This window comes from Paenibacillus sp. sgz302190 (assembly GCF_059820445.1).
Genome location: NZ_JBZYAO010000011.1, coordinates 115,343 through 173,013, shown reverse-complemented (window position 1 = coordinate 173,013; position 57,671 = coordinate 115,343). Strand labels below are relative to the sequence as shown.

The following is a 57,671-nucleotide window of genomic DNA, read 5'->3' as shown; positions in this document are numbered from 1 at the left end:
ACCGACACCCCCTCGCCCTCTCGAAAAGCTCGTCCCACCGTTTACTTTTGAAGCCACCAATAAACGGGAATGAACAAAAGCGAAGTCAAAATTCCGCACAGCGCCATCGATAGGCCGCTGAAACTCCCTTGGATCTCCGAATCTTTCAGCACTTTCGCCGTTCCGATGCCGTGAGACGCAGTGCCGATCGCGATTCCGACGGAAATATCGTCGCGGATGCGCAGCCAGTGCAGCAGACGCGTTCCAAACATGCTGCCAAACAGGCCTGTCAGCGTCGTCAGCACCGCGGTCAGCTCCGGAATCGCGCCCAAATGCCTGGCGATTTCGATTGCGATCGGCGAGCTGACGGATTTGGGCATCATGCTCAGCACGATGGCGCGGCTGCCGCCCAGCATGCCAACGAATGGCCGCGCTGCAAGCAATGCCCGCGACCGCCCCGGCGAGTACGCTCACCGTAATTCGCGCGAGGTTTTGCCTGATCAGCTTCGCATGTTTATACAGCGGAACTCCCAGTGCCACGGTAGCCGGTCCGAGCAGCAGCGTCAAAAAGTCCGCGCCCCGTTTGTAATCCTCATATGGGATGCGGCATGCGGCCAGCAGCGCAATAATACAAGCGGAACACACGAAAAGCGGATGCATAAACCGCCATTTCCGATGCAGCAGAACGCCAACCGTATAGGCGACGACGCTTACCGTCAGACCGAAAAGCGGGTTTTGGAGCAGGCTTGTTTCCATTACAAGTCCTCCTCTTTCTGCCTGAACCTGGAGGAGACCCAGCCTGTTGCATACAGAACGGCCAGCGTTCCCAGCACGATTCCTCCCGCAATCGGGAGCACATTCGTACCGATCAACGGCAAAAACACGACAACCCCGACAACGAACGGCGTAAAAAAGAGCATCATATGCCTGGTGAGCAGCGCCGCGGCTTCCTCCACCCACTCCAGCTTGATCAGCCCGGCAAAAAGAGCCGCAGTAAAAAGAACGAGCCCGATCACATTGCCGGGAAGCGGAATGTGCAGACTCATTTGCAAAGCATAACCGATAAAATTAAACGCAAGCAGTATTCCAAATCCGATCATGCGGTCTCCAATCCGCTTCGACTTTTTCCCTATCGAGAGTCCTTGCGAGCATTGTTTATTTCAATCACCATAACATAAATCAGTGTGGACATAAAGATAGAAATGAGCCATTCTGCCGGGGAAAGATCCATAATGCCACCTCTTACAGCTTTTTTCCATAGTTTATGTAAAGTATAAGGAAAAATTGCACAACTGCCCGTATATTCTGAACAAAGCCGTGGAATCGTAAAAGAGGATTGGCAAACTTAAGCATAAGGAGTGGAAGATGATGGCTAAACCTGATAACCGCGAGGACAACGAAATTCATTTGCAAAATGCTATCGATCATACGGTTGCCAACCTGCATGAAGCCGAGGACTATCTGGAAGCGCATGCGGATGAAATTTCCGCGGAAGAGAAGCAGGACATCGAGTCCAAAAACGAGCGCCGAAAAGAGAGCATCCAAGGCTTTATCGCGGAAAAACGCGACGAATCGGGCCAATAGCGCAGCACGGCAAAAAGAGCCTCTTCCATGTGTCTCATGGAAGGGGCTCTTTCAAATTCTACGCTTTTTTCGGAATATCAAAGCTCCAAAAGTCTTTTGCAATATGGCTGTTCGGATGAATTTGCCGCGCTTCCTGAAGAAGCAGCCCCGTCTCCTCGCCCTGGTAGCGCGAGCTGATATGCGTCATGATCAGCGCCTTGGCGCCAGCTTCTTCCGCCGTACGGGCTGCGTCCACCGACGTCGCGTGGTCAAACGCATAGGCAAGCTCCTGCTTGTCCATCGCAAATGTCGCTTCATGGACGAGCACGTCGGCTCCCTGCGCCAAATGCAGCGCTCCGCTGCAATAACGCGTATCGCCCAGAATAACGACGATCCGGCCCGGAATAGGCGCTCCCACGAAATCACCGCCATGCAGGACGCGCCCGTCCTCGAGCTGCACGGTTTGGCCTTTCTTGAGCTGGCCGTACAGGGGACCGGCGGGCACGCCAAGCTCCGACAGTTTGTCAAGCATCAGCTTGCCGGGCTGATCCTTTTCAATGACGCGGAAACCGAAGCTTTCCACTCTATGTTCAAGCCGCGCGGTCTCGACAATGAACGAGTCGTCCTCGAAAAGCACGCCCTCTTCCCCGATTTCCACGATCTGCAAAGCATAGCCGAGATGGGCCTCGCTCACGGAAAGCGCGGTTTCGATAAAGTTTTTGAGGCCGTGTGGCCCGTACACCGTCAAGGGCGTATCTCCGCCCAAATATGACCGGCTGGTCAGCATACCGGGAATGCCGTAAATATGGTCGCCGTGAAGGTGCGTAATAAACAGCTTTTCGGTACGCCCCAACTTGACCGGCGAATGCAAAATTTGATGCTGGCTCCCTTCGCCGCAGTCGAACAGCCAGTAAAATCCCCGCTCGTCAAGCAGGTTGAGCGCGATCGAAGTGACATTGCGCTGCTTGGACGGCATCCCTGCCCCAGTGCCTAAAAAATATAACTCCACGAATTAAGCTCCATTCTGCGAAAAAATTAATTTGGATTGGCAAACTTCTTTCCAGAAAATCCTAATGCAATAACGGCCGGAAGTCAAACGCCTGCCAGGAAGCCGCCGCTTTGGAGCCGCGAAAAAAGCGAGACAGCCGCCGAACCGGATTCAGGTTCGAACAAACCGCCTCGCTTAAAATGAGCGAACGTGAGATCAGCTCTTGTCTACGTTAAAGTAGCGCGCCTCCGGATGTGCGAACACGACAGCCGAGACGGAAGCCTCTGGCTCCATCATGAACGATTCGGTCAGCTCGACGCCGATATCTTCCGGACGCAGCAGAGCGAACAGCTTCGCCTGGTCTTCGAGATTCGGACACGCCGGATAGCCGAAGGAGAACCGCTGGCCGATGTACTTCGCGCCAAAACGCTCCTGCATCGTCATTTGCGGCGCGTCGGGAATACCCCACACATCGCGCATGATATGGTGAATCCGCTCGGCAAAACCTTCCGCGACCTCCAAAGCGGTCGCCTGCAGCGCGTGCGATTTCAGGTAGTCCCCTTTGTCCCGCCACTCTTTGGCCAGGTCGTTAATGCCGTGGCCCGCGGTGACGAGGAGGAAGCCGATGTAATCCATCTGTCCGCTCTCCACCGGCTTGAGGTAGTCGGCCAGACAGAGGAACGGCTCGGTATCCTGCCGCGGGAACGTGAACGTTTCGAGCACTTTGCTGTGATCCTGCGGGTCGTATACAATCACATCGTCGCCGCTCGACTGCGCCGGAAAGAACCGGTACATGCCGTGCGTCTTGATGATTCCATCTTTTTGCGCCGCATATAAGATAGAATCGACCGTATCTTTCAACTGCATCGCTTTGGTGTCTTTATTGCCGAGCAGCTGCTCCACCTTGCCTTTAAGCCCGAGGTGATGACCGAGCAGCATCTGCATGTTCACATAAGGCATGACATGGCCGATCGGGTAATCCCGCAGCACATGGCGATCCAGATCAGGCGGCACATGCACCGGAACGTCCCTGGAGACGCCGGACGATTTGACGCGGGTAAGCTTCGGCAGCTGCTCTTCCTTTTTGCCGGACTCCTTGACGTCGGACTCCTTGCTTTCTCTCAGCTCCTGGACGAGACGCTTGCGCTGCTCCGGGTCGCTCAAGCGGTTGGCAATATCGAGCCCATCCATCGCATCCTTCGCATACAACACCAAACCCTCGTATTCCGGGGCAATTCTCGTTTTCGTGAACTTTCGGGTCAGCGCCGCACCCCCGACAAGAATCGGCACATCGACGCCGGCGTTGCGCAAATCCTGCGCGGTAACGACCATCTGCTGCGCCGATTTGACGAGCAGGCCCGACAAGCCGATTGCATCCGGCTTCTCTTTGCGGTACGCCTCAATCAGCTGCTCAGGCGGCACTTTAATGCCCAGATTAACGATCTGGTAGCCGTTGTTCGAGAGAATGATCTCGACCAGATTTTTCCCGATATCATGCACGTCGCCTTTTACCGTAGCCAGAATGATTTTCCCTTTGACGGCGGATTCCGACTTCTCCATGAAAGGCTCCAAAAACGAAACCGACGCTTTCATCACTTCAGCGCTTTGCAGCACCTCGGCAACGATCAGCTCATTGTTGTTGAACAGCCGGCCGACCTGCTCCATGCCTTTCATCAGAGGCCCGTTGATGACTTCAAGCGGCGTGTACGTTTTAAGCGCTTCTTCCAGATCGGGAACGAGCCCTTCCTTCGTGCCTTCGACGACATAAGAGCCAAGACGCTCTTCCAAAGAGAGGTTCGAAATTTTTTCTTTTTTCTCGACTTTCTTCTCGCGGAAATGCGCGACGAACTGTGCAAGCGTCTCATCGTTCGTATTGTAGATCAGTTCTTCTGCGAGCTGGCGCTCGACTTCCGGAATGGACGCGTAGCGTTCCAGCTTCTCCGTATTGACAATCGCGTAATCCAAACCGGCTTTGGTGCAGTGGTACAAATAAACCGAGTTCAGCACCTCGCGCCCCGCATCCGGCAAGCCGAACGAAATGTTGCTGAGGCCGAGAATCGTTTTGCAGGACGGGTATTTTTCCTTGATCATCCGGATACCTTCGATCGTCTCGACGGCTGAACCGATGTATTGCGGATCGCCGGAGCCGATCGGGAACATGTTCGGGTCAAAAATAATGTCTTCCGGATTCATTTCATACTTCCCGGTCAAAAGCTCATAAGACCGCGTAGCCACTTCCATCTTCGCTTCGCGCGAAACCGCCTGTCCGCGCTCGTCGATCAAAATGCAGACAACCGCGGCTCCGTATCTATGGATCAGTGGCAAAATATTTTGGAACTTCGTCTCGCCGTCCTCCAGGTTAATGGAGTTGATAATCGCTTTGCCTTGCGAGTATTTTAAGCCGAGCTCGATAATATGATCGTACGTAGAGTCCAGCATGAGCGGGACTTTTACTTTTTTTACCACTTGCTGCATAAATTGCTCGACGGCGTAAGCTTCGTCGATATCCGTATCCTGCAAGTTGATATCGATGACGTGCGCGCCGTTTTTCACCTGGTTGCGGGCGATTTCCGATCCTTCTTCAAACTTGCCTTCCTTAATAAGTCGTTTGAATTTGCGGGAACCGGAAATGTTCGTGCGTTCGCCGACCATAATCGGACGGTTTTCCGGCTCGATATAGACCGTTTCAATGCCGGATACCGCAGGCGGATGTGTGCCGTAGCTCGTTCTGGGCGCATACTTGCCCAAAGTTTCCGCCAGCGCGCGAATATGATCTGGCGTCGTTCCGCAGCAGCCGCCGGCGATATTGAGCCAGCCTTGTTCGGCAAAGCCGGCCATCTTTTTCGCGAGTGACTCGGGGGATTCGTGATAATGCCCGTTCTCGTCCGGCAGCCCCGCATTCGGATAACAGCTGATCGCCGTTTCCGCAATTTCGGACAGCGTTCGAATATGGTCGCGCATGAACTCCGGCCCGGTCGCACAGTTCAGCCCGATCGAAACCGGCTTCAGATGTTCCAAAGATATATAGAAGGACTCGATGTTTTGTCCGGCCAACGTAGTTCCCATCGGTTCGATCGTTCCTGAAATCATGATCGGCAGCTTGACGCCTAGCGTTTCAAAAGCTCTGCGGATGCCGATGCTTCCGGCTTTCACGTTCAGCGTATCTTGCGATGTTTCGAGGAGCAGCGCATCGACGCCGGCTTCCACCAGCGCAAGCGCCTGCTGGTAGTAACTCTCCTCCAGTGCTTCGAACGTTACGCCGCCGGTGACGGACAATGTTTTGGTCGTCGGTCCCATCGCTCCGATAACGTATCTCGGCCACTCCGGAGTCGAGTATTTATTCGCAGCCTCAATCGCCAGCTTAGCCGCGGCCAAATTGATTTCCCGGTGACGGTCCTGCAAATCGTACTCGGCCAAAACGACGCTGGTCGAACCGAACGTATTCGTTTCTATCATATCGGCGCCCGCCGCAAAGTAAGCTTCATGAATTTTCCGCAAAACGTCGGGGCGCGTGATGGCAAGAATTTCATTACAGCCGTCCAGTTCTTCGCCTCCGAAGTCATCGGGTGTCAAATTCTCCTGTTGAAGCATGGTGCCCATTGCGCCGTCAAGGATCATTATTTTTTTCTTAAGCTGCTCTTGAATCGGTGGTTTGATCATGGCATGACTCCCTCTCAACTTGACCTAAAGCTGAAACAACCCAACTTTATCGATAAATTCGTTAACATTTAGTGTAACAGAATAGCGCTGTTATGAAAAGATTTCTATTTATCAATAATTCCTATGGGGTATGTAGGATTTTTTTATGCAAATTCATCGACATGAGTCAACATTTCATCTATAATACAAGTATATTTTATTGGAAAGAGGGATGTACGTTGGCACAAATTCGAATTCGCAACACTAATGAACGCATCGAAGGTGAAGAACAGGTAAAAGCCTTCTTGGATAGCCACAACGTCGTGTACGAACACTGGGATACTTCCAAGCTTCCTGAAGCGCTTCGCGAAAAATTCGCCCTGAGCGACGAAGAAAAAGCGCAAATTTTGAGCATTTATGACGAAGAAATTCGCGATCTTGCCGCAAGACGCGGTTACGAAATTTGGGATGTCATTTCCTTGTCCGACGCTACGCCAAACATCGAGGAACTGCTCAAAAAATTCGAACAGGTTCACACGCACACTGAAGATGAAATCCGTGCAATCGTAACAGGACGAGGCATCTTCATTATTAAATCGGAAGACGAAGTCGGCTACTTTGACGTCGAGCTTGAAGCCGGAGACGTTATTTCCGTACCGGAAAATACGAACCACTTCTTTACGCTGATGGATAACCGTCAAATCGTAGCGGTACGCCTCTTCATCGAAAAAGACGGCTGGATCGCCTACAACGTTGACGACCCGGAGTTTGCAAAGGCCTGATCCTTTCATAAAGAACCCAAAAGCCCAACGATCCGAGGATTCGATTCCCCAGCCGTTGGGCTTTTGTTTGCAATTTTACCGGCCGTTCGCAATAATCGGCAAAATTTCTTGCAGTCGGGATACTTCAAAAGCAGGAACGATTTCGTCGCCGCGCTGCAGCCCGTGATGATTAATCCAAATATTGCGCATGCCTACGCTTCCCGAGCCGAGAATATCCGTAGTCAGCTTGTCCCCGATCATGATGCCTTCGGAAGCTTCAATACCCAGAAGCTCCATCGCATGCCGGAAAATCGAAACCGCCGGCTTCCCTTCCCCAAACGCTCCGGAAATAACGATATGATCAAAATAAGGTGCAATATCGGGCACTCCGGCCAACTTTTCCATCTGCAAATCGGGAGAACCGTTCGTCAGCAGCAGCAGCTTGTAATTGCCTTTCAGCGCATCCAGTACTTGAAACGTCTCTTCGTAAACGAGAGGACGGCGGCGGCGTTCGGCCGGGAACATTTCGCCTAATTTGTAGCCAAGTTCCTTGTCCTCAATACCGAGTGCCTGAAGCCCTCTTGTCCAAGACTCCGTCCGATAGCCCGGAGCCAACTGTTCCAGCTTGCGAAAATGCTCATGTTCTCCCTGGGTAAAATGAGCCCACAGCCCTTCAAACGGATTAATGCCGATCATTTTCGTGAATGGGAACGTTTCGTAAGATTCGTAAAGCGCTCTGGCCTCCTTGCACACGGCCTCTTCCAATTCATTCGGCTTGATCGAAGCGTAATGTTTGGCCGCTTCCTCGCATGTTGCTTCAAAAGCTTCCTTCACGCTGCGATCGTCCCATAACAGCGTATCATCCAAATCAAACAGCACAGCCTTGAGCGGCATCGTTACATTTCCCCTTTGAATGCATCTATAAATGTTGTTGCTTTACTTCTCTTCTTCATCGGCAAACTTGATAGAATCCAACTGTACCTTAAGAGAGGAGCGGAACGCTTGGATATATTTTTTTCTCAACTCGTTGCGCTCATCAATTTCTTCATCCGTTAAGCCAACTGTTTTCGCTTTGCGGGCAAGTTCGTTGATTCTCTCTATGTTCTGGTCCATATTATCGCTCATGATAGTCCTCCCTGCCATTACTCAGTCTGACTACTACTTTGCCATTCCGCTACCCGAATGTCAAGGCAATTGCACGCAAAAAAAGACTAAGGCAAGTAACTTAGTCGGCAAATGAGCTTGATTCAGAAAATCCGAATCGAACATGAACGAATATGTCTCATTTCACTTAGGAATGAAATTGGAGGTATCGTTGACCGCCGAAACTAAATAATACGGCCAGGGGTCCGATATAAATGCCAGGCATTAAGGCAGCAGCAAGATTTGCCCTTCATAAAGGTACGTGGAAGTAAGTTTGTTCAATTTCTTAACTTTATTCATATACGAACGAATATCCTGACCTTCGCTTATTCGGGATGAAGCTATAGACCAGAGCGTATCGCCGCGTTCAACGATAAGATGGTTTGGGATTTGTACGGATTCATGAATGGGCTCAGGCGACCGGGTGGAAGCGGCGTTCGCGCCATCTCCTGCGTAAGCTTGTACGATTGCGCCAAAAGAAAACACGGCAAGAAGCGCGGCAGCAAGCAAAATGAATTTCAAAGATCGCTTCGTCAAACCGAAAAACCGATGGAAACGATCCGAACGTGTCGTAGTTCTCGCTGTCGCTGGTCTTGCATGAAGTTGCCGTGAGTTGCTTCCTTCTGAATATGCAATGTACATAACATTCATCCCCCAAACATTTGTTCTGAAATCAGAATATCACGAACAAACGTTTGTGTCAATAAATCTTCGAACTTATGTTTGTACGAACTCCGGTTCTGTGTTATAATTTGGTTAATGATTTTTTCATAGATGGAGTGATAACTATTGAGTAAAATATCCCAACGCCAACAAGCAATTTTGGAGTTTATCAAGAACGAAGTGAAAGATAAGGGCTACCCGCCTTCCGTTCGGGAAATCGGCGAAGCCGTCGGACTGGCCTCCAGTTCGACCGTGCACGGGCATCTGGAACGTCTGGAGAAGAAAGGCTTGATCCGCCGCGATCCGACCAAACCGAGAGCTATTGAAATTTTAGGTCTCGACGGAGCGGAGAGCAACTTCGCTTTATCCGTGGCGCGCGTCCCGTTAGTCGGCAAAGTAACGGCCGGCGTACCGATTACGGCAACGGAGAACATCGAAGACTACTTCCCCCTCCCGTCCCACCTCGTCGGCGACAACAACGTGTTTATGCTCAGCGTATCCGGCGACAGTATGATCGAAGCCGGCATACATAATGGCGACTATGTTATTGTCAAGCAGCAGCAAACCGCCGACAACGGCGATATCGTCGTCGCCATGACCGAAGATGACGAAGCAACGGTAAAACGTTTTTACAAAGAACGGGATCACATCCGTCTGCAGCCGGAGAATTCGGCCCTCCAGCCGATTCTTCTGAAAAACGTAACCATCCTTGGCCGCGTTATCGGCCTGTTCCGCGATATGTAAGCACAAAAAAAACCACCTTTAGGGTGGTTTTCGCTTTTAAAATACCGATCGAACTCCGGAACTGCAATTCGATTTCTTATAGCTACTATCCCTTTTACTTGGACCGAAACTGATTCGAGAGGTACAAAGATCTTGAAGAACAAGACAAGAAAAATAATTGTAGGCGAAAATGAATACCTATATGTGATTGACCAGAAGTATAATCAACAGTTGAGTAATATTTCTCTTAAAATATCTTTAAAAGTCCTAAAAAATATAACATGCACATTCTTTTTTTGTACTTGGGATGATCCAATTACAGGAAATCCACTATTAGTCGGTACATCCTTAAAAAATAAAGATACCAACATAATTGAAAAATATAATTTACATAATCCAAGAACGATTAGAGCTTTTATTTTGTATGGTTTGGAAAATGGGTGGACTGGAAAAAACATTATAGAATTCCAGGACGGGCTCGATATTATTGGTAAGATGGGATATGACATTTCACGGTTGAAACCAGTAACCAGGGAAAATTTAAAGAATTAAATCTCGTTTCGTTGGCGTTCCCCAATCCATTTCTTGCCCTTTAGGCGCCATCAATCAAGGCTTTCACAACCCGGGAGATGATCAATTTGTTATAATATCCCTTTATCTTTTGCTTCTCTTATCCACAAAGGGAATTCATTCAATAAATTTTCATACAGCTCTTCATCGCTCGTTTTTTCAATATCCGTAATTTGAAAAAAGTTCGCATTGTCGACGACTCTGCCTTCGATAGTATCCAGCTTTTTCAACACTCCGAAATCGGAATTGCCAACACCGACAAACTGCCAAAATAATGGAAGGTTCGAAGATTCAATGATCGCCTTGTCGATCGTATCTCCCGTCCCCCTCTTCACCCCGCCGTCATTAATAAAAATAATGAAAGAGGGAACATTGCTCTTTTCTTCCACGGTATATTTTTTTATCACATCTCTCATGACCGGCGACTCATCGTTGCGGCCGAACTTGGATATGTTCTGGTTTTCAAGCACATGCTTGTTGACGTAACCTTCGAAATCTTCCTCGCTGACAGAGGGCAGCCTGCTGAATTTGTGGTCGTATATCCAGATGTCCAACACACCGTCATCGTCCAGCCTGCTGGCGACAGCCAATATTTTTTCGACTACTTTCTGAACCGTACCGTTTTTGTAAAGCAGTCTCATCGAACCGGATATGTCCAGCACCAACGCAACTTTGGCCACCACGCTCGACAATTGTTTTTTTCCAAAACGATTCCCAGTTTTTGCTTGCTTAAAGTAATCGTGCTCATCGTATCCACCTCTATAAGTTTGATAGTTTAAGAGTATCATGTTTTTTGAATTATTGGTATTTTTCAACAAAGGGACTTAAATATAGGTTCAACCAGATTGAAGAGGCTTGGAAGAAATCCAAACAGAACTATTTCATCCAATATTAGTAAATTTTAATTTACAAGTTGTACAATATATATTACAATTTATATTGTAATTATTTTGTATTTATAGGAGGAACTTAGGAATGAGTAAAAAAGTTTTTAATGGTCTGTTAGCTGTTGCACTTACTACTGGTATCTTGGCTTCTAGCACTACGCTTCCTGCGGCTACGGCTTCGGCAGCAGAATCAACATCAAAGGAAGTACAATCAGCTCAACTGCAAGCAGTCGTGTATGATTCGATGTGGTTTAATCACAATTACCTGACAGAAAATGACGGATGGGTGAGTACGTTTCGTAATGGGTATTTTACAGTCAACTCCACCCGTACTTACTTGTTTGATGTTCAGCAACGCACATACGACAGCAGTTACGATGTCGAAGAGGTTGAGTACAGGTTAGTCAATGAGAATGATTCATCGGGTACTCGATACTTTTCATGGAGCGGAAGCCAAAGACGCTCGGTATACGTTACTCTAAAACCTGGCACTTATCATGTTGAGTACTACAGTCATGGAGAAGTGCCAGTCAGGATTTTTGGCACAGTTGATCCGGTTTAATACATTTCGTTTTGCTCCCCCACAGCCACTTGGTTAGTGGGGGATCGTTTTTTAACGTCGAAAAACCTGCAAATCCTAAAAGAGGATCTCCCAGTCACATTTGGCGGCAAACCGATAGACAATGAAACGCGCGAGCGTATATAAGATATGCTCACTAGTTACTTTAGGATGAAATGGAAAGCGATGGAACCAATGGAAACTACAACCTTGAAATGATCGGGAATCAATGAGACACTTGATTTCTAGGGAACAATGATGGGGGACTTTTGGGGAAACAAAGACGTTGCGATAGGAAAGAATCATCAAAATCAACACAAGACTTGTCAATGAGATGCAGTCATGCCGACTGTAAGACCAAAATAAATGAGGTCTTGGAGAAGCAGGCCAGGGAATATTTTTTTTTGGGGGCGTGCCGGGGGCATTTCCGAAAAAAACTAATTAATTTCGGTATGCCCGCCGCAACGCCATCCCCCTCAAAACCCTTTAAAAATCATGGTTTCAACTTTTAATATAACGACAAATACTGATCTCTTTCCCAAGGATGTACTTGCGTACGATACATATCCCATTCAATTTCTTTCAGTTCATAGAAATGAGCCAGGGCGTGCTCGCCGAGTACGTCGCAAATGACTTCGTCGCGAATCAGTTCGTCCAGCGCGGTCTTCAGGTTCACTGGCAAGCTTGGAATTCCTTGCTCTTCTCTTTCCTCTTCCGTCATCACGTAAATGTTGCGGTCGGTTGGCGGCGGAAGCTGCATTTTGTTCTTGATGCCGTCAAGACCGGCTGCAAGCATAACGGCAAGGGCAAGATACGGGTTGGCCGCAGGGTCCGGGTTGCGGACTTCAACGCGCGTGCTTAAACCGCGGGAAGCCGGAATACGAATCATCGGACTGCGGTTGCTTGCGGACCATGCTACGTAGCATGGCGCTTCATAGCCTGGCACAAGGCGTTTATACGAGTTAACGGTAGGATTCGTGATAGCCGCAAAAGAGCGGGCATGACGAAGTACACCTGCCATATAGTGTCTGGCTACTTGACTTAAACCTAACTTATCATTCTCGTCATAGAACACGTTAACGTCGTCTTTAAAAAGCGACTGATGGCAGTGCATGCCTGAGCCGTTCATTCCGAAAAGCGGTTTCGGCATGAACGTGGCGTGCAGCCCGTGCTGTCTTGCAACCGTTTTTACAACGAGTTTAAAAGTTTGAATTTGGTCGGCTGCTTTAATCGCATCCGCATATTTGAAATCGATTTCGTGCTGTCCCGGCGCTACTTCATGATGGGAAGCTTCGATTTCAAAGCCCATTTCTTCCAAAGTAAGCACGATATCGCGGCGGCAGTTTTCGCCCAAATCCATCGGGGCGAGATCGAAGTAACCGCCTTGGTCGTTCAGCTCCATCGTCGGGTTGCCTTTGTCGTCGGTTTTGAACAGGAAGAACTCCGGTTCCGGTCCGACATTCATAGCCGTATAGCCCATTTCTTTGGCCTGCTTCAGAGCGTTTTTCAAAATGCCGCGCGGGTCACCCGGGAACGGCCTGCCGTCAGGAAGGTAAATATCGCAAATCAAGCGCGCCACTTTGCCTTCCGTAACCCATGGAAAAATGACCCAAGTGCTCAAGTCAGGGTACAAGTACATGTCAGATTCTTCGATACGGACATAGCCTTCGATGGAAGAACCGTCGAACATCATTTTGTTGTCAAGCGCTTTTTCCAGCTGGCTGCGCGGAATTTCCACGTTTTTCACGCTGCCCATCAAATCGGTGAATTGCAGACGGATGAAACGAACGTTCTCCTCTTCGGCGATGCGTAAAATGTCTTCTTTCGTGTAATTGGTGTTGTAACCCACGGCCATGCTCCTCTCGTTATTATGACGCTATTTAATGAAAAAATCGGGACAATTCGCCTTGAATCAGTGACACTTGACCCGGACGTTTTCCGCCTCCGATCAACTGCTGCTTCAGCATTTTGTGCAGTTGGGAATCGGTAAGCTCCTTGCGCTTCACTTCCGTGTGCTCGTTGATGATGGTTGCATCCTCGGAATCTTTGGAAACCGGCAAAAGCACCTGTTTAATTCCGGCGATGTTAACGCCTTTCTCGATCAAATCTTTGATCTCCAGCAATCTCTCCACATCGTTAAAAGAGTAAAGCCTTTGATTGCCTGAAGTTCTGGCAGGTATAACAAGCTCATGCTGTTCGTAGTAACGGATTTGCCTCGCTGTCAAATCGGTAAGTTTCATGACGATGCCAATCGGGAAAAGCGCCATATTTCTGCGAATTTCATCAGTCATCCTAATCACTCCTGAGTAAGTAAGTCCTAATCTCATTGTACCTTCGTTGCAAAAACATGTCAAGGAGTGTTAGGTTTGTTTACAGTCCTATTTTTCAAATTAAACCCTTGTCCGCCATATGCTGGATGGCCGTCAACACGCCCAATTTGCAGTGCGAGTAAGTCAGACCGCCCTGCATATAGGCGATGTAGGGCTCGCGGATCGGAGCGTCCGCGGACAGCTCCAGGCTGCCGCCTTGAATGAACGTGCCGGCGGCCATAATGACCGGATGCTCGTAGCCGGGCATGTCCCAGGGCTCCGGGACGACATGCGCATCGACGGCGGCCGCTTTCTGGATGCCCTGCACGAAAGTGATCAGATGCTCCGCGGACGTGAAGCGGATCGCTTGAATCAGATCCGTGCGCGGCTCGTGCCAGAGCGGACGGCTTTCAAAGCCGAGATCTTCGAACAGCGCTGCTGCGAAGACCGAGCCCTTGACCGCTTGCCCCACCAGGTGCGGGGCAAGGAACAGCCCTTGAAACATGGCTCGCGTCGCGCCGAGCATGGCCCCCACCTCGCCCCCGATGCCTGGGGCGGTCAAGCGGTAGGCGGCGAGCTCGACAAGGTCGCGCCGCCCGGCGATGTAGCCCCCGGACGGGGCGATGCCGCCGCCGGGGTTTTTGATCAGCGAGCCGGCCATCAGATCGGCGCCGACTTGCGTCGGTTCCTGCGGCTCGGTGAACTCGCCGTAGCAGTTGTCGACGAACACGATCGTCTCGGGGCTCGCCTCTTTCACAAATCGGACCATCTCCCCGATTTGTTCCACCGTGAACGACGGCCGCGGATCGTAGCCGCGCGAACGTTGGATGCCGACCACCTTGGTGTTCGGCCTGATCGCTTTCGCGATGCCCGGCCAGTCCGGCGAGCCGTCCGGCAGGAGGGCAACCTCGCTGTACGCGATGCCCCAGTCCTGCAGCGAGCCGGTGCCGTCGCCCGGCTTGCCGATCACTTTATGCAGCGTATCGTAAGGCTTGCCTGTTATGTAAAGCAGGTGATCGCCGGGGCGCAGCACGCCGAACAGCGCAGTGCCGATCGTATGCGTGCCCGATACGAAATGCGGCCGCACGAGCGCCGCCTCGGCCCCCAGTGCGTCCGCATAGACGAGATCGAGCACTTCCCGCCCGCGGTCGTTATAGCCGTAGCCCGTCGAAGAAGCGAAGTGATAGTCGCTTACCTGATGCTTTTGAAAAGCGCGGATCACTTTCCATTGATTCAGATCGATCGTTTTTTCAATGCTGCGGAACGCCGGCTCGATTCTGCGCTCGGCACGTTCCATCAGCGCCAAGATGTTTTCCCCGAATTGCATGCCTAGAAGCTCTCTCCCTGTTCTTCCTGCTGAACGCGCTGCTCGTCGAAAGCGGCCAGCAAGTAACCCATTTTCTCGTAATCGTCTTTGTTCACGCGAACTTGAAACACCATATCTTCGCCGTCGACTTCGTTGCGGATAACGTCGCCGATCCGGTATACGAGCGAAATCATATCCCCTTTGTCGGCCGGAATGCGGAACAGCTTGTTCTCGCCCATCAGCTTCTCCTGCACGGCAAGGCGCAGCCGTTCCAAATCCGCTTCGTCATAAGCGGAAATTTTCAAAAAATCGCCTTCGGTCGTCAGCATATCCCGCTCCTGCAGCGAGCAAAGATCGATTTTATTAAAAACCGTAAGCTGCTCTTTTTGGTGCGCGCCAAGCTCTTCCAGTACCTCCGAGACGACGCGCATTTGCTCGCTGCGCATTTCGGCTTGGCTGTCAACAACGTGCAAAATCAGATCCGCTTCGTTCGCCTCTTCCAGCGTGGCGCGGAACGATGCGACCAGATCATGCGGCAGGTTTTGAATGAACCCTACCGTGTCGGTCAACACAATTTCCTTGCCGCTCGGCAGCTCCATCGTCCGCGACGTAGGGTCCAGCGTGGCGAACAGTTGGTTCTCTACATAGACGTCCGCTTGCGTCAGCTGCTTGAGCAGCGTGGATTTGCCCGCGTTCGTGTAGCCCACGAGCGCAACCTGAAAAACGCCCGTCTTCTTGCGGCGTTCGCGGTGCAAATTGCGATGGCGCACGACTTCCTCAAGCTGCGCCTTCAGCTCGCCGATCCGCTCGCGTATGTGCCTGCGGTCCGTCTCCAGCTTCGTTTCGCCGGGACCCCGCGTCCCGATTCCGCCGCCCAGCCTGGACAAGTTTTTGCCTTGTCCCGACAGCCTTGGCAGCAAATAGCTGAGCTGCGCCAGCTCTACCTGGATGATGCCCTCGCGCGTCTTGGCGCGCTGTGCGAATATATCCAGGATCAGCTGGGTGCGGTCGATGATTTTCACATCGAGCGCCGCTTCCAGGTTGCGCACCTGCGCCCCCGACAGCTCCTGGTCAAAAATCGCCGTGTTCCCGCCGAGCTCGTCGATCAGAGCTTTCAGCTCCTCGACCTTTCCTTTGCCGATGAACCATTTGGTGTCCACGGACTCCTTGTTCTGGGTCATCGTATCGAGTACGAGCACGCCGGCCGTCTCGGCAAGTTTGATCAGCTCCTGCAGCGAGTACTCGGCGAGCGCCTCGTTCTTCTTTTGCTGCTGGGTAATCAAACTGACAAGCACGGCGCGGTCCTGCCGCTCGCTTTCCACTATATGTGAGGTTGGTTTCATACCATTCTCCTTTATCGAAACGTAATGCTTGAGCCATTCAGAGCCCAACATCATTGTGGATGAAAATGGCGGGAAAGTCAATTTGCATGCCGCGGGCAAAAGCAAAAGACCGCAAAGGGTCGTCTCTGCGGTCTGCGCTGCCGTCCTCGACTCGCGAAGCGGCGTTATGCTTCTTATTCAAAGAGGCTCTGTCCCAAATAAGACCCTTGCGCCGGAACGCCCGGCAGCACGGCAAAATACCCCCCGCCCGTCGTTTCCGTATAAGCGAGCATTTGATCGGGCATTTTCGGATTGGTCAGCCTTTTTTGTATAGATTCGAACTGAGTTTGCAGGTTGCGGTTAAAACAGACGAACAAGAGGCCGGCGTTCATCCGCCCGACTTGATCCAGATTTTCCATAAAATTGTATCCGCGGCGTAAAATGCGCTCGCGCTCCGAATTTTCGCCCGTACGCGGATTGGATAGCCGGATATGGGAATCGAGAGGCGTCTTATCGCCTTTCGCATCGCCCGTAAAATTCGGCTGCTCGAATTCGGTCTGGGCGTCAAGCGGGGCTCCCGACACTTTTTTGCGTCCGATAATATTTTCCTGATTCGTAAACGGCTGCTGATCCCACGTCTCGATGCGCATGTTGATGCGGCGCACGACCATGTAGCTTCCTCCGGCCAGCCAAGGCGCGCCGTCGGCTGCGTCGATCCACACGTTATTGTTCATAAACTTGTCGTCGTTCAAAGCCGGGTTGTTCGTCCCGTCCTTAAAGCCGAACAGGTTCCGCTTCGTGCCCTCCGCCTTGACGCTGAGCTGGCCGGTCTGCTGCCAGCGCAGGTGAGCGACGCCACGGGCCGCCTTGGTCAAGTTCCGGATCGCATGGAAGCAGATCGTCGGATCGTCGGCGCAAGCCTGGATGACGATATCACCGTGCGTCAGCTGCTCCTGCAAGGAATCCTTGTGGAACTTCGGCATCTCTGTCAGCCCTGCCGGTTTGCGGGAACGCAGCCCGAAGCGGTCGGTCCCGTTCTGCTCGAACAAGGAGGGGCCGACTGCGAACGTAATCGTCAGTTTGCTGTCCGCCACGCCGATCTGCTCGCCCGTATCGGTAGGCGGAAATTTGCCTTCCTGCGGCTCCGGGGCCAGCGGTTTGCCATCCATCAGCAGAGCGGCCATTTCCGTCCATTTGCGGAACAGCTCTTTCAATTCTTTAACATCGTTCGTAGTCACGTCAAATGCGGCGACATTGGCACAATTTTGCTGGGGCGTCAAAATGCCTGACTGATGGGCTCCGTAAAACGATATTCGTTCTTCCGCTGCGCCCCCGCCTTCCGGTTTCGCGCCCTGGGAAGCAGGAACGCCGTGCTGTGCCTGCGTTTTGCCGATGAAGTCGCCCAGCACAAGCCCTGCCGCGCCCGCAGCGGTCATGCCGAGAAATGCCCGGCGGTTTATTTTATCCTTCAAAGCTTCCCCATCCCTTCGCAAGTATGAACTGTATCTCCGGCATAACGAACATTACTGTCCAAGTGTACCAGGCATTTTTACCAGCGGCTCCGCCAGAGCTTCCAGCTTGTTTTTCAAATCGACTTGCTTGGATTTGTCCAGCTTGCCGAAATCGTTCCAGGTCGTTCCCACAGGCGACAAAACGTTCATTTGATCGATAACGGCCGTGAGGCTTTTGCTAATTTTTTCGTCAAGGGCCGCGTCTTTTTTCTTCAACTCGTCCTTCACAAGCGTGTAAATCTCCTGGGCACCTTCCACATTGGCCCGAATGACAGGGACCGTAGCTCCGCTCCAGCGCTCTTCCTCGCCGGTAATTTTGGACGATTGCGCTTCCTCCATCAATTCGCCCACGCCGGTTACGAAATCGGTCGCTTCAATGTTCGTGGCGGCGATGCTTTGCTGCATTTTTTTGCCGTCTTCAAGCAGCCGCGCCGCAAACGGTTCCGCGTCTTTCACTGTCTTTTTCACAAACAGAATGTTCTCGATGCGGTGGAATCCGGTGAAATCGGGATCTTCCTCGCTTTTAAAATCGTCCACGCGGGCGTCCATCACGCCGTCCAGTTCCTTGAATTTTTCAATAACTGGCTCGATGCGCTCATACGGCAGACGCGATTGCACGTAAGCTTCCTGCGCTTTTTGCAAATCCCCGCTCTTCACGGCTTCATTCAACTTATCAAGCAGCGAGACCAACTGCTTCCCTTGGTCCTGCACATACTGGTTGTACGCTTTCGTCGCTTCCTGCAGCTCCTTGGAGCCGGAAATGGCCGCGTTGTTCACAGCCCCTTTATTTTCCGCAAAAGAAGTGCTGAGTTCTTTGACCACATTCACCAGTTCGTCGTTCAGCTTGCCAAGCGCGGCAAAATCGAGGCTGCTCTGCTTGAGGCCCGCTTCAACGGGAGTTAAGTATTTTTCCACTTTGACGTACAGTTCGGGATACTTCGGCTTCACTTCGTCCTCGAAGCTTGCCCACTGCTCTTCAAGCGTGTCCGACATTTTTTTCGCATCGTCGACTTTCTTTTGATCGAGCTGCTGTTTCAGCCCTTCTATCGTTTTCAGCAAAACGGCAGAGCCGTCTTTGGCCGGCGCTTTCGCGACGTTGGGTGTCGGGCTCGCTTCGAGGGATGCCGCCGGAGAAGCCGACGGAGCAGGAGCCGCGGTTTTGCCGCAGGCGGCCAGAGTCATTGCTGCTGCAGTTGCAAGTACGATAACTTTCATATGTTTTTTCATGCGATGGGTTCCCCTTTATAATGGAATAAAAGTATATAATTATCGGTCGAGCGGCTTTGCTATGCGGTTTGATTGCGCAGCTTGAAGCTCTTGCTCATATCTCTTCCGGCGGCTATTGCGGCGCCAAGAAGCAGCGCCAGCTGCGGCAGCGCACTTTCGAGGGTCGGATACAGCGCCACCGCGTCCCAGGATGGAAGCCACGCTTCCGTCGTTGCCGGCAGTACGCCTGCGAGCTGCAGGCCGTGGATGCCCATGCCCGTGAATTTGAAGCATAGATAGAACACAAATACGCTGGAAACGAGGAAAAACGGGCGCATCGGAATGCGCAAACCGATTTTCAAGATCAGGTACGCGACGATGATCAAAAGCACGACGCCGATTGCGATTCCGCCGAGCAGCGAGCCCAGCGAAATGGACGAAGCCATGCCGATCATGAACAGAACGGTCTCCGTTCCTTCGCGGAAAACGGCCAAAAACGCAAGCACGCTAAGCGACACAAGGCTTCCCGTAGCCAAAGCTTTGACGCTCTGGTCGCGGATATACTTCTGCCAATTGGATACGCTGGATTTGCTGTGCAGCCAATAGCTCATATAGAGCAGCATAACTGCGGCGAACACGCCTGTGCAGCCGGCGATCAGGAAGTTATTGTTGCCGAACGCGCTGGAGGAGAACAACTGCTGCACGATAATGCCGAGCACCATGCTGACAAACAGACCGGACCCGACGCCGAGCCAGATCCATTTCTTTTTGTCGCCATGTCCCGACTTGTTCAAAAAGCCGAGCAGTGCAATAACAACAAGCAAAGCTTCCAAACCTTCTCTTAATAAAATCGTCGTAGCGTCGAGCATCGTATAGCTTGTTTTGGATGCCAGCGGCGCCAGTGCCGTATGCATGCGGTCAATCGTTGCCGCAGCGTCGGCCGTTTTGGCCGGGTTAGCTGACAATTGGGCGTACGCCGTAACCATGTCCCGCTCCATCGACTGGTACACTTCGCTCGACTGCGTCAGCACGATGCCCTCGATGTCCAGCCACGAGCTGCGCAGCTTTTCGATGCTGGCCTTGGCTCCGTTCAGATCATTTTTCTTGAGCTGATCCGAAGCGCTCTCCAAAAGCGCCACCAGCGAGCTTATCGTCACTTTCTCCCCGCTGACAGTCACTTCGCCGAACGCGTCGAGCCGCCCTTCTATGAAGGCCTTGTTCAGGCTGTGCAGCTGCTCCAGGCTCGCTTTCAGCTTATCTTTGTCAATCGGGTCCTTGACCGTTTCAAAAGACACCTCGCCCATGGCCGCTTCGATTTTCTGATAAGCCGCTCTCGAGCGCTCTTTAATCCCGTCCTCGTAGCTCAGCCAGTTCGTCTGGAACTTGTCAAATTCGCGTGCCGCCTCGTCCACCTTACCGCCGGCTGCCGCCTGAATCGCGCTTTGTATGCCTTCATCAGCTTTCTTCAGATCATCTTCCGCCTTGGCAAACAAAGTCGCCGGAAACGACAATACAAAGAGAAGGATCAAAGAAACTGCGATGATTCTTTTTCGCATAGTCACCATTCCTATTGAGAATTATTATCATTGATAATCATAATCATTATCACACTTCATATATTCTACTCCTTTCGTTCACGTTGTCAATGCATAATATGTGTAAAATGAGATGAACCTCTATCGAGGTCTTTCGAGGATAAGCGACCGCGCTTAGAGGTAGGTTTATTCGCCAATAAGAATGCTGCTCTACGCGCTTTAACGCTGTAAAGAACTCATTTTTTGTGGTAAAAAAGGCCGGGCAGCGGGTAAAATCGATCCCAGTGCCCGACCTATTAGGTTCAATGTCGCCAACTTTCGCAAGATGATTTCCCAGAACACCTTCTTCCGTAACCATTGGCAGGCTAGCCGTGCGCCACGAACATCATTCGAGCGTTTGAAACGGCAAGGAAGGGGGGCGCGAAAATTGCGAAAGGAAAGGCTGTTGAGAAATCACGAAAATCAAACAAGACACCAAAAGGATGATCTAAATGACCTCTGAGGTTATTGCCCTTGCTTAAAAATCTGAGGGGAAATCCATTGGACTTTCCCAATATCCCGAATTGTGATGAATTTCCGGGTAAAAATGGGTTTGAGCAATTGCTGCACAATCTCATTAGCAAGAATGTTTTACTGCAGGCGTCTCAACGAGCAACAAGCTGCACTTTTCAGGTGATTGAGAAAACGTGCATTGGCGAGACTCATCCCTATTAACGCGCATCTTCCCTAATCCACGCCTCTCCTGCAGAGTTGTGCCGCTGAAGTTGGGGTATAGGGCTGCTTGACAGGCAAAAACCTGCGAAAGTGCAGGTTTTTTCTATAGAAATGGTTCATTTTGGCGAAAAGCCTGCGATTGTGCAGGAATTTTTGATGAAAATGAACTATCGCCCATGTCCGCGGAGAAAAGCCTGCACAATTGCAGGAATTTTCCTTGGCCAGCGTATCAACCGGGAAAAAACTGTACTTTTGCAGGTTTTTCCCTTGCCACCAAGTAAATGTGCGTCTGGCAATGGCCTGTGAGCCCCTGTGCGTCCTGATGCGATAAGCTTTAGCCAGTGGGTTTCTGGGCTGCCTGACCCGGCTGGCTTTAGGCTGTAGATTTTTGGCTGTCTGACCCGGCCGGCTTTAGCCTGTAGATTTCTGGACAGCCGATGCGACCGGCCTTAGCCTGCGGGCTTCTGGGCTGCCTGACTTTTGCAGGTTATCTGCGCAAGAGGGAAATGATCTTCGATCAAGCGCCCCCGCCCTGCGTAGGCAGCAAGCTCTCCACAAGCGAAATAGCTTCAGCTTTTCAAAAACGGTTTGTTCGGCAAATAGTGCATCGAGCGGATGTAGCGGATCGTTTTCGTTTTCGCTCTCATGACGATGGAGTGGGTTTCGGCCCGTTCGTCGGGGAAATACCGCACACCGCCCAAAAACTCGCCCGGCGTCACGCCGGTAGCGGCGAAAATGACATCGTCCGAGCCCACCATATCTTCCATGGTCAAAATTTTGTAAGGATCGCTGATGCCCATCTGGATACAGCGGTTGTATTCGTTGGCGTCGGCAGGCATCAACCGGCCTACCAGCTCGCCGCCCAGGCATTTGAGCGCGGCCGCGGCAAGAACGCCTTCGGGCGCCCCGCCCGAGCCGACGTAAAGGTCGATCCCCGCCTCGGGGAACGCCGGGGCCATTGCTCCGGCCACATCGCCGTCGGACAAAAATTTGATCCGCACGCCGACTTTCCGCAAGCTTTTGACGATCGATTCGTGCCGGGCCCGGTCCAAAATCATGACCGTCAGGTCGGACACTTTTTTGTTCAGAGCGGCGGCGGCCTTTTGCAAAGTCACTTCCATAGGATCGCTAATGCTCAGCTTGCCGACCAATGCCGGCCCCACGGCCAGCTTTTCCATGTACATGTCAGGCGCATGAAGCAAATTTCCTTTTCCCGCTACGGCCACGACCGACATTGCATTGTTCAGCCCTTTGGCGACGATCTCCGTGCCTTCCAGCGGATCTACCGCAACATCGACTTCGGGACCGTTCATGCTGCCCACTTCTTCGCCGATGTACAGCATCGGAGCTTCGTCCATCTCGCCTTCGCCGATGACGACCGTTCCACTGATGGACACGGAATCGAACATGGCTCGCATCGCCGAGGTCGCTGCACCGTCCGCACTGTTTTTGTCTCCCCTGCCCATCCAGGGCGCAGATGCCAGCGCCGCCAATTCCGTAACGCGTACAATTTCGAGCGATAGTTCCCTTTCCATTGTTAACCCCCTTTGCGGTCTATGGAATCAGTTTTGCAAATATTTGACCAAAATACTCTCGACATGCTCCAAATGCTGTCTCATCGTATGTGCAGCCTTATTTTTGTCTCCGGCTTTCACGGCCTCATAAATGGCCAAATGCTCTTGCAACAATCGCTGTCCCACAGAAGAATTCGCGTACATCTCGACACGGCGCGTCTCTCTGATCGCCATTTCCATCGGGCTCATAATGGAATCGAACAACCGGACCATCGTTGAATTGTGCGTAGCCTTAACGAGAGCGAAATGGAACAGCAAGTCCGTCCGTTCTCCCTCCAACTCGTCGCCGATCGCCCCTTCCATCTCCTTCACCAAACCGTACAGTTCTGCAAGATCCTCATCCGTCCGCTTCTCCGCCGCGATCGCCGCATTCGAAACTTCAAGCGCCTGGCGCGCTTCAATGAGTTCAAGCAGCGTCGTCCGGTTCATGCGCAGCGATTCCAGCTTGGGCATCGGGATTTCTCCGGCCGTACTGCTGATGACGGTGCAGCCTCCGCCCTGGCGAATTTCAATCAATCCCATCGCCTTCAAAGCGCTCAGCGCCTCCCTGGTCGTTGACCGCCCTACGCCGAAACGTTCCGACAGCTCCTTGGTGGAAGGCAGTTTATCCCCCACTTTGAGCCGGCCCTGAACGATCAGATTGTGCAGCTGCTCGGTGATCGCTTCGTAATGGTTGCGTTTTGTCAGTTTGGTTACTTCCATAGTATGGCCTTTCTACCCTACGATCAGCGCGTAAACGATGCCCGGACCGTGAACGCCGATGGTCAGGTCGTTCTCGATGTCCGCCGACCGGCTCGGTCCCGAAATGAAATGAATGCCCGCAGGAAGCCCCTCTCTTCCGGCGCGGTCGAAGTTCACAAGCACTTCTCCGAGCCTTGTGCGCAGCCGATCCGCCGGAATGACCGCGAACAGCACCGTCGGCAGCAGGCTGACCGACCGACCCTTGTCCTGCGAGGACAGGACGGTGATCGAGCCGGTGTAGGCCGCGGCATAGTCCGCGATGACGACGCCGAAATCGGCCTCGGCCGCGCGGGCTTTCCAATGCTGCTCGGGATCGCTGTTCCAGACCGAAACCGCGGCGTCCTGCAAAGCCTCTTCCAGACCGAGGCTGTCCAGCTCCGGCTGGTTTTGGCGAATGACGTACCTGGCGCTCATTTCGTCCGCTTTTTGTACGATGAATCGCTTGACTTCCTCCCAATCGCTCAGACGCGCCACATGTCCGCCCGCACTGCGGAAATTGTCCGTAAAGCGGTCGATCCGCTCTTCCGGTGACCATTCGAAATCGTGCCAGAAGTCCGGGGCTCCCTGGAAAGGACGGGCGGGCTTCTCCGTCACCCGCGGCCGCTTCAGCTTGCTCGCGATCCCGTTCATAAAAACCTGCTGCCGGGAGCGCGATTCCGCCTCCATCTGCTTAAGCCATTCCTGATGCGTATCAGCCATGATGATGCCCTCCTCCTTGTTCGCGCTTCTTCACAATATCTTCCATACGCTTCTTGATCGAAGGATCCATTTCCTTCAACTCGCGGTGAATTTCTTCGGCAAAAGTTCCCCATTGGTCGCGGAACGACTCCTTGGGCAGACTCGGGGTGACGCGGTAGCTGTTCCAGCCTTTCAAAGGTCCCAGCTTCAGCCGGATCACTCCGTCGCGGGCAACGAGCTTTTGGCCGATTTTGCCGAGCTTGAGCACTCCCGCAAACGTTTTGGAGCTGCCGGTCAAAGTCGAAAAACCTTTCATCCCGAACGATTCCAGCTTGTTGCCGTAGCCCCTTTCCACTTTGCGGCGGCGCAAAGCGACAAGCATGTCGTGCAGCGGGATTTTCACCGGACATGCCTCGTAGCACGCGCCGCACAGGCTGGACGCATTCGCGATGTCGTCCCATTCGGCGACATTTTTGTTCAGCGCCGGCGTCAGCACCGCGCCGATCGGGCCGCTGTACGTTCCGCCGTAAGAATGGCCGCCGATATGCCGGTAAACCGGGCAGGCGTTCAGGCAAGCTCCGCAGCGGATGCAGTTGAGCAGCTCCTGGAATTCCGGATCTCCGAGCTGGAGCGAACGGCCGTTGTCGACGATGATGATATGCATCTCGTCGGGACCGTCGGCATCCGCCTCCCGGCGCGGGCCGGTAATGCCGGACATGTACACCGTCAGCTTCTGGCCTGTCGCCGAACGCGGCAGCAGCGTAGCCATGACCTCCAGGTCCGACCAGGAAGGGATAATGCGCTCCATGCCCATGAGCGTAATTTGCGTTTGGGGAACGGTCGTCACCATCCGCGCGTTCCCTTCGTTCTCAAACAGCACCATCGAACCGGTTTCGGCGATGGCGAAGTTGCAGCCGGTCATGCCGATGTCGGCTTCGAGAAATTTTTCGCGCAGCTTTTTGCGGACGAAGCCGGCGAGCACCGACGTATCCGGGGGCAGCGTTTCGCCGGCTTCCTTGGACAGCAAATCGGCGATCTGGTAGCGGTTTTTGTGAATCGCCGGGATAATGATGTGCGACGGCGTTTCGCCGGCCAATTGGATAATGTACTCGCCAAGGTCCGTCTCGACGGCCTCCACGCCGATCGATTCCAGCGAATGATTCAGGTGCAGCTCCTCGCTGACCATCGATTTGGACTTGACGACGGACTTCGCCGACTTCCGCTCTGCGATGGCCAGCGCGATTTTCACCGCTTCTGCGCCGGTATCGGCAAAATGGACATGAACGCCGTTCGCGCGCGCGTTATCGACAAACAGATTCAAATAATAGTCCAGATGGGCGATCGTGTGCAGCCGGATTTGCCGTCCGCGCTCGCGCCATTCGTCCCAGTTTCCGTGCTCTTCGGAAGCTTTCTTCTTCCCTCCGCGCAAACGCTCGGTCGTAAAGCGCACCGCCTTGCGCAAAAACTCGTCGTTTAGAGCCAGCTCAGCCCGCTCCTTGACCGTGGATGCCGCCGTATGCTTCGCGCTCATGACTGGTTCACCCCTTCATACAGCAGTTCGGCCAAATGCATCACTTTGACCTTCTCGCCCCGGTAGCGCAAATTGCCGGCAATGTTCATCAGGCAGGCCATGTCGAGGCCGACCAGCACTTCGGCTTCCGTTTCCTTGACATGATCGACTTTCTCCGTAACCATCGCACCGGAAATATCCGCCATTTTCACCGCAAAAGTACCCCCAAACCCGCAGCAGTCCTCGGCAAAAGGCAGCGGCACGAACTCCAGGTTTTTGACGTTTTGCAAAAGTTCCATCGGCTCATCCTTGACGCCGAGCAGCCTGCTTCCGTGACAGGACGGATGATACGTCACCTTGTGCGGAAACACCGCGCCGACATCCGATACGCCGAGCACCTGCACGAGGAATTGCGTAAACTCGTACGTTTTTGCTTGCAGTTTCTCGGCTTTTTGCCGAAGAACGGGATCGTCTTTGAACAAATCCGGGTAATGATGAATCATGTACGTGCACGAACCGGAGGGAGAGATGACAAAATCGCTGTCTTCAAACGCTTCCAAAAGCGTTTTCGCAGACGCCCGCGCATCGTCCCAGTAGCCGCTGTTGTAGGCAGGCTGGCCGCAACACGTCTGTACAACAGGAAATTCAAGATCTACGCCGTATTTGGCCAAAAGCCGGACCATCGATTGTCCGACCCGTGGAAACAGGGCATCGCTCAAACAAGTAATAAACAAAGAGACTTTCATGGGACACCTCTTTTACGAAGTAAAATATGTTATCAGGTTATCAGACATGTTGGACAAACAGCAGAACCTGAATATTCGAATCAGGCTCCGCTGCTGTAATTATACGATATGATACTGCATGCCTCGATCTTTTAGTTGGCCTATCGTTTCGTCCGAAATGCGTCCGTCCGTAATCAGCGAGTCGACATCCTGGAATTCGGCCACGTGCGTAAAAGCCCGCACGCCGAATTTGCTTGCATCGGCCAGCAAAATGACCCGCTCGGCAATCTCGATCATCTTTTGCTTCACACGCGCCTGCATCTCGTTCGATTCGCTGATGCCGCGCTCCAAATGGACGCCTTTGCAGGACAAAAACAGTTTGTCGACGTGATATGCGTCCAGAGAACGCTCGGCCAGCGGGCCGACATACGATAGCGAGCGCTTGGCAAGCTGTCCGCCGGATGAAATCACTTCGATCTTTTCTTTTCCGGCCAGTTCCGTCGCCACTTTGATGGAATTGGTAAGAACGGTAAGCGGAATGTCGGGAAGGAAAGACGCCATGTACCATGCAGTCGAGCTGGCATCGAGAATGATCCGGTCATGCGGCTGAATGGACAGAACAGCTTTCTGCGCAATTCTTTTCTTCTCTTCGGCAAAGGTGACTTCCCGCTCGAAAAACGGCGTCTCCGACTGCTGCTCCTTCCCTTCCTTCACGCTGACCGCCCCGCCGTGCGACCGCCGCAGGCGGCCGGCAAGCTCCAGACGGTCCAAATCGCGGCGAATCGTCTCTTCCGTCACCTGGCACAATTCGCTTAATTCGGACACACGGATGCTCCCTCTTTCATTGACCAGCTGTACAATTTTTTCATAGCGCTCCGCGACCAACATCCGATAACCTCTCTCTAATCGTTATTCCTTAAGTCCTGTTGCATGAAGGAACCGGCCGTAGGCCTCCTCCCATGCTCCCCGGTCTTCGGGCTCGTAGACAGCGACCGGGAATGACTCCGCGATAACTTTGCGGGCTTCCCAAATGTCGGCAAACACGCCCTGGGCCAACCATTGCACGACCAGATTGCCGATAGCGCTGCCCTCAGCGGGGCCGGCCCATACCGGTTTGCCGATGGCATTCGCGGACCACCGGCACAGAAGCTTGTTCTGAATGCCTCCGCCGACCATATGCAGCCCGCCGAATTGCTGCCCGGAAACCTGCTCCGTCATTTTCAACACATAACGGTATTTTAACGCCAGACTTTCCAAAATACAACGAACAACCTCGCCGGGCTGCTCAGGCGGCTTCTGCCCGGTTTGCAGGCAGTACTGCCGGATGCGCGGACTCATGTCTCCGGCATGCAGGAACGATGCATCGTCCGGGTCGATCCAGGAACCGAATGCGGGCGCTTCCTCCGCCAGCTTCACGAGCTGAGGGAACGTGTATTCTACGCCGGAACGGTCCCATTCCCGCTTCAGCTCCTGCAAAATCCAGAGCCCCATTATGTTCTTGAGCAGGCGGAACGTATGTCCGACCCCGCCTTCGTTCGTAAAGTTCAGCTTCATAGACAGCTCGTTGATAACCGGACGATCGACCTCCGTGCCCATGAGCGACCACGTTCCGCAGCTCAAGTAAGCGAACGAACGCTCCAGGGCGGGCACGGCCGCCACCGCCGAGCCGGTGTCGTGCTCCGCAACCGCGATGACCGGCACCTCGGGCACGCCAAGCTCAGAGCTGACCGAGGACAGCAAACGGCCGGCATGCGCCCCGGGATGTACGACTTGGCCGAACAGTTCGCCCGGAATTCCGATCGCAGCGAGCAGCTCGCGGTCCCATTGCCCCAAGACGGGGTTGTACAGCTGCGTCGTCGTCGCGTTGGAAAATTCGTTCGTCATTTCGCCCGTCAAATAATAGCGCAGCAGGTCCGGAATCATCAGGAACCGCCTGGCTTCTTTTAAAAACGGGGAATCGGCGGCTTTCAGGGCTGCCAGTTGATAAATCGTATTAAATGGAAGAAATTGAATGCCCGTACGCTCGAAAATAAATTCCCGTGGAATCGTTTCGAGCACCTTCTCCATCGTTCCTTCCGTATGTAAATCCCTGTAATGGTACGGGTTGCCCAGCAATTCGCCGTTGCTGCCGACGAAGCCGAAATCGACCGCCCATGAGTCGATGGCGAGACTGTCCGGCGATACGCCGCGGTGCTTCGCTTTCAGCAGCCCCTGCTTGATTTCATGATACAACCGCAAAATATCCCACTGCAGACGTTTGCCGACCTGTACCGGATCGTTGGAAAAACGGTGAAGCTCCTCGACCTCGATGGTCCGGTCGGTCAAGCGGCCGAGCAGCGCCCGGCCGCTGCTCGCCCCCAGATCATACGCGAGGATGCTCACCAGCTCGCACCGCCCTTGCCTCTCGCCAAAATTTGTTTGCCGTAGCCGCTTTCCAAATAAGCTTTCATCGGATCGACCGGCAAGCCCTGCTCTTCGCGAATAGCGTGAAGCAGCGGCGTTACGTCGAACTCGAACGCTTTGCGCACGGCATTTTCGGCGCCGAGCACATCGCCGCTTATTTGCGCAGCTTCCACCTCTGCATGATCGATCAGCAGCGCTTTGGCGTACTGCGTTTGCACGTTGAGCACGGAGCGCAGCATCGCCGGAATTTTCGCCTCAATGTTGTGCGACTGGTCGATCATGTAAGCGATGTTGGCGACGTTGCTGCGAATTCCCGCATCGGCATCGCCCGCCGCATTCAGAATTTGATAAAAAATCAGGAACAGCTCGTATGGATTCGTGGTACCGACAATCAGATCGTCGTCCGCATATTTCCGGCTGTTGAAATGGAAGCCCCCTAGACGCTTTTCGTCGATGAGGTATGCGACGATATGCTCAATGTTCGCGCCCTGGAAATGATGGCCGGTATCTACGAGCACTTCCGCTTGCGGCCCCAATTTCAGCGCATAGTTGTAGGCCATTCCCCAATCCGCCAGATCCGTATGGTAAAAAGCCGGCTCAAAGCATTTGTACTCGATCAGCATGCGCATTTCCGGCGTCAGCGCGCTGTACATGGCGCTCAGCGCTTCGAACATCCACGCTTTGCGCTTGCGGATGTCCCCTTGTCCCGGGTAATTCGTACCGTCGGCGAACCACAAGCTTAAATCGCGCGAGCCCGTCTCTTTGGCAATGTCGACGCACTCCAGCAGGTGATCCGTGGCTTTGCGGCGAATCGCGGCGTCCGCGTTTGTCACGCTGCCCAGCATATAGTCCTCGTCCTGGAACAGATTCGGATTGACGGCGCCGATCTTCAGCCCGAGGCTTTCGGCATGATTGCGCAGCTTGCCGTAATCGTCGACTTTGTCCCACGGAATATGGATAGCGACCGAAGGACACAAGCCTGTCAAGCCGTGCACCTGCGCGGCGTCGTCGAATTTTTCGAACGGATTGCGCGGCACGCCTGTTTTTTGAAACACTTTAAAACGGGTTCCGGAATCCCCGTAGCCCCAGGACGGCGTTTCGATTTTGAGCGCTTTCAACGTAGCTTTTACTTGGTCCAGATTGATTCCTCTTGCTTGCTGCTGCTCTTCGAATAACGCATAAGCGCGATCTGACATGTATATGCACCCTCTCAAAATGTTGTTCGTTTACTTGACCGGAAACGCCATGGTCGACATCAGCGTATTCTCGGCCTGCGTCGAGTCCAGACGGCTGTATTGGACAATGATCGGAATATCGCTTTGAACTTCTATAGCGTAAGGAACGCCGTCCGGAATCGGCGCCCCCTCTTTATTCAGCGTGCTCGTGCGAATATGTTTCGTGCGTCTGGCAGGAACGACGACCAGAATGTCCTCCATCGGCTCCCGGTCTTCAAAATAAACCGTAAACCGGAGAAGCGCCTCGTCCGACGAGCAATTCAGCACGCAAACCGATTCATGGCTCGTAAGCTCTCCCGAGCTTTTCTCCGGAATGTAGCCGTCCGGAATAAACCAGTACTTTTCGCCTCTAGCTTTGTACATACGCTCACTCCCGTTTATCGAGTAAATGCAGCCGGCACACCGCCGTCAATCGTTAGCATGCAGCCTGTCGTTTTGTCTGACTTGGAGGATGCAAAAAACGCAATGCCTTCCGCGATGTCTTTGGGGAAAATGTTCACGAGCAGCGTCGTGCGCTTGCGGTAGTACTCTTCCAGCTGGTCGGGCTCGATGCCGTAAGCGGCTGCGCGCTCGTTTCTCCAGCTGCCGTTCCAAATGGCGGAGCCTTGCAGAATCGCATCCGGCAAAATCGTGTTGACACGGATGCCGAACTCGCCGCCCTCGGCAGCGATGCAGCGCGCCAGGTGCGCTTCAAGCGCTTTGGCCGCGCTGTAGGCGGTGGCGTTTTTGCCTGCGTACACCGAGTTTTTGGAGCCGATGAATACCATGTTGCCGCCGATGCCCTGCACTTTCATCTGCTTGAACGCTTCGCGGGCGACCAGGAAATAGCCTGTGCCCAGGACGTTAATGTTAAGGTTCCATTCTTTCAGCGATGTTTGGTCGAAAGGACTGGAAGTCGCAAGTCCGGCATTGTTGACGATGATGTCGACGCCGCCGTAGGCAAGCGCAGTCTCGGCGTAAGCGGCGGCGACCATCTCTTCGCTCGTCACGTCCATTTTTACGGCGATGGCGCGGTTTTCGCCGAATTTGTCGTTGATCTCGCCGGCAACTTTTTGCGCGCCTTCCAGGTTCAGGTCAGCTAGCACGACGTGAGCGCCTTCGGATACGAGACGGCGGGCCGTTTCGCTGCCGATGCCGCCAGCGCCGCCAGTAATGAACGCAACTTTGCGGGAAAATTCGGCCTCTGCAGGCGCAAGCGTCAGTTTATACAGCTCAAGCGGCCAGTATTCGACGTTGTAAGACTCGTTCTCGCTGAGCGATACGAATTGGCCGAGCGCCGTTGCGCCTCGCATTACGGCGATAGCGCGGTGATACAGAGCGCCGCTCACTTTGGACATCGCCCAGCTTTTGCCGGTATTGATCATGCCGATTCCCGGGATCAAAATAACGCGCGGAGCCGCTTCGAACATGACGTCGCCTTCGTTTTTGTTGCGGTCGAAGTAGGCTTTGTACTGCTCTTTGTAAGCGGCGATGCCTTCTTTGAGCTTCGTTTTCAGTCCTTCGATATCATCGGCGTTCGGCTCCCAGTTGATGAAGAGCGGAACGACTTTCGTATGAACCAAATGGTCCGGGCAAGCGGCGCCGACCTGGGAAAGCGACGGCGAATCTTGGCCGCCGACAAACTGCAGCACATCGGCCTCATCGTCGAATGTCAAAATCATTTTCTTGGCGTCGCTGACCGCTCCGCGAATCGCAGGCATCACTTCGGCCGCGATGCTGCGGCGCACTTCCTCAGGCAGCGCTTCGTATTTCGCTCCGCCGAACAGCTTCGCTTCATTAATACGGGATTCGATATAGGATTCCGCTTCAGTGATGATTTTGATCGTCTGTGCATAGGCGGCTTCGGACGTTTCGCCCCACGTGACGAGACCGTGCTTCTCCATCAGCACAAGCTCCGCTTTCGGGTTGGCGAGCACGCCTTCGGCGATCATTTTGGACAGCGTAAAGCCAGGGCGCACGTACGGTACCCACACGAAGCGGTCGCCGAAAATTTCGCGGGCGATTTCTTTGCCGTTGTCGGCACAGCACAGGCTGATGATGGAATCCGGATGTGTATGGTCAACATGTTTGAATGGTAAAAATGCGTGAAGCAGCGTTTCGATCGAAGCGCGGGGATGTTTGGAATCGATCATGCAATGAGTCAAGTAGCCGACCATTTCTTCGTCGGACATTTCGGACTTCTCGAACAGCGGACGAATGTCGTCCATGCGCAAGCCGGTAAAGTTGCCCGCTTTCATCGTAGCCAAATCGGAGCCGCTGCCTTTCACGTACATGACTTCGACATCACGGCCGCGGAAATCTTTGACAACCGTTTTGCTGGACGTATTGCCTCCGCCCCAGTTGCATACCCGGCGGTCCGATCCGATGATGTTGGAGCGGTAGACGAGCTCGTCAAGACCTCCTTGAAGCGCAGAAGCTTTCGTGTTATCCCACAAACTTTGTACCATGTAAACTACCTCCGACTTTACGTTCATTTTTGTATTTGTTTGTTTTTGCTTGTTTTCATCTTACCATCTCTTTGTTTGGTTGTATATAAAAAAATAAAGAAATGCAATGCTGCCGAAAAACCCGCCCGCATACACCCGGACACCCGCTTAACGCCGCGGGTGGTTGACCACCGCCATGCGACGTCACACCACGCCGCCGGGAGCTGCGCGCAGTGCGAAAAAGCGTGCAGAAAACCTGGGAAAGCCAGATTGTTGAAAAAGTGACTGGCTGAAGGGATCGGCGGGGGCGCAGCCGCTCTTACCCAACCTAATTCAGTCCAGTACGGGTTGCGGCGCTGAAGTGGGTCACGCTTCTCTTGCATGGGTTCCGGCGCTGAAGTAGGCCTCGCTTTCCCTTCTGGGTCGTTGCGCTGAAATGGGGGTGGACACGGCGGCTTGGCTGGGAGAAAGCCTGCAAAAGTGCAGGCTTTTTCTGTGAAAGTAGCTCATTTTGGCGAAAAGCCTGCGATTGTGCAGGAATTTTCGCTAAAAATGCACCAGAGCCCATGTTCGCGGCGAAAAGCCTGCACATTTGCAGGAATTTGACGTAGCCAGCGTATCCATCGAGCAAAAGCTGCACTTTTGCAGGTTTTTTCGCGCAAGCATGGGTTTCGGCCGTGAAGTGAAGCCGTGCTTCTCCTACACGGGTTGCGGCGCTGAAGTGGGTCACGCTTCTCTTGCATGGGTTCCGGCGCTGAAGTAGGTGGACAAGGCGGCTTGGCAGGGAAAAACCTGCAAAAGTGCAGGCTTATTCCGTGAAAGTAGCTCATTTTGGCGAAAAGCCTGCGATTGTGCAGGAATTTTCGCTGAAAATGGATCAGAACGCATGTTCGTGGTGAAAAGCCTGCACATTTGCAGGAATTTGACGTAGCGAGCGTATCCATCGAGCAAAAACTGCACTTTTGCAGGTTTTTTCGCGCAGCCAGGCAGATTGTGCGACCGGATCTAGCGTGTGGGTTTCTGATCAGCCTGCGCTTTATCCAACTGTTATATTTGTAAAAACTTGAACCTACAGCAATTGTGTAAGGGTGACGTCCACGGCGTCATGAGTGTTTTTGCAGGTTTGAACGGGTTTAAGCAAGTTGGGGCATAGTTGAGCGTGTTAAGCGGTTTGGGCAGTTTGGGCAGTTTGGGCAGTTTGAGTAGGTTGAATAGGTTGAGCACGGTTGAGTGAGCATATTGAGCATGTTGGGGCAGGTTTGGCACGTTTGAGCAGATTGAACTGGTTTAAGCAATTGAGCAGGTTTGAGCAAACTGAACAGTTTGAGGCACGTTTGAACAAGATTGCGGCTTTTGCCAAGCGGTTTCACGAATGGCTGCGCCTGGGCCACCCTCCTGCTGCCCTGACAAAATGTCGCGACTTGCTCCGGCAGCTCGAAACGCAAAGCTTGTTTATTTTTGTTTTCGTTTGTTTTTATCCGAACCAATAAAAAAAAGAAGAACGCCCCAAGACGCATATTGCGCTTGAACCGTTCTTTTCCAGCCTACCAGCGGCCGCTCGTACCGCCGCAGCTCCCAGCGCGCAGTATTGCGCTGAATGACGGCGGTCGGTCGATCGCAGGATTATCTCCTTCGACTAGTAAGTCAATTTGATTTGCAGCAGTCTGTCGTTCGCCGTCGTTCGCGTATATGCAGCCGAGGTGTAGCTTAAGCCGGCGATTCCGGTCACGGAAGCACGCGCTTTTTTCAAGTCCGCCGCTACGCTGCCGCCGTGAAGATAACGAATCGTGATCTCCTGCTCGCGGTTATTGGCTGCGGCTTGCAATTTCGCCGTCAACTCCTTCAAATTCGCCGCGGTGTTCGCTTCGGATAAATAAGACAGGCCGAGCGAGTCGTACATATTGTTGTAAAAAGACGCTTTGCCCGGATCGGATTTCCTCAGCCCCGCCAAAGTCTGGTCATAGGACGTCTTGGCCGCAGGATACGATTTGTTCCATGAATGATCCACTCTAAGCTGCGCATCGGTGAGATTGTAGTAATCGTAACTCACTTTGCCCCGGACATCGGGAACGGGGTCGTCCCAGGTCGTGTCCAGTTGATACCATGTGCCGTCCAACTGCACGAGATTCCAGGCGTGAGCGATTCCGCGCGCCCTGCCCTCTTCGATTTTTACGGGAATGCCCGCTTGTCGGAGCATTTCGTAGGCGATGAGCGCGTATCCCTGGCACACCGTCGTTCCCTGAAAAAGGCCGTCGTAGGCCGAATGCGATTTTAACGTCGTATCATAAGCAAGATTGCTTACGATCCAGTCGTGAATCGCCTTTTCCTTCTCATGGGCGTTCATGTCCGTGGTCAGTATGGTTGGCAACACCTCGGCGATTTTGGTCTTTACTTGCGCGGTTTGCTCCAGAGTTTCCCAGTATGTAAATTGAAACGTGACGGCCGTCAAACCCGAAGACGTCGTCTTGGCTGTGAATCCGTATGTTTTTACCGTATAATGCACGTAATCGTCGGCATTCAGCGCAGCGTTCAGGGCGCGCGTCACCTCCGCCTTCAACGCAGACGCCTTACCGGCATACGCCACGTCCAATGAAGGCATACGGTTCGTTAATGCGCTGAGAATTTGCGATTGCAGCTCGCTTTCCGCCGCTGCGTCGGTGCTGGTCGCCGCGGCGGCGACGCCCGCCGTGCCCCCGGCCGCAGTGCCGGCAAAGACCGCGAATGCCGCGCCGGTTGCCAAAAGTCTTTTCGCCAGTAATTTCATCGAATCCGCCCTTTCGGGAATCAAGTTTTGATCGTTTCCAAAATCGGTAGATTAATAGATTTACAGGAATACTATACCATATCCATCGACTGATTTCGACAAAATTAATGCGGGCGCTGCGGCAAATATGAACGGTCAAACAATAAACCTCCGGCACCGCACATGGCGGCAGCGGAGGTTCATAGATTTCATTTTATTTTCAAATCTTCCGGCCTGATCGACATCAGCTCCTGTTTGGAAGGCGTGCTTACGTACTGGCCCAGGAGACGGACCGCCTGATGGCGCATGGCCTTCTCCAGCACGTTCCTCACATACCTGGCATTGCTGAACGCTTTCCAGGTCATCGTTTTTTCCTCGATAAGCTGCTGCTTTAGCTTGAGAATCGTTTGCGGAAGCAGCACATACTCCCTGTCTTTTGCCATCGATTCAATGATCTGTATCAGCTGATCGACGCTGTAATCCTCAAAATCGACCTGAATGGGGAACCTCGAAGGCAGACCCGGATTGGTCGCGAGAAACTGCTCCATCTCGTCGGAATAACCGGCCAGAATAAGAATAAAATCGTTCTTCTTATCCTCCATCCCTTTTACGAGACAATCGATTGCTTCCTTGCCGAAATCTTTGTCCCCGCCCCTTGCCAGACTGTAAGCTTCGTCGATAAACAGCACGCCGCCCATTGCTTTCTTCATCAATTCGCGGGTTTTCAGCGCCGTATGCCCGATGTACTCGCCGACCAGATCGGCCCGTTCCACCTCGGTAAAATGCCCCTTGCTCAGCACCCCCATGGCATGAAACATTCTGCCCATCAGCCGCGCTACCGTCGTTTTCCCCGTTCCGGGACTGCCTTTGAATATCATGTGATATACGTGCGCATTGCTGAGGAGTCCCGCTTCGGCGCGGAATTGCGAGATTTGCAGCAGCGCATAAATTTCGTGAACGAGCTCTTTCACGTTTTGAAGCCCGACCATTTGATTCAATTCTTTAAAAATGTCGGATAAGGGACCTTCCTGAGGGCTCCTTTTGGGCATCGTATGAGGTTCTGCATCCGCTATCGGCTGAGGTTCGCTGTTTCGCAGCACGATATTGATTTGGCGCGACGGGATTGTATGGTTTCGCTGATCTTTTGTAATGACTCGACCACTCATGTGTATCACCTCGTTTTCTAGGTGTTTTCAATATACGCGGGAGCCCAGAAGAAAGTTACATGCCTGCCGCTTGATATAAATCCCCGAGTGTAAAAGATTATTAGCAAATAATATAGTTTTCATTTGCAAACAAAGAAGAGAGGGGTCATTTCTCCTCCTTCATCATATTAGACGTACGGTTATTTTATGAAGACATCTTTACAAAACGTGGCTCCGATATTTTTAGCCCAAAATTTAACTGGGCAAGCATCCATTTGTTTGGATAGTACATAGGCTGATGTATCAAATGTTTTAGGAGGAGATTTTTTAATGACTTACCAACAACATCATCATGGGCATCACCATCACTATCCGCATCATTACCATGCATATTATCATCATCCACACCATTACCCTGCGTATTACCCATATTACTATCATCCCATGCATCACCATGCACATCATCATGCTTTCGTTCCTTTTGCCCATCATCACCCTCACTTCATTCACGCCCACGCGCATCACGCTCATCATGTTCATCATCCGCATATGCATATGCATGCTTATCATCCACACATGCATATGCATGCTTATCATCCGCACATGCATATGCACGCGCATCCGCATCATGCTCACCACGCCCACCACGTCCATCATGGCGCTTATTACGGGGGAGCGCAAGGCGTTTACCCAGGAGCTCCTGAAGTTGGAGGAGTTGCGGCACAACCTGAGACAGCCAATTATCCAACCACTTATCCAACTACTTATCCGACCGCTCAACAGCCTGCAGTCGGCGCTCAAGAAGTATACGGCAAAGGCAAATAAGCTTACGTTTCTCCGGCATGACCCTAAAATCAAAGATCGCCCGCATCTTGCCAGTTCGGCCAGGTGCAAGGCGATCTTTTTCATGAAGCTACTGGTAAGCGGAAAAGCCTGCGAAAGCGCAGGCTTTTTCCGTGAATCGGGTTCATTTCGAGAAAAAACCTACGGTTGTGCAGGAATTTTTGATGAAAAGGAATCTAAGCTCGTGTTCGCGCCGAAAAGCCTGCACAATTGCAGGAATCTTTCGCAGCCAGCGCCTCAATCGGGCAAAAACTGTATTTTTGCAGGTTTTTTTCACGCAACCAAGCAGATTGTGCGGGCTTGGCTCTGGCGCGCGGGTTTCAGTTCAGCCTGACTTTTGCAGGCTCTCTCGCCCAAGTAGATGTGCTGACCCCTGGCGTTCGAGCTGTTCGACAGTCTCACGTTCGCGAATTTCCATGCGCCTTCCCGGCGACCGTGCGGCTCCGGCGGTACGTCAGCAGTCTGCGCAAAAGCCGCCGGGAGCGAGCTTCACTCTTTTGATGTGTACATTTGACTCGGGGTAAAATGCTCCACCACCGGAAAAGGATCATAAAAATGGTGCAGCAGCTTCCGCCATTCCTGGTATTGTTCAGATCCGCGGAAGCCGGACGTGTGGTCTTCCAGCGTCTCCCAGCGGACCAGCAGCAAGTATTTGTTCGGGTCCTCGACGCAAGCGTGCAGCTCGTGCGAAATGTAGCCTTTCATCGATGAAATGATGGACGAGGCCTTTTCAAACGCGGCTTCGAATTGTTTGGTTTTGCCTGGAATAACAGGCAGCATGGCGGCTTCGAGAATCATATCCGCACTCTCCCCTCCTGTCAGAAGCCGTCGGCTTCCTCATCTTGAAAATGTGACGTATCTCCGTGCAGGACGATATGCGGCCGGCCTTCCTTCCATTCCACAAGACTCAAGCAGGTCGGATAAAAATAAGGAGGATTCCAAAGCTCAGCCAGCGGCCTTTGTTCAAAATAGGCCATGATGATTTTAAGCGTTACGGTATGCGAAAACAGGCCGACCGTTTTTCCGGCATGCTCCTCAAGCAGCCGCTCCAGCGCCGGCAATACTCTCTCCTGCAACGCTTCGTAAGACTCCCCCGAATCAGGCTTGTACTCATGCGGCCTGCTCCAAAATGCACCGAAGCTCTCCGGCTGCTCCAGCTTGATTTCTTCCGCCAGCCTGCCTTCCCATGCGCCAAGGTGCATCTCTCTCCATACATCCGCCGCCTGAATGGGCTGTTCCCGCAGGCCGCGCACGATCCGCGCCGTCTCCATCGTCCGCCCGCTGCTGCTGGACAGCAGCACATCGAACCGGACATCCCGCAGCGATTCCGCCAACCACTGCGTTTGCTGCCGGCCCTGCTGCGATAACGGCGAATCTGCATGTCCCTGCAACCTGCCTTGCAGATTCCACTCCGTTTCCCCGTGCCTGATCAAGTATAAACTCGTCGTCATCCGGTCCATGCCTCCTCTACATTTACGTCAACAGCAGCAAGGATACGAAATTGTCCGGTTCCAGCGGACCAAAATACCGGCGAAGCTCGGTGCCCGCCAACCTTTCGCGTATGGAAGTTTCCTCGTAGCGCACGCCCTTCAGCCGCTCTTCGAGCTCGCCGACATCCTGCACGCCGAAGAAATCCCCGTAAATTTTCAGCCCCCGGATCGTTCCTTCTTCAATGTCCAGCCGCACATCCACGGTGCCGACCTGTTCAAACCGCCTGGAGTTTTGGATCGTGCTTTTCGGCGATTTCCCGTAATTCCAGTCCCAATTCTGATAGCGCTCCTGCGAAAGCAGGTTGATCCGCTCCCAATCGTCCGCCGTCAGTTTGTAGCGCGGCACATCCGCTTCGTTCACCCCGAAAATCGATTCCAGCAGCCGCTTGCGAAAATCTTCGACCGTCATCGGCTGCTTCAAAAACTCGGCAATATTGGCGACCCGGCTGCGAATCGACTTAATGCCCTTGGACTGGATTTTATCCGGGTTTACTTTCAGTGCCGACACGACATTGTCGATCTCCGAATCGAACAGCAGCGTGCCGTGGCTGAACATGCGCCCTTTCGTCGAGAACTGGGCGTTGCCGGAAATTTTCCGCTCGCCGACCTGAATGTCGTTGCGTCCGGTCAAAGCCGCTTCTACGCCCAGCCCGCGCAGTGCCTGCACGACCGGCTCCGTAAACTTTTGAAAATTATGAAAAGACTGGCCGTCGTCCTTCGTAATAAAGCTGAAATTCAAATTGCCCAAATCGTGGTAAACCGCCCCGCCGCCGGACAGACGCCGCACGACATGAAGCTGATGCTCTTTCACATATTCGGGATTGATTTCTTCTATCGTATTCTGATTTTTGCCGATGATGATCGAGGGCTCGTTGATATAAAAAAGCAGATAAGTTTCATCGTCCGGCAAATGCCGCAGCACATATTCTTCAATGGCCAGGTTGATTCGGGGATCGTGAATGCCTTCATTATCGATAAACAGCATGATTTTACTCTCCTTGCTCGTGTATTGGTTCGACGGGGGCCGACATCGTCCGGTTCAAGGTGGACATCCCCAGCGAATGATAAAACTGCACGGCGCGCTGATTAAACTCCCACACGTTCAGTTCCATGCTGGACGCCCCTTTTTCCCGGGCCCATTCCAGCGCCGCTTCGTACAGCTTGGTGCCGATTCCTTGCCTCTGATGGCCGGGAACTACCGCCAGTTCGTTGATATGTCCGTAAATGCGCGGAACGAGGGCGTTATACGGGGGGCTTTTTTTCATTTCGGCCATGACGACCCCGACGACGGTTCCCTGCTTTTCGGCGACAAAAATTGCTTTATTTTCCTGATCGGAGAAGCTTCGGTACCAGCCCATGGCGACGACGCGGTCCAACCTGGCAAACAGCCCGGGCAGCGCTTCCGCATGCTCTTCTTGTCCGAAACGGATGATGGCGTTAACGGCCTCGTAATCTTCCGCCGCCGCTGTGCGGATTGTAACGGTCAACTGAAATCCCCCTCCCTATGTATTCTAGCTTACCGTAAAGAGCATATCTTTTCCAGCGGACCGCGAATATTGTCGAAGCTTCACAAAGCGATTGTATTAATATTCACAAAAATGTATAATCATAAAAATCGCAATCATTTTATCGAATAAAGGAGCATGGGAAATGAGAAAAAGCTGTGAACCGTTCCTCGCGCTCGAACGGATTGCCGCCCACACCTGGCCGGGCGAAGAAGCGGAAACAATGGGCGAGTGGCTCGTACGGGCGTCGCGCGGCGTTACGAAACGGGCGAACAGCGTGCTTGCTGCGGGAGAGTTTCCCCAAGACGGCCGATGGCTGGCGCGAATCGAGCAATTTTACAGGGAGCGGAATCTTCCCGCCTTGTTTCATGTCAGCGATGCCTCGCCGGACGGCCTCGACGAGCTTCTTGGCACGAACGGGTACGAAAAGGAAGTGCCCTGCCTCTTGATGACGGCGGACAGTCGGGAAGCCGCCGCCAAAGCGCAGCACGCGCTGAACAGCACAAAGCCAATAGCGGCGGAAATCGTCTGGTCCGGGCAGGCCGACGAACAGTGGACCCGCGATTTCATCCGGCTTGAACAGTTCCCAGCGGAGCGAAAAGCGTTCTACGACGGTCTGTTCGAAAGAATGCCCGGCCGCAAAGGATTTCTCGCCCTTAGGCGCGAAGGCGAGACGGTCGCGCTCGGGACCGCCATCGCCCGGAACGGCTGGGCGGGGTTCATGAATGTCGTCGTCCGCGAGGATTGCAGAGGTCAAGGCTTTGGCTTGCTCCTCATGCATGCGATGACGGCATGGAGTGTGGAACAGGGCGCGGACAACCAGTTTTTGCAAGTCATCGCGGACAACGAACAGGCAAACCGCTTGTATGAAAAGCTCGGGTATAAGCCTTTATTCGGTTATCATTACAGAGTCAAGTATGAATTGGAGCCGGCTGCATCATCCTAACAGGGAATACCGACAGGATGAAAGGGAGTAAGGCACATGGCAACAGCAACAGAGACGAAACCTGCATTTCCGGCGCAGCACCAGAACAAGCAGCCGGGCATCGAATCGGAGATGAACCCGCGCCCGGTTTTCGAGGATGCGCAGTACAAAGCCGCCGGCAAGCTGAAGGATAAGGTGGCGATCATTACCGGCGGGGACAGCGGCATCGGCCGGGCCGTCGCCGTCGCTTACGCCAAGGAAGGCGCGGACGTCGTTCTCGTCTATTTGAACGAGCACGGCGACGCGGAAGAAACGCACCGCCGGATCGAAGAGCTCGGCCGGAAATGTTTGCACATCGCCGGGGACGTGGGCGACGAGAACTTTTGCAAGCAGATCGTGAAGCAAGCCGTCGGCCAATTCGGGAAGCTGGACGTCCTGGTGAACAACGCCGGCGAGCAGCACCCGCAAAAAGTGTTCGCGGACATCACTTCCGGCCAGTTGGAGCAGACGTTCCGGACGAACATTTTCTCTTACTTTTATATGACCCAGGCGGCGCTGCCCCACCTCCAAGCGGGCAGCGCCATCGTCAACACGGCCTCCATTACGGCCTACCAAGGGCATGAACAGCTTGTCGACTACTCTGCGACCAAAGGAGCGGTCGTCAGCTTCACCCGCTCCCTTGCGCTGCAGCTCAGCGGCCGCGGCATCCGCGTCAACGGCGTAGCGCCGGGACCCGTCTGGACGCCGCTTATCCCGTCCACGTTCACCGCCGCGGAAGTCGCCAAATTCGGCGCGGACACGCCGATGAAGCGCGCCGGACAGCCGAATGAACTGGCGCCGAGCTATGTGTTCCTCGCTTGCGATGATTCGTCCTACATGTCGGGACAAATGCTTCACGTCAACGGCGGCACGATCGTGAACGGCTGAGCTTGATTCGCACCGAAAAAGGGCCGGACCCCGAGCGGAACAATCCGCATGAGGTCCAGCCCTTTTTGTCGCCGGGTTTACAAGCCCGCTTTCAGCAGCAGCTTGGTCCATTCCCATTTCATGTAGGCGAACGTTTCCCGCCCTTCGTGGTACGGAAGGAACAGCACTTCCGAATCCGTCGTCGAGACGAGCGGATTGCGCAGTCCGACCGTTGTGGCAATGTCGAGGGCGCGCGATCCGTGATAGTTATGCGTGATGACCACGGAAGTAACGAGCCCCTGCCCGTCCATAATTTGCTTGCTGTAGAGCAAATTCTCGTACGTACTGGTCGCGCGCGGCTCCAGCAGAATAGCGCGGTCCGGGATGCCTTTTTGAACGAGGTAATTACGCATGCCTTCCGCTTCGGTCAATTTGGAGCCGTTATGGTCGAGTCCGCCCGTCACGATGAGCTTCGCGAATTTCCCTTCCTTGTAAAGCGCATAAGCGTGGTCGAGACGCTCCGTTAGGCCCGGGCTCGGCAAATCTTTGCGCAGCGCGGCGCCCAGCACGATCCCTACGTCCACTTTATCCGGCAAAGCCTGCTGCGGCCCGAACTGCACCTTCCATTGAATATAAACGACCCAGACGCAAAAGAGCAGAAAAAGCAGCAGCACCAGGCGTAAACCTGTTCGAGCCTTGCGCGCGAATCCGGCCGTTTTACCGGAGCGGCGGCGTGAAAATTTATGTACGGACTGCTGCTTGTTCCGGCTTTGCTGCATGTTCATCGTATAACTCCCTTTACTCTTTCTCCAGAAAAGCCTGCACATGGTCAAACAAATCTGCGGCGTCTTCACTGTGGCAAATCAAATGCTTCGACCTCGGATACCAATAGAGCTCCCTGTCTCCGCTTACTTTGCCGTAAATATATTTGGCGCTTAACGGATGAATGACCTGATCCCGCTGCGCTTGCGCAATCAAAGTCGGAACCGTAACCCGCGCGAACTCCGGCTTCAAATGCCGCACAAGCCGGGTAAATTGCCAGGTGGCGCGCAGCGGCGTCGATCGCGCTTTGTGCAAATAGTCCTGATCCTGGTGACGCCAATCCTCGCGCATCACCTGCAGCAGCCGTGCCGGACTGACGTATATGACCGCCGTATTCAGCAGCACGAGCCTGCGGACCGGATAGCGGACCGCCAAATAAGCGGCAAGCAGCCCGCCCATCGAAAAGCCGACCAAATCGAAAGTGCCGTACTGCTCCGCCATACGCTTCGCGTGCCGTTCGGCCGAACCGACCCAATCCTCCCAATGGGAGGATCGGAGCCCGTTCAGGTCTTCCCCGTTCCAGGGAAGCCTCGGCACAACGCACGGCTGTCCGCGGTATTCCAGATGCCTCGCCAAAGGCTCTACCTCGAACGGGCCGCCCGTGAAACCGTGAAACAAAAGACATGGGCGCGTCATTGCCGAATCCGCCTCCTTGTTTCGCTCGCTTACTTCTCGGTAATCGCGATGGAGTCGATCGTAACTTTCTCCTTCGGCTTGCTTGCTTCACCCGTGGGGCTGGTTCCTACCGGCGTCGCGGCGATTTGCTGCACAACGTCCATACCGCTCGTCACTTTGCCGAAAATCGTATAGTCCGGCTTGCTGTTAAGCGACTTGGAGTCGTCGCCGGTGCAGATGAAAAACTGGCTGCCGTTCGTATTCTTCCCGGCATTAGCCATGGCGACGATGCCCGGCTCGTATTGATGGGCCTTCGACAGCTCATCCTCGAACTTGTATCCCGGACCGCCTGCGCCCGTACCTTTTGGGTCCCCAGTCTGAATCATGAACGATTGGATGATCCGGTGGAACGTCAAATTGTTGTAAAAGCCTTCTTTGGACAGAAACACAAAGTTGTTCACTGTTTTCGGAGCGTCCTTGGCGAACAGCTCAATCGTAAATTTGCCCTTGGAAGTCGTAACCTCCGCTTGATACGTTTTGTTCGTATCGATCGTCATGTCCGGCGCCTTGCTCCATTGCTTGGCTGTTCCTTCCGCGGGAGCCGCGGGCTTGTTCCCACAAGCGGACAGCGCAACCGCCGCCGCAATTAATGCTAATGCAAACATCTTTTTCCGTGGAAAGTTCATTCGGGACATCCTCCATTGCAGCATAAAAGCTGGATCGATTGTTAGTTTTTCACGTTGTTTGTGTTGTTCGCGTTGTTCGCATTGTTAACGTTGTTCGCGTCGTTCGCGCCATTCAAGGCGTCCGTACTGTTCAGACCGTTCGTGTTATTGATCCCGTTCGCCTTGGTCCCGTTCGGATTCAAGGGATCTCCGGGCTTATCCGCCTGGCCTCCCGCAGGTTTATCGGAAGGCGAAGCCGTCGGGCCGGAGCCCGGCGAAGTTCCGGGACTGGCCGAAGGGAGCGTAGTCGCTTTGCCGCCGGCCGTAGGCGATGCCCCCGGAGACTGCATCCCTGGCGACGGTGACGGTGACGGTGACGGCGAGCCATGGTTCGCTCCGCTGCCGGGAGACGGCGACGGCGACATGGACGGCGTCGGCGATGTAATCAGCCCGTCGTCCTTGGGAACGGTGACGCTGATTTCATTGGACTTGCTGCCGGGGGCATTCGTATCCAGATTCACTGGAATTACGTAATATTGATACGTTTCTCCGCCGGTTACGGTCATATCGCTGACTCCCGTCGATGGAGACTCAAGCAGCAGCTTGGGCTCCTGTTCCGTGGAACTTTTCCGGAACACTTGATAAGCTGTCTTGTCGCCAAACGGTGTCCACGTTAATTGGACGGATCTTTTTTCCGGCACATACGCGCCTGCCAAATCGGTTACTCCGCTAGGCGGCTCTTTCAAATCAGGCACGCTGGCAGGCTTCGTAAAGCTGGAGGCAGGCTTGCCTGCAAGCGCATTGGACATGACTTCCTTGAAAATGGCGGAAGGGCTTCCGCTGCCGACCGTCACATAATGCTTCGCGTCGACCTTGTCGAATCCTTCCCATACGGCCGCGGTCCACTCCGGCGTGTAGCCGACGAACCAGACGTCGCGGTCATACTTCTCAATTCCTTTAATATCAAGTCCCGTCGATCCCGTTTTCCCGGCGACCGGACGGTCGAACTTCGCCTTCGCGCCCGTCCCGCCCTGCTCGACGACGCCTTGGAGCAGCAGCGTTAAATAATAAGCGGTCTGCGGCTTGATGACCTGCTTTTGATCCGTTTTGTACGTAGCGACATCTTTACCGTCCTTATCCGTAATCCGGACAATCGCGTGCGTTTTGTTCTGCACGCCCTGATTGGCAAATGCGCCGTATGCCGTCGCCATTTGCAGCGGGGAAACCCCGTCCGTCAAACCGCCCAGGGCGATAGCCAGGTTGCGGTCTTTCGTTTTGTTCAAAGGAATGCCCAGCTTGTTCGCGAAATCCATGACGTAACTCATCCCTTTGGCGCTGCTGATCTGGCTGAGCAGCCATACTGGGGCCAAATTGTACGACTTTTTCACCGCTTCGAACATCGTTACTTGACCGTGGCTCGTTCGGTCGTAGTTGCGGGGCGAATAATCGCCGAACGACGTCTGGGTATCATCCAGCTTGGAATACGGATTCCAGTCTCCCGTCTCCAGCGCCGGGCCGTAAGCCGCAATCGGCTTGAATGACGAGCCGGGCTGTCTTAGGGAAAATACGCGGTTGAACCCTCGCGCCTGATAGTCCCTGCCTCCGATCATCGCCACCAGACCGCCGGTTTTATGATCGATAATGACCATCGAGCTTTGAATCTTTTGCCCGTCGGTAGCGTCTTTCTGGAACAGGCTTGCATTAGTGTACGTCTGCTCCATAGTTTGTTGCGCTTTCGGGTTCATCGTCGTATAGATCCGGTAGCCTTTGGACATCAGCTCTTCCTCGTCGATGCCGTACATATTTTCCGCTTCGTTAATGACGTAATCAACAAAGGTAGCGTAATTCGACGTCGTTGTGCGGCCGGTCGGAGGCACATAATCGATTCCGGCCGCCTCTGCGCGCTCCTGCTCGGTAATGTAGCCCTGGTCGGCCATCAGCTTGAGTACGACGCCGCGCCGCTCTTTGGACATGTCCGGGTTCGCCAAAGGCGAATAGCGGGACGGCGCTTTCGGCAGGGCGGCGAGCGTGGCGATTTCCCACAGCTTCAGATCGTTCAGGTTCGATTTGCCGAAATATACCTTGGCGGCCGCTTTGATGCCGTACGCATTGCTGCCTAAATAAATGCGGTTTAAATATTTTTCCAAAATTACTTCTTTGCTATACCTCTGATCCAGAGCAAAGGCGATAGCCATTTCGGTGCCTTTGCGGAAAGCCGTCTTCTCGGAGCTGAGAAAGACGTTTTTGGCCAGCTGCTGGGTGATCGTGCTGCCCCCTTCGACGGCGCTCATATGCATCACGTCTTTGACCAGCGCGCGCCCGATCGCCCAGAAATCGACGCCGGAATGCTCCAGAAAGCGCCTGTCTTCGGTCGCGATGAACGCATTTTGCAGCTGTTTGGGAATGTCCGAGATTTTGACGCTTTCGCGGTTTTCGGCGCCCTGATACAGCTTGGCGATCTCGGTAGGCTCCGCTTTTCCTTCCTCCTGTGCAAAAACGAGCGATGATTCCGAAGTGGCGTCTATCTTGTCAATGTTTTGATCCAAAATTTTGTAGCCGCTCATCAGGACGACGATGTAAACGCCCATCGCGCAAATGACGGCAAGTATCCCTGCAATGATCGTGCCGAATATCAGCTTTCTTGCATTGAACGGCTTCTTCTTCTTGGTTTTTTTGGTTTCCTGAGGCTTCGTTTTGGTTGTATTTGCCAAATCCACCGACTCCCTCGTCTATAATCTCTAGGCTGATCAACAAAAGAACAACCTCGTGATCAAGGTTGCTCCTGCTTGTTACTATTCGATTAGACGTTCCCGCAAATTGAAAAGTTGCAAAATGCCGCCAATCGTTACTCGGATGCTTCCGCAGCGGCCATCAGCGAGACGGCTCTTTGCGGGGTAAAAGTTGAAATCGCATGCTTGTAAACCATTTGCTGGCGTCCTTCGCTGTCTATGATAATCGTGAAATTATCGAAAGCGCGAATAAGTCCTCTGATTTGAAACCCATTAGTTAAGTATACGGTTACGGGAATGCTTTCTTTACGCAGTTGGTTCAAAAAATTGTCCTGGATATTAATGGATTTGTTCATCAGTAGGTCCCCCTTAATGGAATGAAACATCCGCCCGGTTGGCGCTATTTCAATGGTAATTGTTGTTGAATATATTCAATTTCTTGAACAAACTTTCCTGCTATTATATCATTAATCTTTTGGAAATGCGCAGAAAATTTTGCCGTATCCGTGACATCGATCCAATCTATGTCCTTCATGTGCCGAAACCAGGACAATTGGCGCTTGGCAAACCTGCGCGTATCCCGTTTCAGCAGCTCGACCGCTTCTTCATATGTGCGGAAACCGTCGAGGTAAGTGACGATTTCCTTGTAGCCCAGCCCTTGCATCGAGATGGCGTCTCTCGGACAGCCGGAATCGAGCAGGCTGCGGACTTCTTCAACGAGCCCTTCGCTCATCATCTGATCGATCCGCTCTTCGATGCGCCGGTAGAGCAGCGCCCGGTCCATCGTGAGGCCAATGATACAGAGTTCGTAGGGGGACTCTTTTTTTTGCCCGGCCAGATGCTCCGACAGCGGCTTGCCGGACACATGGGCGACTTCCAGCGCCCGGATAACGCGCCTTCGGTCATTGGCATGCAGGCGGTCCGCTGTTTCCGGATCGATCTCCCGCAGCCGGCCGAGCAGCGCCTCGTCCCCGTACCGGTTTGCGAACGCTTCCTGCTCATTGCGGAAAGCTTCATCCATGCCGACGTCCGTGAATTGGTAATTGTAGCAAACCGACTCTATGTACAATCCGGTTCCTCCGACGATAAAAGGCAGCTTCCCCCGGGCATGAATTTCCGGGACGAGGCTTTTGACCCGCTCCTGAAATTCCGCCGCCGAGAACGGATAGGACGGCTCGTGAATATCGATCAGATGATGGGGAACGAGCGCGCGCTCCTCCGGACTTGCCTTCGCCGTGCCGATATCCATCCCCCGGTACACCTGCATGGAATCGCCCGAAATGATCTCGCAATCGAATTTTTGGGCGATTTCCAGGCTCAGCTTCGTCTTGCCGACCGCCGTAGGGCCGATCAGCACGAGCAGCTTCGGCTTCGCCAACGCGTCTAACACAGTCGAATCACTCCATAAGTCGTTTTCGTATTGGAACGCAGCACCCGCTCGAAACCGAGGCGGGCAAACTCCTTGCTGTCCCTGTGCTCCTTGAGCACGATGCTTTTTCTGGCTACGCGCCGGGCCTGCTCGATCGCAAGCAGGCTGACCGCTTCGGGATTGGCCCGCTGCCGCAGGGGCGAGATCGAGCTCGATTCCCCGATCGGATTGCGGAACATCGGGTCAAAGTAGACGATGTCCGCGCTCCCCGTCTCCAGCCGCTGCAAATAAGCGAGATGATCGGTCTGGCTGACAGCGATTCGGCGCATCGCTTCGTTAAGCTCGGGAATGTCGGATTCGTACGCCGACAGCCCTTCGCGGATGAGCATGGCCGGAACCGGCTCGCTCTCCAGTGCCGTCACTTGCCCGGCGGCGCCGACGGCAAACGAAAACACAATCGCATCGGAAGCCAGCCCCGCCGTACAGTCGATCACCGAATCGCCTGCCGCCGCGCCGGATGCATCGAGCAGCAAATCGGATTCGCCGCGAAGCAGCCGCTTGATTCGCACCTGCGCCATGCTCGGATGAAAAAATAACGCAGGCATATCTCCTACATAGTACCTGATCTCTTCCTTCGTCACAAGCAGGAGCGAATCGTCGCCTTGCTTTTGTCTAAGTTGCTGCAAGGAATCCCGGCCCCGCGCGATCAGACGCCCGCCGTATTCCTCCGCCAGCCGGCGTGCTTTGGCAAGCGCTTCGCCGGACGGTTCGTAAGATGTCGTTACAAGCACGAGGCTACATCACCCGCTTAAACATTTTTTCGAGCTCATAAGTGGAGAAGCTGACGACAATCGGCCTGCCGTGCGGACACGTATAAGGATTGCGGCAGCCAGCCAAACGGTCGATCAAAGTTTCCATTTCAAGCACGCTCAGGCCCTGGTTCGCTTTGATCGATGCCTTGCAGGAACACATAATCGCCGCTTTCTCGCGCAGCTTGGCGATGTCGACCGCCTTGCGCTCGGCGAGCACCCACTCGCACATTTCCTCGACGATCGCTTTCTCTTCGCCGCCCGGAAACCAGTGGGGATGCGCCCTCACCAAAAACGTATTGCCGCCGAACGCTTCCATATACACCCCGGCCTGCTCGAACAGGGAGAGCCTGTCTTCGATAACGGCCGCTTCGGACGGCGTAAATTCCAGCGTAATCGGCACGAGCAGCTCCTGGCTGGCCTCCGCCGGATTGCCGAAGCGCTCGTAGAAATATTCATAATTGATGCGTTCGTGAGCCGCATGCTGATCGATCAGGTAAAGCCCTTCATCGTTTTGCGCGATCAAGTAAGTTCCGTGCATTTGCCCGATCGGATCGAGCCTTGGAAATGAAGGCAGCTTAGGCGCCGCCGATTCGCCGGATTCCGGAATCAGATCCATAAAAGCTTCCACCGCTTTGCGCTGCTGCCGAACGGAGGCGCCGTTCGGAGGCGCGTAGTCCGAACCGGATGTTGAAGCCATCCCTGTACGCGGGCGGGCTGCAAGGGGCTCTACCGCAGAACGATACGGATTCACGGCCTCCTTAACCAGCGGGCTCGGCGTGACCGGCAGCGGCTCCGTTTTGACGGGTTCGGTGCGCTCTGTGCGAGGCTGCGGAGTTGTCCCGAGGTTAGGCTCCGTAACAGGCTCCGCAACCCGCGTGAGCTCCAGCTGCTCCTGCACGTACGCCCCCTTCGGCGCAGCCGGCTTCGCACCCTGCGGAATCAGCACCTGCTTGCCGAGCGTCCGCTTCACTTCCGCTTCGATCATCGCCGTCAGCTCCGCTTCCTTGCTGAACCGCACCTCCAGTTTGGACGGATGCACGTTGACATCGACGAGAGCCGGGTCCATGCCGATTTGCAGGACGGCGACCGGGAAGCGGTTGATCGGCAGCAGCGTATGATAGCCTTGCAGCAGCGCCTGATTCAATGCAAAGTTGCGGACATAGCGGCCGTTGACGATGGTGGAAATGCCGCCCCGATTGGCGCGCGTCATCTCCGGTTTGGCGATGAAGCCTTGCAGCGTGTAATCCAGGCTTTCCGCCTGAATCGGCAGCATCTGCTTCCCGACGGCCGTGCCGTAGATGCCGGCGATGACCTGGAGCATATCCCCATTGCCTAGTGTTTGCAGCAGCAGATTGCCGTTATGCTTCAGGGAGAACGCGATATTCGGATGTGCCAGAGCGAGCCTGTACAAATAATCGGACACGTGTCCCAGCTCGGTCTGGATCGTTTTCATATATTTCAGGCGCGCCGGAGTGTTGAAAAACAGCTCCTTGACCGATACTTCCGTGCCCCGGGAAGCCGCAATCTCCTCTACCAGACGAATGGTGCCGCCTTCGATGGCGATTTTTCGCCCCAGCCCGTCGTTCGTGGAGCTCGTCACGCATTCCAGCCTCGACACCGAGGCGATGCTGGGCAGCGCCTCGCCGCGAAAGCCGAGCGTGCGAATCGCGAACAGATCTTTGCTCGTGGCGATTTTGCTCGTCGCATGGCGCTGAAAAGCCAATTCGCAATCTCCGGCTTCCATCCCCGAGCCGTTGTCCACAACCCGGATGAGCTGCAGGCCGCCCTCTTCGATCGTCACGTCAATACGGGTGCTGCCGGCATCGACCGAATTTTCCACAAGCTCCTTGACGACGGAAGAAGGCCTTTCCACCACTTCTCCCGCCGCGATCTGGTTGGCAATATGCTCGCTTAAAAGCTGGATTTTCCCCATAGCGCTCAGTTCCCCTTTGCGGCGCCGATCGTCACGTTCTCCCCATCTTCTTTGACATGAAGTCCAGGGAAATAATCATGAAACAGATCGACATTCACGTAACTCGTGCCATTGTCGATAATAAGCTTGCCTGCTTCGGACGAAAGCGAATGCGTGCCGTCCGCCCCTGTCACGTCGACCGTGTGCTTGTCGTTATTCCAGGCGACTTTGGCGTTAACAAGCGCCGCCAGGGCGCGGGTCGGGGCGTACAAATGCCCGTTCTCGCTGAGCAGCGGGAAGCCGCTCGTCATTTCGACGCCGTTGTAAGTCACCTTATGTTTGTAAACCGTAACCTCGACATCGGGAATGCCCGCCATACGAAGCGCCGTAATCAATTGTGCTGCACTGCCGTCCGTCTCGATATCCGGCTTGATGCCCACTTTGTTCACTTTGTGCATGTTAGGCGTTAAATACTCCTCGATCGTCACTTTCAGGCCGCTCCCGTCCGTCAGCTGCATCAACTGCTGGACGCTGCCCTTCCCGAACGTCTGAACGCCGATGACTTTGGCGACCTTATAGTCCTGAAGCGCCCCGCTCAAAACTTCCGAAGCGCTGGCGCTGTTCTCGTTCGCGAGCACATATACGGGCACCCCGACTTCCGAACCGCCGGTGATCGGCACCGGCTCATCGACACCGTTGCGGTCCCTCGTATGGATCAGCGTGCCCTCCTTGACAAAATGTTTGGCGATATTTTGTGCGGTTTTCACCAGCCCGCCCGGATTGTTGCGCACATCGAGAATGAGCGCCTTCAGCCCTTTGGACTTCAAATCGGCCAATTGCTTGTCAAAATCGCTGTCGGCATCGCTGGAAAAATCGGTGATTTGAATGTAGCCGACGCCATTAGCGAAGCTTTTGCTGTACACTTCAGGCACATTCACTTCTTTGCGAGTCAAGTCGACCGTCAATTCCTTGCCGCCCCGCTGCACCGTTATTTTCGTTTTCGTTCCCGGTTCCCCGATAATTTTGCTTCTGGCCGATTCGATCGAATCTTTTTGCACGGCCGCTCCGTCTACCGCCACGATGTAATCGTCTACCTGGAGACCGGCAGCTTCCGCCGCAGATCCGGCAAATATTTCGGAAAGATAGATGCCGTCTTTGTCCATTCCGATGCGGGCGCCCATGCCGACGTAATTGTTTTCCAGGTAGTTGGAAAATGCGTCAAGCTCCTTTTTCGTAAAAAATACGGTATAAGGATCTTTAAGCCCTTCGATCATTTCGGCGATGCTTTTATTTTTCAAATCATTTTCAGTGACTCCGCTGACGTGCATCGTTCCGAGAACTTGTCTGACCTGCTCGGTGGTCTGCGCATCGTCCTGCGCCATAGCGCCGGCAGGCAGCAAAGTCAGAAGCGCGGAGGCGAGCGCAAGCGTAACTTTCATCGGTTTCAAGCTCGGTTGTCTCATGACTGACTCTCCCATGCGTATATTTTTTGGCCGGGAGTCCGGCGGGTTCATCCGCCAAACTCCCGGGAGTCTGTCCGACGGAGTTGCTTTACATATATACCTTCTACGTCGTTCATCGGACAGACTCCTAGTTATGCAGCTTTTGTTTCCATTCGTAAACCAGATTGAGCGCCTGCAGCGGCGTCATGTTGATCAAATCGATCCCCTTCAGCTGGTCCAGCACCAGCTGCGATTTGGCGTCAAGCTTCTTCTTGACGCCGGAAACGGCGACGTTGTCCTCCTCAAAGAGGGACAACTGCTGAACCGCCGGCTCCGCCTTCGCTGTTGCGACGGCGGTGGTTTCAAGCTCCGCAGCCCGCGGCGGGGTGGGCTGCTCATTCGCGGGCGCGGCCTGCGCAGCGGCGGCCGCCCGCGTTTCAAAGCCGTTCAGCAGCGCATAGGAGCGCTGAATGATCGTTTCGGGCAGCCCGGCAATTTCGGCACAGTAGATGCCGTAGCTGGTGCTTGCCGCCCCGGGAATCAGCTTGCGCAAAAAAGTCACCTGCCTGCCGCTCTCTTTGACCGCCATGCAGTGGTTGCGCAGATGGCCCAAGCTTTCTTCCAAATGCGCAAGCTCGTGGAAGTGCGTCGACACGAGCGTCTTGCAGCCGATCCGGTCGTGCAAAAACTCGATGACCGCCTGGGCGATCGCCATACCTTCGCCCGTCGAAGTGCCGCGGCCCAATTCGTCGATGATGACAAGGCTTTGGCTCGTCGCTTTCTCCGTCATCACCTGGATGTCCATCATCTCGACCATGAACGTGCTCTGGCCGCCGATCAGATCGTCGGCAGCGCCGATCCGCGTAAAAATCCGGTCGACGACCGGCATGCGCGCCGACCGCGCGGGCACAAAGCAGCCGATCTGCGCCATCAGGCAGATGACGGCCACCTGCCGCATATACGTGCTCTTCCCGGCCATATTCGGCCCGGTGATGAGCAAAATGCGGCCCTGCTCCTGTTCCAGCCTCGTTTCGTTGGCGATGAACGAGCCGTCCTGGATGACCGCCTCCACGACCGGGTGGCGGCCCTCCTCGATGCGGAGATCGAAGCCTTCGCCGATCTCCGGCTTGCGGTAGTGATACGCCGCGCTGACAGCGGCCAGCGACTGGTACACGTCGGCGGCGGCGATCACTTCCGCCAGCTTCTGCAGCCGCGAAATGTGCCCGGAAATGCGGTTGCGCAGCTCCGTGAACAGCTCGTGCTCGAGATCGACCATTTTATCCTGCGCTTCGAGAATGAGCGCTTCTTTTTCTTTCAGTTCGGGCGTTACGTAGCGCTCCGCGTTGGCCAGCGTCTGCTTCCGCTCGTAGCGGCCTTCCGGGAGCGAAGCCATGTTCGCTTTCGTCACCTCGATGAAATAGCCGAACACTTTGTTGTAGCCGATCTTCAGCGACTTGATGCCCGTCGCCTCCCGCTCCCGGCGCTCCAGCTCGGCAATCCACTGCTTGCCGTTCGTGCTCGCTTCGCGCAGCTGGTCCAGGTAAGGCTGGTAGCCTTCCCGGATCATGCCGCCGTCGCGGATCGATACGGGAGGCTCGTCGACGATCGCCTCTGCGATCCACGACATCACGTCTTCGCACGCATCCATGTTGTCGACGAGTTTGCGCAGCGTGCGGGAGCCAGATGCCGCGCATACTTCCCGCAGCAGCGGCACCTGCTGCAGCGAATGCTTCAGCGCCGTCATATCCCGCGCATTGGCGTTGCCGTAGGAAATGCGCGCGACGAGCCGCTCCAGGTCGTACACTTCCTTGAGCGCCTGCCGGACATCCTCGCGGACGATCAGCTGGTTATACAGCACATCGACCGCTTCCAGCCGCTCCTCGATGCGGGACACGCTCATGAGCGGCTTCTCAATCCAGCGGCGCAGCATGCGCGCGCCCATGGCCGTTACGGTTCTATCGAGCAGCCAGAGCAGCGAGCCTTTTTTCGTGCGCTCCCGCACCGTCTCGACAAGCTCCAGGTTTCTTCTCGTAAAAGGGTCCATCGTCATGTACATGTCCGGCTCATAGCGGCGGATATGTTTGATATGCGTAAGCGCCCGCTTCTGCGTCTCTTTCAAATAGCTGAGCAGCAGCGCAACGCCCTGTCTGTTCAGCTCGTGGAGCCCGGGCAGCGCCTCGTCCGCGGCAAAATGCTCGGCCAGCAGGCTGTAGTCCGCATCCGTCCACTCCGTTACGACGGCGGATCGGCTCCAATTAGCCGTGCTTTCGCGAACTTGTTCGAGCATCGAAGTATCCGCGATCAGCTCGGAAGGGCTGTATACGTTCAGCTCGTCCACGACCGCTTCCCAGGAAGCCGGCAGCAAAGTCGTATACAACTCTCCCGTAGAAATGTCGCACGCGGTAAACGCGTATGCGCCGTTTCCACCGACGAGAGAAACCATATAATTGTTGCTCGACTCGCCCAGCAGCTTGCTGTCCATGACGGTGCCCGGAGTCACAATGCGCACGATTTCCCGCCGCACGACGCCTTTGGCTTCCGCCGGGTCTTCGACCTGCTCGCAAATCGCTGCCTTGAATCCTTTTTCAACCAATCGGGCTATGTAATTTTCCGCGGAATGGTAGGGCACACCGCACATCGGAATGCGGTCTTCTCCCCCGCCGTCCCTGCCTGTCAGCGTAATTTCCAGCTCCCGCGACGCGTTCACCGCATCCTCAAAAAACATTTCGTAAAAATCGCCTAACCGAAAAAATAAAAAAGCATCCGGGACTTGCGCCTTAACGGCCAAGTATTGTTGTATCATCGGTGTGTACTGGGCCATACGTTCCTCCAACCAGATAATAAAATGATCCGTTCTATGAATCTATGAAAATCAACCGCCGCAGCAAGGCGCAATGCCTCTACTAATTCGTTAAAAGCAGCTCCGTTCCTGCACCCGGGAGTCTGTCCGATAAATTCAGCAGAAGGTATATGTATGCGGAATGACGTGCACAAAAGAAACTCCGCCCGCCAGACTCCCCGTGCGATTCGAACCCGCTCATTCTGCGCGCAGGACGGTCCGCGGGCCGCAGCAGCGTCCGGCAAACCGTCCCTTATCCAATCCGGCGACAATCGATTCTATTATAACATGATTTACTGCTTAATTGCTTCTTTGCGATGATAGGGGGCAATGCGCCACGCTTTGCGGATATCCTCACGCTCATTCCACGGCTCCATCCGTTCGATCCGCAGTTTCAGCCGGTCCAGCACTTTTGCATGAACGTCGTACGCCTCCAGTTTTTCTAAATCCTTCCACAGCTCCGCCACCGTTTGCTGAAGGCTTGCTTTGTCTCCGCGATAATAAGCTCGCTGAATATCGAGTTTTTGCAGGGGCTGCTGCTGAAGCAGCCAATAGTTGTCGGCAATAAGCGAAGCGAGCGCGAATGTGCCGCGCGCAACCAGCGGCGACTCCATCCAGCTCGGCAGCGTGCGGTATTCGAAGCCGCCGTGCGGCTGGCGCCGGAAATCGCCGAGGAAGCCGTATCGGGGTCGGCGGTCGCGGGTCGTCGGCCCCTCGATTTGCATCAGCGGCAGCGCGAGATAGTTGTCGAGCGCGCGCAGCAGGTGCGTATTCAGCCAGCAGCGGCTGAAGTGGATATGGCCGCCGAGCGGGAAGCCGCTCACCGGCATGCCTCCCGAGAGCCAGGCGAGGCTCTCGTCGGGAATCGCCCGCGCGGCGAGCTGCATCGAAGACAGCAGGTTTCTCGCCAGCTCGCGCGGGTCGGCGCTTGGCTGCGGGCGCAGCTCCGCCAGCGGCAGGATGACGCGATGCCCGCTGAGCACGATGGCATCGCAGCCGACTGCGCCTTCCCGCGCGAGATAGCGGTCGGCGGAGACGACTTTGCCCCGCGGGCTGAGCAGCAGGAACTCGGGGTCGCTGCCGAGCACGGCCCGCTCGGTGCGCCGCAGCTCTTGACCCAGCGCGGCTGCATAGCGGTCGATCGCCTGGGCGAACAGCGGCGTGAGCCGCTCGTTCAGCTTCGGCGCCGGGTCCACATCGAGCACGAGCGTATGCCCGTTAGGCAGGATGCCGACCGTCACCAGCCCGTAATCCAGACCGAGCGCGTAGATCGCCTTGACGGACTCGCGGCTCGCCCTGCGAACGTGACGGCTCGCCAGTTCGGGCTGCACTTCCTCGTAAGCGGGCTTAAGGTGCTTGTAGGTGGAATCGTAAACCGACTGTTCTGAGCGGAGCAAACGCTCCTTTTTCTCGTAAACGGCCAAAATTTGCAAATGAAAGACGGCAACCTTGTACATATAGGGAAAAACGATCCGTCCGCTTTGGCCGCCAAGCGAAGCCCTCGTCTTGATCCCGTGCAGGCCGAGCAGTTCGTCGCGCCTGGCCGGCTGCCGGGCGCGCAAAATCGCTTTCACCGGCTGCAGCGCGCGCTTGCCCGGCTGCTCGCTCTGCGCCCCGCCCCAATGAATGACAACCTGCCCCTGCCAGTCCTCCGGCAGCTTCGTTCCGCTGGCCGTCCGCATGCTCCCGGCGATCGCCAGGGCATCCCGTTCGTGAAAATGGAGAAAAAATGTGTCCATTGTCAGGCTCCTTCGGTTTTTTTGGGGCCGCTCCGCTCAAGCCCATTTTCCAGGCCAAAACAAAAAAGAGGGCGAATGCCCTCTGCCAAACCCAATGCTCCTGCATACAGTGAAGTATAAGGTTCCTTAATCCAGGTCTTCTTCGAGCAGCGCAGCATCCAGATCCTCGAAATCTCCGTCCACGCTGTCATCGAAGTCCACATGCTTGTCGTCGAAATCGCTTGGGCCGGTCGGGCTAACGACTACATTCACTTTCGTTTCGGCGACCATCTCGACCTGGAACTCCCGTTCCACCCGGATTACCACGCTGTCGCCGCCGGAGGAGACGCTGGCTTCCACACAGTTCGGCTCCTGTGTTGCGAAGGCAGCCACCTCAGCCGTAGCCGACCTATGCTTCTTGTCTAAGTAAGTAAGCGGAACGACTTCTACATAGGACACTGTCTCTTTTGCAACATCGGTTTTGGTGTTGCGATCGTAAGAATACCAGATGTTGATATCAT

General features: G+C 54.2%; 50 protein-coding genes and 2 pseudogenes (1 of these 52 cut by a window edge). 8 read left to right on the top strand and 44 right to left on the bottom strand.

Annotated elements, in window-relative coordinates:
* Positions 1-41: 41 nt before the first annotated feature.
* The 3 genes and pseudogenes from AC6RNO_RS14895 to AC6RNO_RS14885 all read right to left on the bottom strand — a co-directional run bounded on the left by AC6RNO_RS14895 (position 42) and on the right by AC6RNO_RS14885 (position 1,079).
* Positions 42-422, bottom strand: coding sequence for an LrgB family protein (locus AC6RNO_RS14895; protein WP_497105885.1), 381 nt, complete (start codon positions 420-422; stop codon positions 42-44).
* Positions 423-480: 58 nt separating this feature from the next.
* A pseudogene (locus tag AC6RNO_RS14890) lies at positions 481-639 on the bottom strand (LrgB family protein); the annotation flags it as partial.
* Between the two features lie 95 nt (positions 640-734).
* Positions 735-1,079, bottom strand: coding sequence for a CidA/LrgA family protein (locus tag AC6RNO_RS14885; protein ID WP_488438255.1), 345 nt, complete (start codon positions 1,077-1,079; stop codon positions 735-737).
* 268 nt (positions 1,080-1,347) lie between these two features.
* Here AC6RNO_RS14885 and tlp point away from each other — a divergent pair, with 268 nt between their 5' ends.
* On the top strand, positions 1,348-1,563 hold the full coding sequence (tlp, locus tag AC6RNO_RS14880) for a small acid-soluble spore protein Tlp (protein ID WP_497105918.1): 216 nt from the start codon (positions 1,348-1,350) through the stop codon (positions 1,561-1,563).
* A 58-nt stretch (positions 1,564-1,621) separates the two neighbouring features.
* On the opposite strand, the gene rnz is transcribed toward tlp, so the two are convergent.
* Both rnz and metH read right to left on the bottom strand, forming a co-directional pair.
* Positions 1,622-2,551, bottom strand: coding sequence for a ribonuclease Z (gene rnz, locus AC6RNO_RS14875; RefSeq protein WP_497105884.1), 930 nt, complete (start codon positions 2,549-2,551; stop codon positions 1,622-1,624).
* 195 nt (positions 2,552-2,746) lie between these two features.
* Complete coding sequence (metH, locus tag AC6RNO_RS14870) at positions 2,747-6,190, bottom strand: methionine synthase (RefSeq protein ID WP_497105883.1); 3,444 nt, start codon at positions 6,188-6,190, stop codon at positions 2,747-2,749.
* 218 nt (positions 6,191-6,408) lie between these two features.
* Between metH and AC6RNO_RS14865 the strand changes: the two genes are divergently transcribed.
* Positions 6,409-6,951 carry a 1,2-dihydroxy-3-keto-5-methylthiopentene dioxygenase gene (locus AC6RNO_RS14865; protein ID WP_497105882.1) on the top strand — a complete coding sequence of 181 codons (543 nt, stop codon included), beginning with the start codon at positions 6,409-6,411 and terminating at the stop codon, positions 6,949-6,951.
* Between the two features lie 75 nt (positions 6,952-7,026).
* Here AC6RNO_RS14865 and AC6RNO_RS14860 read toward each other — a convergent pair whose 3' ends face one another.
* The 3 genes from AC6RNO_RS14860 to AC6RNO_RS14850 form a co-directional block, all read right to left on the bottom strand.
* Entirely contained in the window at positions 7,027-7,824 is a 798-nt protein-coding gene (locus AC6RNO_RS14860; RefSeq protein WP_497105881.1) for an HAD-IA family hydrolase, read from the bottom strand.
* Positions 7,825-7,866: 42 nt separating this feature from the next.
* A complete protein-coding gene (locus tag AC6RNO_RS14855; protein WP_474681740.1) occupies positions 7,867-8,055 on the bottom strand; it encodes a DUF896 domain-containing protein in 189 nt (62 codons plus the stop codon).
* A gap of 243 nt (positions 8,056-8,298) precedes the next feature.
* A complete protein-coding gene (locus tag AC6RNO_RS14850; RefSeq protein ID WP_474681741.1) occupies positions 8,299-8,595 on the bottom strand; it encodes a LysM peptidoglycan-binding domain-containing protein in 297 nt (98 codons plus the stop codon).
* A gap of 267 nt (positions 8,596-8,862) precedes the next feature.
* Between AC6RNO_RS14850 and lexA the strand changes: the two genes are divergently transcribed.
* Positions 8,863-9,480: a transcriptional repressor LexA gene (lexA, locus tag AC6RNO_RS14845; RefSeq protein WP_474681742.1), complete on the top strand. Its 618-nt coding sequence runs from the start codon at positions 8,863-8,865 to the stop codon at positions 9,478-9,480.
* Positions 9,481-9,612: 132 nt separating this feature from the next.
* Positions 9,613-10,011, top strand: a complete 399-nt coding sequence (locus tag AC6RNO_RS14840) for a hypothetical protein (RefSeq protein WP_497105880.1) — start codon at positions 9,613-9,615, stop codon at positions 10,009-10,011.
* An 89-nt stretch (positions 10,012-10,100) separates the two neighbouring features.
* On the opposite strand, the pseudogene AC6RNO_RS14835 reads toward AC6RNO_RS14840, so the two are convergent.
* A pseudogene (locus tag AC6RNO_RS14835) lies at positions 10,101-10,777 on the bottom strand (vWA domain-containing protein).
* Between the two features lie 227 nt (positions 10,778-11,004).
* On the opposite strand from AC6RNO_RS14835, the gene AC6RNO_RS14830 reads away from it, so the two are divergent.
* Positions 11,005-11,478 (top strand): hypothetical protein, encoded by a 474-nt coding sequence (locus AC6RNO_RS14830; protein ID WP_497105879.1) that lies wholly within the window; start codon positions 11,005-11,007, stop codon positions 11,476-11,478.
* A 505-nt stretch (positions 11,479-11,983) separates the two neighbouring features.
* Here the strand turns inward: AC6RNO_RS14830 and glnA are convergent.
* The 19 genes from glnA to AC6RNO_RS14735 form a co-directional block, all read right to left on the bottom strand.
* The gene (gene glnA, locus AC6RNO_RS14825; RefSeq protein ID WP_488438259.1) at positions 11,984-13,324 is read right to left on the bottom strand and encodes a type I glutamate--ammonia ligase; all 1,341 of its coding nucleotides are present in this window, start codon (positions 13,322-13,324) and stop codon (positions 11,984-11,986) included.
* 31 nt (positions 13,325-13,355) lie between these two features.
* A complete protein-coding gene (locus AC6RNO_RS14820; RefSeq protein ID WP_474681747.1) occupies positions 13,356-13,766 on the bottom strand; it encodes a MerR family transcriptional regulator in 411 nt (136 codons plus the stop codon).
* A 94-nt stretch (positions 13,767-13,860) separates the two neighbouring features.
* Complete coding sequence (locus AC6RNO_RS14815; protein WP_497105877.1) at positions 13,861-15,111, bottom strand: methionine gamma-lyase family protein; 1,251 nt, start codon at positions 15,109-15,111, stop codon at positions 13,861-13,863.
* A 2-nt stretch (positions 15,112-15,113) separates the two neighbouring features.
* Positions 15,114-16,433, bottom strand: a complete 1,320-nt coding sequence (hflX, locus tag AC6RNO_RS14810; RefSeq protein WP_497105876.1) for a GTPase HflX — start codon at positions 16,431-16,433, stop codon at positions 15,114-15,116.
* 173 nt (positions 16,434-16,606) lie between these two features.
* Entirely contained in the window at positions 16,607-17,884 is a 1,278-nt protein-coding gene (gene efeB / locus AC6RNO_RS14805; RefSeq protein WP_497105875.1) for an iron uptake transporter deferrochelatase/peroxidase subunit, read from the bottom strand.
* Between the two features lie 51 nt (positions 17,885-17,935).
* Positions 17,936-19,150, bottom strand: coding sequence for an imelysin family protein (locus AC6RNO_RS14800; protein ID WP_474681751.1), 1,215 nt, complete (start codon positions 19,148-19,150; stop codon positions 17,936-17,938).
* 59 nt (positions 19,151-19,209) lie between these two features.
* Complete coding sequence (locus AC6RNO_RS14795; RefSeq protein ID WP_497105874.1) at positions 19,210-20,685, bottom strand: FTR1 family protein; 1,476 nt, start codon at positions 20,683-20,685, stop codon at positions 19,210-19,212.
* Positions 20,686-21,947: 1,262 nt separating this feature from the next.
* Positions 21,948-22,913: a class II fructose-bisphosphatase gene (gene glpX / locus AC6RNO_RS14790; RefSeq protein ID WP_497105873.1), complete on the bottom strand. Its 966-nt coding sequence runs from the start codon at positions 22,911-22,913 to the stop codon at positions 21,948-21,950.
* Between the two features lie 27 nt (positions 22,914-22,940).
* Positions 22,941-23,654, bottom strand: coding sequence for an FCD domain-containing protein (locus AC6RNO_RS14785; RefSeq protein ID WP_497105872.1), 714 nt, complete (start codon positions 23,652-23,654; stop codon positions 22,941-22,943).
* A gap of 12 nt (positions 23,655-23,666) precedes the next feature.
* Positions 23,667-24,392 (bottom strand): LUD domain-containing protein, encoded by a 726-nt coding sequence (locus AC6RNO_RS14780; RefSeq protein WP_497105871.1) that lies wholly within the window; start codon positions 24,390-24,392, stop codon positions 23,667-23,669.
* Positions 24,385-25,902, bottom strand: a complete 1,518-nt coding sequence (locus tag AC6RNO_RS14775) for a LutB/LldF family L-lactate oxidation iron-sulfur protein (RefSeq protein ID WP_497105870.1) — start codon at positions 25,900-25,902, stop codon at positions 24,385-24,387. Before AC6RNO_RS14775 ends, AC6RNO_RS14780 begins: the two co-directional genes overlap by 8 nt.
* Positions 25,899-26,627: a heterodisulfide reductase-related iron-sulfur binding cluster gene (locus tag AC6RNO_RS14770; protein WP_497105869.1), complete on the bottom strand. Its 729-nt coding sequence runs from the start codon at positions 26,625-26,627 to the stop codon at positions 25,899-25,901. The genes AC6RNO_RS14775 and AC6RNO_RS14770 overlap by 4 nt, the downstream gene beginning before the upstream one ends.
* A 99-nt stretch (positions 26,628-26,726) precedes the next feature.
* Positions 26,727-27,494 carry a DeoR/GlpR family DNA-binding transcription regulator gene (locus AC6RNO_RS14765; protein ID WP_474681758.1) on the bottom strand — a complete coding sequence of 256 codons (768 nt, stop codon included), beginning with the start codon at positions 27,492-27,494 and terminating at the stop codon, positions 26,727-26,729.
* A 21-nt stretch (positions 27,495-27,515) separates the two neighbouring features.
* On the bottom strand, positions 27,516-28,988 hold the full coding sequence (locus AC6RNO_RS14760) for an FGGY-family carbohydrate kinase (RefSeq protein WP_497105868.1): 1,473 nt from the start codon (positions 28,986-28,988) through the stop codon (positions 27,516-27,518).
* Positions 28,985-30,205 carry an L-rhamnose isomerase gene (rhaI, locus tag AC6RNO_RS14755; protein WP_497105867.1) on the bottom strand — a complete coding sequence of 407 codons (1,221 nt, stop codon included), beginning with the start codon at positions 30,203-30,205 and terminating at the stop codon, positions 28,985-28,987. Before rhaI ends, AC6RNO_RS14760 begins: the two co-directional genes overlap by 4 nt.
* A 30-nt stretch (positions 30,206-30,235) precedes the next feature.
* Positions 30,236-30,607: a sensory rhodopsin transducer gene (locus AC6RNO_RS14750; protein ID WP_497105866.1), complete on the bottom strand. Its 372-nt coding sequence runs from the start codon at positions 30,605-30,607 to the stop codon at positions 30,236-30,238.
* Positions 30,608-30,621: 14 nt separating this feature from the next.
* Positions 30,622-32,691 (bottom strand): bifunctional aldolase/short-chain dehydrogenase, encoded by a 2,070-nt coding sequence (locus AC6RNO_RS14745; protein WP_497105865.1) that lies wholly within the window; start codon positions 32,689-32,691, stop codon positions 30,622-30,624.
* 1,615 nt (positions 32,692-34,306) lie between these two features.
* Positions 34,307-35,434: a transglutaminase domain-containing protein gene (locus AC6RNO_RS14740; RefSeq protein WP_497105864.1), complete on the bottom strand. Its 1,128-nt coding sequence runs from the start codon at positions 35,432-35,434 to the stop codon at positions 34,307-34,309.
* Positions 35,435-35,622: 188 nt separating this feature from the next.
* Entirely contained in the window at positions 35,623-36,579 is a 957-nt protein-coding gene (locus AC6RNO_RS14735; RefSeq protein ID WP_474681766.1) for an AAA family ATPase, read from the bottom strand.
* Between the two features lie 331 nt (positions 36,580-36,910).
* Between AC6RNO_RS14735 and AC6RNO_RS14730 the strand changes: the two genes are divergently transcribed.
* Positions 36,911-37,735: a hypothetical protein gene (locus tag AC6RNO_RS14730; RefSeq protein WP_497105863.1), complete on the top strand. Its 825-nt coding sequence runs from the start codon at positions 36,911-36,913 to the stop codon at positions 37,733-37,735.
* 155 nt (positions 37,736-37,890) lie between these two features.
* Here the strand turns inward: AC6RNO_RS14730 and AC6RNO_RS14725 are convergent, their stop codons facing one another.
* Genes AC6RNO_RS14725 through AC6RNO_RS14710 form a run of 4 tightly spaced genes read right to left on the bottom strand, consistent with a single transcriptional unit; the run spans position 37,891 to position 40,378 of the window.
* The gene (locus AC6RNO_RS14725; protein ID WP_474681768.1) at positions 37,891-38,199 is read right to left on the bottom strand and encodes an antibiotic biosynthesis monooxygenase family protein; all 309 of its coding nucleotides are present in this window, start codon (positions 38,197-38,199) and stop codon (positions 37,891-37,893) included.
* A gap of 20 nt (positions 38,200-38,219) precedes the next feature.
* On the bottom strand, positions 38,220-38,852 hold the full coding sequence (locus AC6RNO_RS14720; RefSeq protein WP_497105862.1) for a histidine phosphatase family protein: 633 nt from the start codon (positions 38,850-38,852) through the stop codon (positions 38,220-38,222).
* 22 nt (positions 38,853-38,874) lie between these two features.
* Positions 38,875-39,876 (bottom strand): lipoate--protein ligase, encoded by a 1,002-nt coding sequence (gene lplA, locus AC6RNO_RS14715; RefSeq protein WP_497105861.1) that lies wholly within the window; start codon positions 39,874-39,876, stop codon positions 38,875-38,877.
* Between the two features lie 4 nt (positions 39,877-39,880).
* Positions 39,881-40,378, bottom strand: coding sequence for a GNAT family N-acetyltransferase (locus tag AC6RNO_RS14710; RefSeq protein ID WP_497105860.1), 498 nt, complete (start codon positions 40,376-40,378; stop codon positions 39,881-39,883).
* Positions 40,379-40,541: 163 nt separating this feature from the next.
* Between AC6RNO_RS14710 and AC6RNO_RS14705 the strand changes: the two genes are divergently transcribed.
* Positions 40,542-41,342, top strand: coding sequence for a GNAT family N-acetyltransferase (locus tag AC6RNO_RS14705; RefSeq protein WP_497105859.1), 801 nt, complete (start codon positions 40,542-40,544; stop codon positions 41,340-41,342).
* A gap of 36 nt (positions 41,343-41,378) precedes the next feature.
* Positions 41,379-42,248: an SDR family oxidoreductase gene (locus AC6RNO_RS14700; RefSeq protein WP_497105858.1), complete on the top strand. Its 870-nt coding sequence runs from the start codon at positions 41,379-41,381 to the stop codon at positions 42,246-42,248.
* A gap of 77 nt (positions 42,249-42,325) precedes the next feature.
* Here the strand turns inward: AC6RNO_RS14700 and AC6RNO_RS14695 are convergent, their stop codons facing one another.
* The 12 genes from AC6RNO_RS14695 to AC6RNO_RS14640 all read right to left on the bottom strand — a co-directional run.
* Positions 42,326-43,012: a YdcF family protein gene (locus tag AC6RNO_RS14695; RefSeq protein WP_474681774.1), complete on the bottom strand. Its 687-nt coding sequence runs from the start codon at positions 43,010-43,012 to the stop codon at positions 42,326-42,328.
* Positions 43,013-43,025: 13 nt separating this feature from the next.
* Positions 43,026-43,685, bottom strand: coding sequence for an alpha/beta hydrolase (locus AC6RNO_RS14690; RefSeq protein WP_474681775.1), 660 nt, complete (start codon positions 43,683-43,685; stop codon positions 43,026-43,028).
* 29 nt (positions 43,686-43,714) lie between these two features.
* Positions 43,715-44,359, bottom strand: a complete 645-nt coding sequence (locus AC6RNO_RS14685; protein WP_488438280.1) for a peptidylprolyl isomerase — start codon at positions 44,357-44,359, stop codon at positions 43,715-43,717.
* Positions 44,360-44,391: 32 nt separating this feature from the next.
* On the bottom strand, positions 44,392-47,040 hold the full coding sequence (locus tag AC6RNO_RS14680; protein WP_497105857.1) for a PBP1A family penicillin-binding protein: 2,649 nt from the start codon (positions 47,038-47,040) through the stop codon (positions 44,392-44,394).
* A 134-nt stretch (positions 47,041-47,174) separates the two neighbouring features.
* Positions 47,175-47,414: an RNA chaperone Hfq gene (gene hfq / locus AC6RNO_RS14675; RefSeq protein WP_147946297.1), complete on the bottom strand. Its 240-nt coding sequence runs from the start codon at positions 47,412-47,414 to the stop codon at positions 47,175-47,177.
* Between the two features lie 44 nt (positions 47,415-47,458).
* Positions 47,459-48,448, bottom strand: coding sequence for a tRNA (adenosine(37)-N6)-dimethylallyltransferase MiaA (gene miaA / locus AC6RNO_RS14670; RefSeq protein WP_497105856.1), 990 nt, complete (start codon positions 48,446-48,448; stop codon positions 47,459-47,461).
* The gene (locus AC6RNO_RS14665; protein ID WP_497105855.1) at positions 48,442-49,218 is read right to left on the bottom strand and encodes a class I SAM-dependent methyltransferase; all 777 of its coding nucleotides are present in this window, start codon (positions 49,216-49,218) and stop codon (positions 48,442-48,444) included. The genes miaA and AC6RNO_RS14665 overlap by 7 nt, the downstream gene beginning before the upstream one ends.
* A 4-nt stretch (positions 49,219-49,222) precedes the next feature.
* Entirely contained in the window at positions 49,223-51,172 is a 1,950-nt protein-coding gene (gene mutL / locus AC6RNO_RS14660) for a DNA mismatch repair endonuclease MutL (RefSeq protein ID WP_497105854.1), read from the bottom strand.
* Between the two features lie 5 nt (positions 51,173-51,177).
* Positions 51,178-52,614 carry a S41 family peptidase gene (locus AC6RNO_RS14655; protein WP_497105853.1) on the bottom strand — a complete coding sequence of 479 codons (1,437 nt, stop codon included), beginning with the start codon at positions 52,612-52,614 and terminating at the stop codon, positions 51,178-51,180.
* 127 nt (positions 52,615-52,741) lie between these two features.
* Positions 52,742-55,414 carry a DNA mismatch repair protein MutS gene (gene mutS / locus AC6RNO_RS14650; RefSeq protein ID WP_497105852.1) on the bottom strand — a complete coding sequence of 891 codons (2,673 nt, stop codon included), beginning with the start codon at positions 55,412-55,414 and terminating at the stop codon, positions 52,742-52,744.
* 311 nt (positions 55,415-55,725) lie between these two features.
* A complete protein-coding gene (locus AC6RNO_RS14645) occupies positions 55,726-57,171 on the bottom strand; it encodes a putative amidoligase domain-containing protein (protein WP_497105851.1) in 1,446 nt (481 codons plus the stop codon).
* Between the two features lie 126 nt (positions 57,172-57,297).
* Positions 57,298-57,671: the 3' portion of an outer spore coat protein CotE gene (locus AC6RNO_RS14640; RefSeq protein WP_474681784.1), read on the bottom strand. 193 nt of this gene lie beyond the right edge of the window; the window shows 374 of its 567 coding nt (coding positions 194-567); its start codon lies beyond the right edge, outside the window; its stop codon occupies positions 57,298-57,300.

Bases quoted from the DNA above. Each gene is read 5' to 3' on its own strand.
- AC6RNO_RS14820 (WP_474681747.1), bottom strand. From the start codon at position 13,766: ATGACTGATGAAATTCGCAGAAATATGGCGCTTTTCCCGATTGGCATC.
- AC6RNO_RS14815 (WP_497105877.1), bottom strand. From the start codon at position 15,111: ATGCAATTCGGGGAAAACATCTTGGCGCTGATGGAACGTGCCGAGCGC.
- AC6RNO_RS14765 (WP_474681758.1), bottom strand. From the start codon at position 27,494: ATGTTGGTCGCGGAGCGCTATGAAAAAATTGTACAGCTGGTCAATGAA.
- AC6RNO_RS14770 (WP_497105869.1), bottom strand. From the start codon at position 26,627: ATGAAAGTCTCTTTGTTTATTACTTGTTTGAGCGATGCCCTGTTTCCA.
- mutS (WP_497105852.1), bottom strand. From the start codon at position 55,414: ATGGCCCAGTACACACCGATGATACAACAATACTTGGCCGTTAAGGCG.
- AC6RNO_RS14750 (WP_497105866.1), bottom strand. From the start codon at position 30,607: ATGTACAAAGCTAGAGGCGAAAAGTACTGGTTTATTCCGGACGGCTAC.
- hflX (WP_497105876.1), bottom strand. From the start codon at position 16,433: ATGAAACCAACCTCACATATAGTGGAAAGCGAGCGGCAGGACCGCGCC.
- AC6RNO_RS14725 (WP_474681768.1), bottom strand. From the start codon at position 38,199: ATGATTCTCGAAGCCGCCATGCTGCCTGTTATTCCAGGCAAAACCAAA.
- AC6RNO_RS14645 (WP_497105851.1), bottom strand. From the start codon at position 57,171: ATGGACACATTTTTTCTCCATTTTCACGAACGGGATGCCCTGGCGATC.
- AC6RNO_RS14720 (WP_497105862.1), bottom strand. From the start codon at position 38,852: ATGACGACGAGTTTATACTTGATCAGGCACGGGGAAACGGAGTGGAAT.
- hfq (WP_147946297.1), bottom strand. From the start codon at position 47,414: ATGAACAAATCCATTAATATCCAGGACAATTTTTTGAACCAACTGCGT.
- AC6RNO_RS14685 (WP_488438280.1), bottom strand. From the start codon at position 44,359: ATGTCCCGAATGAACTTTCCACGGAAAAAGATGTTTGCATTAGCATTA.
- AC6RNO_RS14735 (WP_474681766.1), bottom strand. From the start codon at position 36,579: ATGAGTGGTCGAGTCATTACAAAAGATCAGCGAAACCATACAATCCCG.
- AC6RNO_RS14885 (WP_488438255.1), bottom strand. From the start codon at position 1,079: ATGATCGGATTTGGAATACTGCTTGCGTTTAATTTTATCGGTTATGCT.
- AC6RNO_RS14855 (WP_474681740.1), bottom strand. From the start codon at position 8,055: ATGAGCGATAATATGGACCAGAACATAGAGAGAATCAACGAACTTGCC.
- AC6RNO_RS14695 (WP_474681774.1), bottom strand. From the start codon at position 43,012: ATGAACATGCAGCAAAGCCGGAACAAGCAGCAGTCCGTACATAAATTT.
- metH (WP_497105883.1), bottom strand. From the start codon at position 6,190: ATGATCAAACCACCGATTCAAGAGCAGCTTAAGAAAAAAATAATGATC.
- AC6RNO_RS14690 (WP_474681775.1), bottom strand. From the start codon at position 43,685: ATGACGCGCCCATGTCTTTTGTTTCACGGTTTCACGGGCGGCCCGTTC.
- AC6RNO_RS14785 (WP_497105872.1), bottom strand. From the start codon at position 23,654: ATGGAAGTAACCAAACTGACAAAACGCAACCATTACGAAGCGATCACC.
- AC6RNO_RS14700 (WP_497105858.1), top strand. From the start codon at position 41,379: ATGGCAACAGCAACAGAGACGAAACCTGCATTTCCGGCGCAGCACCAG.
- AC6RNO_RS14860 (WP_497105881.1), bottom strand. From the start codon at position 7,824: ATGCCGCTCAAGGCTGTGCTGTTTGATTTGGATGATACGCTGTTATGG.
- AC6RNO_RS14780 (WP_497105871.1), bottom strand. From the start codon at position 24,392: ATGGCTGATACGCATCAGGAATGGCTTAAGCAGATGGAGGCGGAATCG.
- AC6RNO_RS14745 (WP_497105865.1), bottom strand. From the start codon at position 32,691: ATGGTACAAAGTTTGTGGGATAACACGAAAGCTTCTGCGCTTCAAGGA.
- AC6RNO_RS14740 (WP_497105864.1), bottom strand. From the start codon at position 35,434: ATGAAATTACTGGCGAAAAGACTTTTGGCAACCGGCGCGGCATTCGCG.
- AC6RNO_RS14795 (WP_497105874.1), bottom strand. From the start codon at position 20,685: ATGCGAAAAAGAATCATCGCAGTTTCTTTGATCCTTCTCTTTGTATTG.
- glpX (WP_497105873.1), bottom strand. From the start codon at position 22,913: ATGGAAAGGGAACTATCGCTCGAAATTGTACGCGTTACGGAATTGGCG.
- AC6RNO_RS14800 (WP_474681751.1), bottom strand. From the start codon at position 19,150: ATGAAAAAACATATGAAAGTTATCGTACTTGCAACTGCAGCAGCAATG.
- AC6RNO_RS14730 (WP_497105863.1), top strand. From the start codon at position 36,911: ATGGGCATCACCATCACTATCCGCATCATTACCATGCATATTATCATC.
- AC6RNO_RS14775 (WP_497105870.1), bottom strand. From the start codon at position 25,902: ATGAGCGCGAAGCATACGGCGGCATCCACGGTCAAGGAGCGGGCTGAG.
- AC6RNO_RS14830 (WP_497105879.1), top strand. From the start codon at position 11,005: ATGAGTAAAAAAGTTTTTAATGGTCTGTTAGCTGTTGCACTTACTACT.
- AC6RNO_RS14705 (WP_497105859.1), top strand. From the start codon at position 40,542: ATGAGAAAAAGCTGTGAACCGTTCCTCGCGCTCGAACGGATTGCCGCC.
- rhaI (WP_497105867.1), bottom strand. From the start codon at position 30,205: ATGTCAGATCGCGCTTATGCGTTATTCGAAGAGCAGCAGCAAGCAAGA.
- lplA (WP_497105861.1), bottom strand. From the start codon at position 39,876: ATGCTGTTTATCGATAATGAAGGCATTCACGATCCCCGAATCAACCTG.
- mutL (WP_497105854.1), bottom strand. From the start codon at position 51,172: ATGGGGAAAATCCAGCTTTTAAGCGAGCATATTGCCAACCAGATCGCG.
- tlp (WP_497105918.1), top strand. From the start codon at position 1,348: ATGGCTAAACCTGATAACCGCGAGGACAACGAAATTCATTTGCAAAAT.
- AC6RNO_RS14655 (WP_497105853.1), bottom strand. From the start codon at position 52,614: ATGAGACAACCGAGCTTGAAACCGATGAAAGTTACGCTTGCGCTCGCC.